The sequence below is a fragment of the Rahnella inusitata genome (assembly GCF_003263515.1).
GTDB classification, from domain to species: Bacteria; Pseudomonadota; Gammaproteobacteria; order Enterobacterales; family Enterobacteriaceae; genus Rahnella; species Rahnella inusitata.
The window spans coordinates 115,344-166,403 of the sequence record NZ_JYDE01000021.1 but is presented as its reverse complement, the minus strand read 5'-3'; the positions used below and the strand labels follow the sequence as shown (position 1 = coordinate 166,403).

Annotated in this window: 40 protein-coding genes and 2 pseudogenes (1 of these 42 cut by a window edge); 17 read left to right on the top strand and 25 right to left on the bottom strand. The window is 49.3% G+C overall.

The features are described from left to right. From TU92_RS22375 to TU92_RS14535, 4 genes and pseudogenes are all read left to right on the top strand, one after another. Nucleotides 1-293: pseudogene (locus TU92_RS22375) on the top strand (T6SS immunity protein Tli3 family protein); the annotation flags it as partial. Nucleotides 294-295: 2 nt separating this feature from the next. Then, nucleotides 296-1,012, top strand: a complete 717-nt coding sequence (locus TU92_RS14545) for a T6SS immunity protein Tli3 family protein (RefSeq protein ID WP_244207810.1) — start codon at nucleotides 296-298, stop codon at nucleotides 1,010-1,012. 2 nt (nucleotides 1,013-1,014) lie between these two features. Next, nucleotides 1,015-1,272, top strand: a complete 258-nt coding sequence (locus tag TU92_RS14540) for a PAAR domain-containing protein (RefSeq protein ID WP_112167932.1) — start codon at nucleotides 1,015-1,017, stop codon at nucleotides 1,270-1,272. Further along, the gene (locus tag TU92_RS14535) at nucleotides 1,272-2,654 is read left to right on the top strand and encodes a hypothetical protein (protein WP_112167931.1); all 1,383 of its coding nucleotides are present in this window, start codon (nucleotides 1,272-1,274) and stop codon (nucleotides 2,652-2,654) included. Before TU92_RS14540 ends, TU92_RS14535 begins: the two co-directional genes overlap by 1 nt. Before the next feature lie 191 nt (nucleotides 2,655-2,845). On the opposite strand, the gene TU92_RS14530 is transcribed toward TU92_RS14535, so the two are convergent. Then, on the bottom strand, nucleotides 2,846-3,220 hold the full coding sequence (locus tag TU92_RS14530) for a helix-turn-helix domain-containing protein (protein WP_112167930.1): 375 nt from the start codon (nucleotides 3,218-3,220) through the stop codon (nucleotides 2,846-2,848). A 90-nt stretch (nucleotides 3,221-3,310) separates the two neighbouring features. Here TU92_RS14530 and TU92_RS22475 point away from each other — a divergent pair, with 90 nt between their 5' ends. From TU92_RS22475 to TU92_RS14510, 5 genes are all read left to right on the top strand, one after another. Next, nucleotides 3,311-3,571, top strand: a complete 261-nt coding sequence (locus tag TU92_RS22475; RefSeq protein ID WP_244207811.1) for a hypothetical protein — start codon at nucleotides 3,311-3,313, stop codon at nucleotides 3,569-3,571. A gap of 1 nt (nucleotide 3,572) precedes the next feature. After that, nucleotides 3,573-3,776: a helix-turn-helix domain-containing protein gene (locus TU92_RS22470; RefSeq protein ID WP_345789227.1), complete on the top strand. Its 204-nt coding sequence runs from the start codon at nucleotides 3,573-3,575 to the stop codon at nucleotides 3,774-3,776. Between the two features lie 214 nt (nucleotides 3,777-3,990). Further along, a complete protein-coding gene (locus TU92_RS14520) occupies nucleotides 3,991-6,018 on the top strand; it encodes a toxin-antitoxin system YwqK family antitoxin (RefSeq protein WP_244207812.1) in 2,028 nt (675 codons plus the stop codon). Between the two features lie 24 nt (nucleotides 6,019-6,042). Beyond that, a complete protein-coding gene (locus TU92_RS14515) occupies nucleotides 6,043-6,750 on the top strand; it encodes a DUF1266 domain-containing protein (RefSeq protein ID WP_244207813.1) in 708 nt (235 codons plus the stop codon). Continuing rightward, complete coding sequence (locus tag TU92_RS14510) at nucleotides 6,747-9,410, top strand: DnaJ domain-containing protein (protein WP_112167928.1); 2,664 nt, start codon at nucleotides 6,747-6,749, stop codon at nucleotides 9,408-9,410. The genes TU92_RS14515 and TU92_RS14510 overlap by 4 nt, the downstream gene beginning before the upstream one ends. A gap of 51 nt (nucleotides 9,411-9,461) precedes the next feature. Here the strand turns inward: TU92_RS14510 and TU92_RS14505 are convergent, their stop codons facing one another. Further along, a complete protein-coding gene (locus TU92_RS14505) occupies nucleotides 9,462-11,144 on the bottom strand; it encodes an Hsp70 family protein (RefSeq protein WP_425272547.1) in 1,683 nt (560 codons plus the stop codon). 201 nt (nucleotides 11,145-11,345) lie between these two features. On the opposite strand from TU92_RS14505, the gene uraH reads away from it, so the two are divergent. The 3 genes from uraH (at nucleotide 11,346) to TU92_RS14490 (ending at nucleotide 14,812) form a co-directional block, all read left to right on the top strand. Then, nucleotides 11,346-11,756: a hydroxyisourate hydrolase gene (uraH, locus tag TU92_RS14500; RefSeq protein ID WP_112167926.1), complete on the top strand. Its 411-nt coding sequence runs from the start codon at nucleotides 11,346-11,348 to the stop codon at nucleotides 11,754-11,756. Nucleotides 11,757-12,049: 293 nt separating this feature from the next. Continuing rightward, nucleotides 12,050-13,276: an MFS transporter gene (locus TU92_RS14495; protein ID WP_112167925.1), complete on the top strand. Its 1,227-nt coding sequence runs from the start codon at nucleotides 12,050-12,052 to the stop codon at nucleotides 13,274-13,276. 135 nt (nucleotides 13,277-13,411) lie between these two features. Continuing rightward, on the top strand, nucleotides 13,412-14,812 hold the full coding sequence (locus tag TU92_RS14490; RefSeq protein WP_112167924.1) for a M24 family metallopeptidase: 1,401 nt from the start codon (nucleotides 13,412-13,414) through the stop codon (nucleotides 14,810-14,812). A gap of 43 nt (nucleotides 14,813-14,855) precedes the next feature. Here the strand turns inward: TU92_RS14490 and TU92_RS14485 are convergent, their stop codons facing one another. Then, nucleotides 14,856-16,292: a glycoside hydrolase family 1 protein gene (locus TU92_RS14485; protein ID WP_112167923.1), complete on the bottom strand. Its 1,437-nt coding sequence runs from the start codon at nucleotides 16,290-16,292 to the stop codon at nucleotides 14,856-14,858. Nucleotides 16,293-16,604: 312 nt separating this feature from the next. Between TU92_RS14485 and TU92_RS14480 the strand changes: the two genes are divergently transcribed. The 3 genes from TU92_RS14480 to TU92_RS14470 all read left to right on the top strand — a co-directional run bounded on the left by TU92_RS14480 (nucleotide 16,605) and on the right by TU92_RS14470 (nucleotide 20,581). After that, nucleotides 16,605-18,812: a DUF4401 domain-containing protein gene (locus tag TU92_RS14480; protein ID WP_112167922.1), complete on the top strand. Its 2,208-nt coding sequence runs from the start codon at nucleotides 16,605-16,607 to the stop codon at nucleotides 18,810-18,812. Beyond that, the gene (locus TU92_RS14475) at nucleotides 18,799-19,335 is read left to right on the top strand and encodes a GDYXXLXY domain-containing protein (RefSeq protein ID WP_112167921.1); all 537 of its coding nucleotides are present in this window, start codon (nucleotides 18,799-18,801) and stop codon (nucleotides 19,333-19,335) included. Before TU92_RS14480 ends, TU92_RS14475 begins: the two co-directional genes overlap by 14 nt. Nucleotides 19,336-19,648: 313 nt before the next feature. Next, complete coding sequence (locus tag TU92_RS14470; RefSeq protein ID WP_112167920.1) at nucleotides 19,649-20,581, top strand: LysR family transcriptional regulator; 933 nt, start codon at nucleotides 19,649-19,651, stop codon at nucleotides 20,579-20,581. A 118-nt stretch (nucleotides 20,582-20,699) separates the two neighbouring features. Here TU92_RS14470 and TU92_RS14465 read toward each other — a convergent pair whose 3' ends face one another. The 21 genes and pseudogenes from TU92_RS14465 to TU92_RS14370 all read right to left on the bottom strand — a co-directional run bounded on the left by TU92_RS14465 (nucleotide 20,700) and on the right by TU92_RS14370 (nucleotide 50,003). Next, nucleotides 20,700-21,605 carry a LysR family transcriptional regulator gene (locus tag TU92_RS14465; RefSeq protein WP_112167919.1) on the bottom strand — a complete coding sequence of 302 codons (906 nt, stop codon included), beginning with the start codon at nucleotides 21,603-21,605 and terminating at the stop codon, nucleotides 20,700-20,702. A 376-nt stretch (nucleotides 21,606-21,981) separates the two neighbouring features. Next, nucleotides 21,982-28,389 (bottom strand): autotransporter outer membrane beta-barrel domain-containing protein, encoded by a 6,408-nt coding sequence (locus tag TU92_RS14460; protein WP_167457520.1) that lies wholly within the window; start codon nucleotides 28,387-28,389, stop codon nucleotides 21,982-21,984. Between the two features lie 1,198 nt (nucleotides 28,390-29,587). Beyond that, nucleotides 29,588-30,625 (bottom strand): fimbrial protein, encoded by a 1,038-nt coding sequence (locus TU92_RS14455; protein ID WP_167457521.1) that lies wholly within the window; start codon nucleotides 30,623-30,625, stop codon nucleotides 29,588-29,590. Nucleotides 30,626-30,798: 173 nt separating this feature from the next. Continuing rightward, a complete protein-coding gene (locus TU92_RS22625; RefSeq protein ID WP_425272545.1) occupies nucleotides 30,799-30,930 on the bottom strand; it encodes a hypothetical protein in 132 nt (43 codons plus the stop codon). Next, nucleotides 30,894-31,610: a fimbrial biogenesis chaperone gene (locus TU92_RS14450; RefSeq protein WP_112167916.1), complete on the bottom strand. Its 717-nt coding sequence runs from the start codon at nucleotides 31,608-31,610 to the stop codon at nucleotides 30,894-30,896. The genes TU92_RS22625 and TU92_RS14450 overlap by 37 nt, the downstream gene beginning before the upstream one ends. Beyond that, nucleotides 31,564-34,014, bottom strand: coding sequence for a fimbria/pilus outer membrane usher protein (locus TU92_RS14445; RefSeq protein WP_167457522.1), 2,451 nt, complete (start codon nucleotides 34,012-34,014; stop codon nucleotides 31,564-31,566). The genes TU92_RS14450 and TU92_RS14445 overlap by 47 nt, the downstream gene beginning before the upstream one ends. A 268-nt stretch (nucleotides 34,015-34,282) precedes the next feature. Next, nucleotides 34,283-35,038 (bottom strand): fimbria/pilus periplasmic chaperone, encoded by a 756-nt coding sequence (locus TU92_RS14440; RefSeq protein WP_112167914.1) that lies wholly within the window; start codon nucleotides 35,036-35,038, stop codon nucleotides 34,283-34,285. 65 nt (nucleotides 35,039-35,103) lie between these two features. After that, entirely contained in the window at nucleotides 35,104-35,661 is a 558-nt protein-coding gene (locus TU92_RS14435) for a fimbrial protein (RefSeq protein ID WP_112167913.1), read from the bottom strand. Between the two features lie 496 nt (nucleotides 35,662-36,157). Next, complete coding sequence (locus TU92_RS14430; protein WP_112167912.1) at nucleotides 36,158-37,423, bottom strand: Y-family DNA polymerase; 1,266 nt, start codon at nucleotides 37,421-37,423, stop codon at nucleotides 36,158-36,160. A 2-nt stretch (nucleotides 37,424-37,425) separates the two neighbouring features. Continuing rightward, nucleotides 37,426-37,845: a translesion error-prone DNA polymerase V autoproteolytic subunit gene (locus TU92_RS14425; RefSeq protein ID WP_112167943.1), complete on the bottom strand. Its 420-nt coding sequence runs from the start codon at nucleotides 37,843-37,845 to the stop codon at nucleotides 37,426-37,428. Between the two features lie 246 nt (nucleotides 37,846-38,091). Continuing rightward, on the bottom strand, nucleotides 38,092-38,826 hold the full coding sequence (locus TU92_RS14420) for an SDR family NAD(P)-dependent oxidoreductase (protein WP_112167942.1): 735 nt from the start codon (nucleotides 38,824-38,826) through the stop codon (nucleotides 38,092-38,094). 3 nt (nucleotides 38,827-38,829) lie between these two features. Further along, nucleotides 38,830-39,072: an acyl carrier protein gene (locus TU92_RS14415; protein ID WP_112167911.1), complete on the bottom strand. Its 243-nt coding sequence runs from the start codon at nucleotides 39,070-39,072 to the stop codon at nucleotides 38,830-38,832. Nucleotides 39,073-39,087: 15 nt separating this feature from the next. Continuing rightward, entirely contained in the window at nucleotides 39,088-39,852 is a 765-nt protein-coding gene (locus TU92_RS14410; RefSeq protein ID WP_112167910.1) for a MaoC/PaaZ C-terminal domain-containing protein, read from the bottom strand. Next, a complete protein-coding gene (locus TU92_RS14405) occupies nucleotides 39,849-41,105 on the bottom strand; it encodes a beta-ketoacyl-[acyl-carrier-protein] synthase family protein (protein WP_112167909.1) in 1,257 nt (418 codons plus the stop codon). The genes TU92_RS14410 and TU92_RS14405 overlap by 4 nt, the downstream gene beginning before the upstream one ends. Before the next feature lie 24 nt (nucleotides 41,106-41,129). Beyond that, entirely contained in the window at nucleotides 41,130-42,500 is a 1,371-nt protein-coding gene (locus TU92_RS14400) for an efflux transporter outer membrane subunit (protein WP_112167908.1), read from the bottom strand. After that, nucleotides 42,497-44,449 carry an ATP-binding cassette domain-containing protein gene (locus TU92_RS14395; protein ID WP_112167907.1) on the bottom strand — a complete coding sequence of 651 codons (1,953 nt, stop codon included), beginning with the start codon at nucleotides 44,447-44,449 and terminating at the stop codon, nucleotides 42,497-42,499. Before TU92_RS14395 ends, TU92_RS14400 begins: the two co-directional genes overlap by 4 nt. Beyond that, nucleotides 44,442-45,599 (bottom strand): efflux RND transporter periplasmic adaptor subunit, encoded by a 1,158-nt coding sequence (locus tag TU92_RS14390; RefSeq protein WP_112167906.1) that lies wholly within the window; start codon nucleotides 45,597-45,599, stop codon nucleotides 44,442-44,444. Before TU92_RS14390 ends, TU92_RS14395 begins: the two co-directional genes overlap by 8 nt. After that, a pseudogene (locus TU92_RS14385) lies at nucleotides 45,596-47,719 on the bottom strand (peptidase domain-containing ABC transporter). Before TU92_RS14385 ends, TU92_RS14390 begins: the two are co-directional and overlap by 4 nt. Before the next feature lie 14 nt (nucleotides 47,720-47,733). Then, nucleotides 47,734-48,675: an LpxL/LpxP family acyltransferase gene (locus tag TU92_RS14380; RefSeq protein WP_112167905.1), complete on the bottom strand. Its 942-nt coding sequence runs from the start codon at nucleotides 48,673-48,675 to the stop codon at nucleotides 47,734-47,736. Nucleotides 48,676-48,817: 142 nt separating this feature from the next. Then, nucleotides 48,818-48,997, bottom strand: a complete 180-nt coding sequence (locus TU92_RS14375) for a DUF4762 family protein (RefSeq protein ID WP_112167904.1) — start codon at nucleotides 48,995-48,997, stop codon at nucleotides 48,818-48,820. Nucleotides 48,998-49,250: 253 nt separating this feature from the next. Then, on the bottom strand, nucleotides 49,251-50,003 hold the full coding sequence (locus TU92_RS14370) for a hypothetical protein (RefSeq protein WP_112167903.1): 753 nt from the start codon (nucleotides 50,001-50,003) through the stop codon (nucleotides 49,251-49,253). A gap of 116 nt (nucleotides 50,004-50,119) precedes the next feature. On the opposite strand from TU92_RS14370, the gene TU92_RS14365 reads away from it, so the two are divergent. Further along, entirely contained in the window at nucleotides 50,120-50,329 is a 210-nt protein-coding gene (locus TU92_RS14365) for a DUF6434 domain-containing protein (RefSeq protein WP_112167902.1), read from the top strand. Between the two features lie 88 nt (nucleotides 50,330-50,417). Next, nucleotides 50,418-50,687, top strand: coding sequence for a hypothetical protein (locus TU92_RS14360; RefSeq protein WP_244207814.1), 270 nt, complete (start codon nucleotides 50,418-50,420; stop codon nucleotides 50,685-50,687). An 88-nt stretch (nucleotides 50,688-50,775) separates the two neighbouring features. Here the strand turns inward: TU92_RS14360 and TU92_RS14355 are convergent, their stop codons facing one another. After that, nucleotides 50,776-51,060 carry the 3' end of an efflux RND transporter permease subunit gene (locus TU92_RS14355; RefSeq protein WP_112167901.1) on the bottom strand. It continues 2,841 nt past the right edge of the window, so 285 of the gene's 3,126 nt are visible here — the last part of the coding sequence; its start codon lies beyond the right edge, outside the window; it ends in the stop codon at nucleotides 50,776-50,778.

The window sequence follows — 51,060 nt, the reverse complement described above, 5'->3', positions numbered from 1 at the left end:
AATTCACTATGCCACTACACTACATGTCTTCAAAGCCCTTCGAAGACCCGAGAGTTCTGCCCGGTGGGCCGGGAATTCCACACATCCTGCAAGATGGCCAAGTTCAAGTAATTAAGCCCGGCTCTGATGGTTGGAAATGGGGCATGGTGTACTCAACAAAACGAGGCCTTGTAGATACTGTTCAGATACTCAAAACCAACTGGCAGGGTCTGCCGGATAAGGTGCCAGAGGTGAATAACTACAAGGGTTGGGACCATATGCGTTGCGATATGAATGCAGGAAAAGGGAAGTAGTGATGGAAAGCGTAAATGGATTTTTTAAAATATCGGCCATGTTGATGACATTGACTGTTATAGGTTGTCAGGCCAAACAGGCACCCACACAGGTTGTTTATCGTTTTGATGACCACCGTTTTCTCGAACTGACTGGATATAACTGCGAGGGGGCACTCTGGTATACAGATAGCCAGAGAGGCATTCACTCGCAGATTAGTTCTCAGTTCTACCAGATCTTCACCAAGACTTATATACATCCGTCCGAAAAGTATGTTGCCGTACCTTGGTGGCATACCGGGCCCGGAGGCTTGAGTGCTTCAAAAGACTATGGGAAAACATGGCAGTCTGTAGCTGCCTCCCCCGGCCCTAATGAGCCTAATGGTGACAATTCGCCACCACAGGATGATGTGATTTCCTTCACGGTTGTTAATGACCAAGGTTTTTTAATCACCAAAAAAAGCCTCTACATGTCTTCAAAGCCCTTCGAAGATCCGAGAGTTCAGCCCGGTGGGCCGGGAATTCCATTTACGACCGAAGACGGTGCGCAACATGTCCTGACAGCTCAGTTTCCGGGGTGGGCATGGGGGTCAGTTTACTTAACTAAACGCGGGTTGGAACATGATACTGCGCAGTACAAAACGAACTATCAGGGTCTTCCTGATAAAGTCCCTGAAGTGAAGAATTATAAGGGCTGGGACCATATGCGTTGCGATATGAATGCCGGAAAAGGGAAATAGTCATGTTAGGTGTGATCCGTTTAAATGACCCACTGGAGAATGGCGGCCAAGTTATCTCTGCATCAGGGTCTACGTTCATGGATATTCCTGTAGCACTGAAAGGGGACACCGTATTCTGTGAATTGCATCAAGGTACCTATCCAATCGTCGGTTGCCACAACTCGTGGACAATGAACGACCGGGGCGTGGCTGTAGATGGATGCAAGGCAGCTTGCGGGTGTGCCATGAGATCAACTCTGACCATAGCAGGAGTAGCCTAATGGTGTGGAAATTATACCCACCTCAAAAGGGAGCGGGCGACTTTAAAGTGCCCTGGTTGGTTTTCCTAATAATTTACATTGTAGTTATTGGAATCAGCCTATTGATAAGAGCCAGCACATGGCCAGATAAAAAACATGTCGATGCGGTATTTATATTTGATTCCGTGGTGTTCCCTATTTTAATCGTAACTTCAGTAATCTCAGTTCTGTGCATGTTTGTAAGTGCCGAATACCATCTTGAAGAATCAAAGAAATTAATTGCTGACTGGCAAAAATTTAGCTTGAAAAGCTATGCAAGTCAGCACTTAAAAATCGCTGCATGGTCTCTTGTATCACCCGTCAATGATCTAGCGCTCAAAATGCTGAAACTCGAGGGGGAATTTCCGCTAGCCCCTAAAACCCCCGTTAAGATAGCCACTGGTATCGACGAATTTGAAGCGACTCGCATACAGCAAATATTGAGCCAGCTTTTGACACCAATGGCAGAAACCTTAAAAAAATACCCAGATTTTGATATCACTTATTGGGTTAGGGCAGGGGATGAGTCTACAGAAGACGATATAAATTCAATAATCGCAAAATTTGATATTAAAGCCTCTGGGAATCGTAAAATGATTGGGTTGAATGAATGCCCGAATTACTCCCTCATTAATACGATGATTTCAGATTCTAACCAAGCTTATCGCTATCGACATCTGTTGATTATATGCGATATAACCAGTGATACAGAATCTGAATTTATGGAAACAGCGAGTGCCTTTTATTTCTGTAGTGACTATACAGAGCAAGATAATAAACGCCCAGTATATCTGTTTCAACCAATGACAGATAGTAGCGATATAAACAAATCAACTTCAGTATACTTAGAGATAGAAGATAGCACTGACTCAATTCCTAAAACACTCTGGCACACAGGTTTATCTCGGCTTGAGAAATACCCTTTGTTGAAAGCATTAGATGATGGCAGAACTGCACAAAACAGATTAGAACTGGAATTATCACTGGGGAAAAGGTCGGAAGGTTATGCATGGCTAGCACTTGCTGCTGCATCTGATGCAGTTATGTATGCTCAAGGGGCACAGCTTTTAGCAGCATCAGACCGAAACCAAGCTGGCTTGATAAAAATATCACCAGAACTGCCTAATGAACCCTCAGAACCCGTGATGAAAGACCACTTCATACCGATGTTTAGTGGTATTTATGCAACTTTCTTCACATTGTCTACGCTATTTGTTGGTTTGGGATTATTCGGTGAATTTCCTTCCTTATTGCTTTCAATACTCATTGCAGTAGCCGTTCTAGTAATTATTATGGGGGGTGGGTACATTTTAACAGTGTTAACTAACGACCGTGCGTGGGATGAAATGCGTAATTTAAAATAAAAATACTCATAAAGCACCTCGATGTGGTTCTTGCCCATCCATCATTAGCAACGGATGACTGCACGGAAGAACTTAGCCGTAAACAACACCCAATTTAACATAATCATGATTATGCGCACCAAAGTTGTAGTCGCTAAATCGAGACGTCTGCTTTAATGTCGCTCTCAGACAGTGCTTTACAGCAAAACGGCTTAATATCTCGAAGGAATGTTATTTATCGCCTTCAATATCCATTTTTCCATGGTGATATAATTACCAGTTTTCAACTGTGCCAGGATTTTCATAATGCTACTACGCGAAAGAAACGTACGGTTCATGACATAGGAAACGGTGCTGATACTATTTCTCAATTCTTCTGTTTCATACATCAGTTCATATAACTGATAACAAATGATTTCATAGGAAGATAACGCTGATATTTTTGCACAGTGATCATAAACGCGCGTTGCAGAGTAAATTAACATCCAGGCCAGATTTTTCCACAAATTTTCCCGCTCAATAATTTTGTTTGCTTCCTCAAGCGGCAGATAACTCACTTCTGAACCATCATTAATACGGATGAACAAATCTTCCTACTGATCCCACCGGGGAAACGTCTGTATATCCGTATCGACGGTCAGCCGCAATGTTATTTTATCCGTAAAGGCTGGTGCAGTTTGTATCATCACGCCGACGAAGTGCTGATAGGCACCTGTTCTCTGCCAGGTATTATCGGCATTGGCGGCGCCATCCCTGAAGACGCAAAAATGTATATAAAAACGCAGGTTGAATCGGAAATTGCCATCGCTGCGTTTGATGATATGCAGGCAATAATCGAAAATCTCGGGTTATGGGAAGATCTTTCCAAGCACATTGCCCGATTGACAAATCTGCTTTACATAAAAAAACGTCCAGCTCACAGCGCCCACCTCCTATGAAATTCTGCGTTTTCAGCTGCTTGAGCTGATAAAAGAACCGGCGGAAATTCGCGAAAATATCGCTGCAGCAAATTACATACAACTAAAAACACAATTGTCGCGCAGCACAATTATGAAAGTGTTGGCGCAATTAAAACAGGGCGGCTACGTGAAGATAGATAACGGTATTCTGAAAGAAATTTCCCACTTGCCGCTGCGATACTAAATTAGGTGCTGCCCCTCACTGTAATTCGCACAGGCGTGTCGCTGTAAATGCAGTAACAAAAGGCTGAGCCCTTGAAATCTGACCGTTGCCGGGACGTTCTCAAAGAATTGATTCAACATAAAATTAACCGTCAGAAACATTTCATGTAACCTAAGCGCACTTTTTCAAATGAGCAGGTCAGGGAATGAGAGCGATTAAGTCACTGTTGGGCATAATGCTGTTAAGTTTGAGCGCGTTGGCAAGCAACACTGTTGCGGCTTCCAACGACACGCCACCTCCGTTTTACGAGGGTAAAACGCTGGCGCATCCGATAATCTCGGGCGCGCGCTACAGCAGCGCCCTTTTGGTCTTTATTGAGGAAAATAAGGCCGTAAAAGGCTATTACTGCTTCTGTAGTGAAGAAGACCAAAGTGTCGATCATCTTCCCCACCTGCTCGGTACCTTCCCCGACTCCACCATCGAATCCGTATTTTATGCCGACGTAGATAAGGCAGGTCAGGTCACGCTGGTGCTGAGTAAAAGTCACGGCAAGTTCGCCCTGCGCAGCTGGCGTTATATTGAAGATGACGGCAGCTATATTCCGGTTCAGAGTTTACAACCGGTCCTCGATAAGTTGGTACGGAACAACAAAGACCTCAATGCCACGCTGATAAAACGCGCCCTCGGCCAGCTTCCACCTTATGACTACAGCGCGGAATACCCTACGTTCGGCAACCCCGATTTCGATAATATCGACTTTACCCAGGGCAAAGTTGTCGGCTGGTATCTTGACGATGGCACGCCTTCCACTGCGGCGAAACAGCCCGCAGACAGCGTCTACGCTTATAAAAAAACGTTTGCCGAAAAAGAGGGCTTATTTCTCACCGCGACTTACCGGCGTGAGGAAGACAGCGACAAACCTGAATTTCGTGTTACCGCCATCAGCTGGCAAGCCGATCCCAGTAAATTTAGCGGCAGCGAGAATGGACCCTATGTCTATTACTCGAAGCAATATGGTTTAGTGAAAGGATTTTTCCAAAAAGGCATTCCCAGCGGGAAATGGGTGACCGTCGGCGAGAACTTTGCCAGTTCCGGCAACTATGTCGCGGGACATCAGCAAGGTCAGTGGACTCTCAGCGATCAGCAAGAAACGTCGACGGGCTTGATGAAAAACGATGAGCGCGAAGGCCGCTGGGAGATAACCGACGGCATGGATGGCGAAACCCCTGAGCTGAGCGGTTTCGATACGTACCAGAATGGTCAACGCCAGGGTCCGAGCGAGCGCCGTCTGGCGGGCGTGTTGCGTTCGAAGGGCGATTATGTCGATGACCAGCCCGAAGGCATGTGGATCACTGAAAACGGCGAAGGCCGGTTCGTGAAAGGCGTGGCTAACGGTATGTGGAAGCTAAAGACGGGTGACGGCGAGATTCAGCAGGTCGAACTGGTCGCGGGCGTAAAACAGGGTGAACTGCGCTGGAGTGACAAAAACGGTAAGCTGATGCAAATCATTCATTACAAAGATAATCTTGCTGACGGCCTGTATCAGAAATTTAACGCAGCCGGCACACGGATTTATCAGGCTGACTATGTGATGGGGAAACTGGATGGCCGTGAAATCGACTATTACGACGATGGCACCACTGTGCGCGCCGACCGCGGGTACCGCAATGGCGAACTCGACGGCCTGAATGTCTACAATTTTCCCGACGGCAAACCGAAGTCCGTATCCACCCTCGATCATGGCTATGAAGTCGGTCTGATGCAGGAATTTACCGCGGCCGGAGTCAAAATCACCGAGCGCAACTACTGCCCTCTGTCGCTAAGCGGTCGCGGCTACTGCGGCAAACAGCAAACCTTCAATCCTGACGGCTCCCCGCTCACCGAGGCCGATTATCTGTTTAACCGACAGCAAACCAATAACAGTTGGTACGCCAATGGTCAGCGCCAGGATGAAACACGCATCGGCCCCGACGACAGCTACACCCAAATCAGCTATTACCCTAACGGTCAGATGCAGTGCATTAGTCGCGCTAAGGGATTCAGCCGTTTAGTGGTCGATGGCAAAGAGTACAAAGATTATCAGGGCGCGCTGCGTCAGGGCGAAAGCGCGTGTTATTACCCGGATGGCAAGGTCAAAAGCAGCGGCATCTGGAAAGACGGCAGACTGACTACAGCCTGTGAAACACGTTTCGATGAGAACGGTAAGCAGACCGCGCCCGGCCCGAAAGGCTGCGTCATCCCGAAATGGGAGTATGAAAGCTGATGTACCACACAGGAGAAATTCTCAGTGATTGATGATTCTGCACGGCGCTGGTTGCTCGCGCTCTCAGCCCCGATGGTGGCGATAAATGCCGGACCGGGTGCCGATTACGACTGCGATAAATTTTATCCCTTTGATACCAGCGTTGACCTGAGTGAGAGCTGGGGCATTGATTCCCGAGAGCAGTTGTTTGAGATGATTCTAAGAATGATCGACAACGGCCATGCGGATGATCTGGCCCATTACTTCAGACTATGGCACCGTCTGAGCCTGACTGAGTGGCACAATTATGCGGCGCATCAAACGCCGGACGTACAGGTCCTGCTGGCACTGGTGGCAGACAGCGCCGTCATGTGCGGTGACGGCGGGATCCGCGCCTGGGATTTAGCAAGGATGGGCTTTCTTTGCCGTATCGGGCTGCTTAACGGCTGGATAACGCCGGAAGAAAACGTCTGGCTGCACAGCCGTCTTGCGGTGCGCGCCCGTTACTACTACACCAGCTGGCAGCGCTATAACGCCGGTTTTATCATCGGAAGACTCTACTGGCAGTCACTCAACGCCTCTGAAGCCGATGCCCGGCGTTATGCTTTTAGCATCGACGCAGGCAGTACCACCAACATTGAATTAATGCGCCAGCTTTATACGCATCCGGAGAGCCCGATGCCTCAACTTCCGTGGCACATCACGATGATTGAGATAGACAAACCCGCATCCTTACCGGAGATGGAGCTATGAACAGCCAGCCATGTTGGGAAATACTGGGCATCGAACCGACGCAGGATCAGCAGCTGATCCGCCAGGCCTACCGCGATCTGCTGCCCACGTATCACCCCGAAAATGATCCGGAAGGGTTTAAGCGTCTGCGCGAGGCCTATGAACAGGCGCGAAAAGGTGTGGATGAACCCGCAATCCTGATGCCGTTTGAGCCACCGGCTCCCCCGCCAGAGGCGCCAGCCGCCGATCCCACCGGGCTTATCGACGCCTTCAGCGCACTTATCCATTCTCCTGCTGAGCGATATTTGCCGGTGTCTTGGCTGCGGTTTATCAGCCAACTCGACGATCACCCCGTCACCACTGTCGATAAACTTCGCTGGCCGTTGCTGGAAGCCGTTTTGCAGGTGAATTTTGTTTCTGCCGACTGCCTGATGCTGCTGGCCAACCGCCTGCAATGGCGGATGCGCTTGCCGGAACTTGAGACTGAAATGGCGCAGCGGGCGGACGACTTGCTGAATTTTGCCGAGGGCGGCGATATTTTCGATCTCTCCACCCTCGCCTCTCTCACTCTGGCGGCGCAAGACGAAACGCTGGGCTATTTCCATCAGGTCCGGCATTTTTACTGGGAACAACCGACCGGCTGGTTGCGATACCTGCTGGAGGAACCGCGCGTGATGTTCTGGCCATCATGCCCGCGCCTGATGAACCAGATGGCACGCTGGTTTAATTTAGCGGCGTTGTCGAACGCGCAGCTGCGTGACTACTGTCTGCAACAGCTTGAACTCAATCCGGATGACACGGAGTGGCTTTATCTGAGCGCCAGCCACAGCAGCATGATGGGCGATGATGAAAGCGCGTTGCCGCTGTGGCTACGTCTGCATGAGAATCATCAACATGCCGAAGCCGAACAGTGGCTGCTGGGGTGGTGTGCCCGTCATTATGCGGATTATCTGCCCCTGCTGATCCAGGCACTTGACCGCCCGGATATTCCGCCGGTGGAAACCGGTGTCGGGGAGGATGAATATGCTTACCGGCCGCAGGCACAATCACCTCAAACTCTGGTGCGCTGGGCAGCCGCGACGCTGGTCGAGGTTTCCCCGCTGGCCGCTGACTTTATCAGCTGGAAATCGGGCCGTTATCGCCCGCAGATTATGTTCCCGCATCTTATGCAGGAAGATGGCACCGATGACCTCCTGCACCTCTACTGGCAGGCGAGTATGCTGACGATGGGCAATGAAGCCTTATTACAGGCGATCCTTGACCAGCCGCTCCCCGCGATGCCGTTGCAGGCGACCCTCTTACGCGGCCTGCAGCGACAGGCTGCACAGCGTCTGGCATGGCTTCAGGGCTCGCCGGTGCTGGCGCAGTTCAGCACGTGGCTATATGCAGCCGATGAGACACCCTTGCCGGAGATTTTTGCCGACAGCGATTCTGCTGCCTGGGAGCAGAGCATTGCCTGGTTGTGGCACTGGCGGCCGCTTCCTCCTCACAGCCTGAGCAAACTGGCGCAACATCCGGCGTATGGCGAAAGCGTGTTACCGGCGCATACCAGCTGGCTGTGCTATCTCATCGAGAACGCGGATATTGATCTGCCGGAAGACGGTCAGACGTCGCCGCATGACGCGCTGCGTCAGGTGATGTTGCTGGAAACAATGCTCGACCTGAAAATCGACAACATCGCCCTGCTCAGCAGTCTGAAAGATTTTCCTCTGGATGAGCAGCATCCCTTCTGGTCGATGTATGAGGTGTTTACCCGAATTGACCCGGCTCAGGGCGATGAAGTCGGCCAGCTAAAAAGCCATCTGATTCTGGATAACTCGCTGCATTTCAACTGCTGGACCCGGCTGCCGGTCAGTATCGAAGAATATATTGCCCGTCGTGATGAAAGCTCCTCCAGCTCGGCCCACTATTTCTACCGCTATCAGCCAGAGTGGCAGGAACGGCTGGGACAATCCCCCTTCCCTTATCAGGCGTTGTATCACGCGGTATTTCTGTCGCATTACAATGCACGTTGCGCCGAGGACAATCTGGCGGAACTTGAGGCGCTCACCGCCACTTCGCCGGAGGAAGTGGCCTTCAAACAGCAATTGCTGGCGCGCCAGTTGCCGGTATTTCCGACGGACGAAAAGCTTGCCAGCGGGGCCATCTGCGCATCGGCGGTCGCTCAGGGGATCCATCAGTCAGACAGTAATCCGGAGTATTTGCTGGATGATAAACTGAGTACCGCTGCCCGAAACTGTGCGGACGATCCGGCGATGGATATCGCGTTAAGATTAGCGGCAGCAACTCTGCTGCAGGTCAATACCACCCGCCAGAATGAGTTCAGCCAGTACCCGCAGCGCCGCAGTTATTTCTGGCAGTTCTGGCGAATTAATTCACGCGTTGGACGCATGGGGCTGGTTTTGCAGATTGTGCTGGGGAGCGAGCTCGCTATCATGCTGGTTAACGCTATTCTTGCGGAGGGGCAACTCGCGAATACCGCGCTGTCGGCGCTGTTGGTCGTGATGAACCTTTACAGCGCCGTTGTGCGCCGTGGGCGGGATCTGGGTCTGGCCAGTGCGGATAAACTGAAAGAGATTAAAATTCCGCCGCTCAAATTGCTGGGAATGTATCTGTTTAAGCGCGGAATGTCTGAACCAAACCGCTATGGCCCGCCGCCCGGCTGGCGGCGAAAAAAATAGTCAAAAAATCGTGTATGCCGCCCTTCTTACCGGGAGGCATACCTTTTCACGTTATAACGTTAATTCCGCAAGCAGACCTTCGAGCCGCTGGCGCAACGGCGAGATCCGACTTTCCTGTTGGCTGGCTAACTCCTTTTCGAACTCTTCCAGCCACACTCCTATCTGCCCGCGGGTATCGCCCAGCGATTGCGCCCAGGCTTTCTCTAAACGCGCCAGCAGATTGCGGTTGGCCAGCGTGTCGCGGGGGTGAATTTTCACCGCGATTAATCGCTCACGGCTACGCTGCTGCTGTTCTGGGCTAAGGCCAATCGGACTGTGGTCGATCACTTTACTCATTGTCTCACCGCTGTCGGGCAAGTTCACATCCACTTCCAGCAATCCGTTAATGTCATAACTAAAACGCACGTCGATATTCTGTAACGTGCCGTTAGGTTTGACCGGCACCTGCAATTCATCAATAAAGATGTTATTTGCCACCAGAGGATTCTCGCCCTGATAGATAGCAATGCGGATAAACGTCTGGTCGACATGACGGGTGGTGAACGTCTCCACCCGCGAAGCAGGCACGACCGTATTGCGCTCAAGGATCGGGGAAAATATCCCGTTCCTTTGCTCGCTGGCGGTGGCAATGCCCAGCGTATAGGGGCAAACATCGGTGAGGATCACCTCTTCAATATCCTCATTGCGCAACCGACAGGCCGCCTGTGCGGCGGCACCCAGCGCCACAATGGTACCGGGATCCAGATGCTGGTGAGGTAATTTTCCGAACAGTTTGACGACGAGCTTTTGAATCACCGGCATACGCGATGCCCCGCCTACCAGCACCAGATGATCAAGCTGCTCCGGACGCAGGCGTGCATCGTGCAGTGCCTGTTCCACGGGGGCGCGCAACCGGGTCATCAGCGGCAACCAGATCTCTTCCAGTTTTGATTCGTCAAAGGAGAGCGTCCATGCCTGATCCTGCCACTGCCAGCACATCTGATGCGTGGCATTATGCTGACCGAGCTGGCATTTTAGCTGTTCCGCACTGTCGTACAGACGCGCCAGCTCGGTCGCGGGAATTGCCACGACATCGAGTTTCCACTCACTGAGACAGGCTTTAATGATCGCCTGCGTAAAGTCTTCGCCGCCCAGATAGTTGTCGCCCGCCGAACCATGCACTTCAATCAGCGGCAGATCATACTCGAGCACCGTGACGTCAAAGGTTCCACCGCCGAGATCAAACACCAGCGTGCGGCCGGTATTCTGGGTGTGCAACCCGTAGGCCATCGAGGCGGCGGTAGGTTCGTTAATCAGCCTGACGGCATTCAGCCCCGCCAGTTCTGCGGCAAAACGGGTCTGTTTGCGCTGTTCGTCGCTGAAATAGGCGGGAACCGAGATAACCACATCGGTGATGTCATGGCCGAGATAGGCCTGAGCATCCGCTTTCAGGGATTTAAGCACCAGCGCCGACAGCTCCGGTGCATCGAAGGTTTGTGTATCAAGTCGAAACTGTTTTTTGCTGCCCATAAAACGCTTAAAGAGCGCCGCTGAACGCTGCGGATGGGTTGTCAGACGCGAAAGTGCCGGGCGGCCAATTAACATACGGCCATCGTCATCCAGACTCACCACTGAAGGCGTCAAAAATTCATTCAATGCATTGGGGATTAGCCGCGCCTCACCGTCTTGCCAGACACTGATCAGACTGTTGGTGGTGCCTAAATCAATGCCAATCGCCGGGACAGCCATCTTCAGTTCCGTCATGATTCTTTCTCGTCGGGGATGTATTTCGGATGAATAATGACATAAATGTCATCGTTTTGACACGTGGTGGTTAACCTCAGGAAGGTAATATTTCTTTATTCAAACAGTACTGAAAAAACAGGCTGATAATAAATCACCGCTTTTCATTCTTTGAATTTAAATATCAACATTTCAAATAAAAAAGGAATTCACATGACCTCCATTAAAACCTTATTCGCTGCCCTTTTTTTGAATGTCGCCTGCCTGACCTCGGCATTTGCAGCGAACCCGCTGAGCGTTCACGTACTGAATTTGCAGGACGGACTTCCTTCTGCCGGTGTCACCGTGTTGCTGGAAAAACAAGAAGGTAATCAGTGGGTCCGCCTGAGTGACGGTGTCACTAACGATCAGGGTCGGATCCCAGCGCTCTATCCAAAAGACGGGACGATGGAAAAAGGGAATTACCGTGTGACATTCAAAACAGGCGAATGGTTTGAAAAACATCACACCCCGACATTCTTCCCGGAGATCCCGGTGATATTCAAAGCTGACGGTTCTGTTCCACACTATCATATTCCCCTGCTGGTCAGCCCTTACGGTTTCTCCAGTTATCGCGGCAATTAATAGGCGTTATATAACAGACAGAAAATTTAATAATGGCCGGGGATCCGGCCATTAACTCTCAGGTCAGGCGTCGGCCTGCCATTGTCAGCCTGCTGTTCAATTCCCCAAAAAATCCCGCTGCTGGTCAGAAAAAACCTAAAATAGGGCCTTTGCGCGTTTTTTTCTCATAGACGACCCTGTATGACTGTCTTTCTTTCACTTTTGCACTGTATACAGAAGGAGATACATTCCGTTGCGTACCCTTTTTGACCATTCAAACGGGTAACGAGCATGAATATTGCCTGAGGCTGTTTATGAAATTACGTTCCCTGCAAGTTCTCTGTTTGCTCAACTTTTTCATCGCCGATGTCCGCGACGGGCTGGGGCCATTTTTAGGCATCTTTCTGGTGTCCCATCACTGGCGGGCGGAAGAGATTGGTCTGGTTATGACGCTCGGCGGTCTGGCCGGATTAGTCGCCACGTTCCCGTCCGGGATGATTGTGGATGCCACGCGTTATAAGCGACTGTTAATTATCACCTCATCCCTGCTGATCACCCTGAGCACGCTGGCCCTGTGGTACTTCCCTGTCTCTGCCGTCGTGATTGCCTCGCAAATCATCACGGGTTTAGCAGCCGCGATCGTCGCACCCGCCATTGCCGGGATCACCCTGGGGATCGCCGGTCAGCAAGGTTTTTTGGGACAGATGGGCCGAAACGAAGCTTTCAATCACGGCGGTAATATGGCGGTCGCCGTGCTGGCGGCGGTGACATGCTGGATCTGGGGAACCGGATCGGTATTTTTACTGATGACAACAATGGCGGTGTTTACCGTCATAACGACATTAGCGATTAATAAAAACGACATCGATCATAATGTGGCGCGCGGTAGTGAAAAACACGATGGCCTGGCCGTTTCTGTTCCTTTTTTTGCGTTGCTGAAGCGGCCTGAGCTGGCCGTAACGGGCTTTACCCTGCTTCTTTTCCACCTGGCCAATGCGGCACAATTGCCGATGCTGAGCATGCAGGTTGCCTCTTCCCCTTCTGGCTCTATATTCACACCGGGCACTTATGCCGCACTCACCGTCGCTATCTCTCAGGCCGTCATGATCCCGGTGGCTCTGCTCACTTCGCGATACGCATCTGAGTATGGTTATGCAAAACTTATCGTCATTGCGCTTATTGTGTTGCCTTTTCGGGCTGCCATTGCGTCCTTTTGGAGTAACGAGTTCGTGTTATTTCCTGTGCAAGCGCTGGACGGCGTGGCCGCGGGTATTTTAGGTGTTGCCATCCCTGGGCTGATTGCCTCGTTGTTTAATGGCACAGGTCATATCAACGCAGCACTTGGCCTTGTGATGCTGCTGCAAGGGCTAGGCGCCTCGCTCAGCCCGGCGCTGGCCGGTGCCATTGTCAGCCATACTTCCTGGAGTTTTGCCTATCTCATTCTTGGAGGAATTGCCCTGTGTGCCCTTGCCATCTGGCTGATCTTTTGCAGGCACGTCTTTCATTCGGCAGGTGGCATGAAGAGAAATCAATCGGCTTAGCGTTCATTATTTATTGGCAGGCCAGCTCGCTGAGGGGATGTTCATCCCCGAAAGCCGCAAACGGCTTCGGAACGGGATAAGATAGCCGTAAGATCTCAGGCACTACCCTATTTTATTCCGTTAAGGAGAATGGCAATGACCTCGTCACAACCCCGTTTTGAACTGACCGCTGTCCCGTCGCCAAAGACGTTTCCCCATGTGAAAATGCCTGTTATCAGCGACAACGTGATGGCGCTGCGGCTGAAGAAGATTCTGACGGCTATGCAGCAGCATAATCTCGATGCCCTGATCATCTATGCCGATAAAGAACATGGCGGGAATTTTGAATACCTTGCTGGCTTTATTCCCCGTTTTGAAGAGGCATTGCTGATATTGACCGCTGACGGACAACTTAGCTACGTGATGGGAAATGAGAACCTCAAGCTGGTGCCTTATGCGCGAAACAGCGGAAAGTGTCTCCATGCGCCAGCCTTTTCGCTGCCGAATCAGCCGATGGATAACGATGCTCCGCTGACTGAGGTATTGGCTCAGGCTGGTTTGAAGCATGAAAACCGGATTGGCGTCGTTGGCTGGAAGTTGTTCACCAGCAAGCTTGGCGATAATCAGTATCAGTTCGATGTGCCTGCTTTCATTCTGGAAGCGGTTATCGACATTGCCGGAAAACGGGAAAACGTGGTCAATGCCACCTCGCTGTTTATCTCTCCCGCGCACGGCGTACGCCGTTTAAATACAGCCAGCGAAATCGCCTTTTATGAGTACGGCGCAAACCTGGCTTCCACCAATATATTGGCTGCGCTGGATGAGATTGCACCGGGGAAAACGGAGAAACAGATAGGTCAGTTGCTGTCTGCCGATGGGCAGCCGGGCAACGTCGTGATGATCGCCGCCACCGGTGATCGTTTCGCTAATGCCTGTTTGTATCCGACGGATAAAGAGATCCGCCTCGGAGATAAATTCTCGCTAACGGTCGGGTTTAAGGGTGGGCTGAGCAGCCGTTCGGCCTATGTCGTGGCAGCACAACATGAACTGGCGCCTGCGGTGGCGGACTATCTTTCAGCGTTGGCTATTCCTTACTATCATGCAGTTACCACCTGGCTCGAAACGCTTCAACCAGGCCTGACGGGCGGTGAACTTTATCAAACCATCGAAAACGTGATGCCGAAAGAGAAGTTTCACTGGCATCTGAATCCCGGTCATCTGGTGGCCGATGAAGAGTGGCTCTGCTCCCCTGTCTATGCGAATTCAACGATCAGGCTTGAGAGTGGGATGATTTTTCAGATAGACATTATCCCTTCGCTGCCCGGCTACGGCGGATGCAGCATTGAAGATACTGTTGCGCTGGCTGATGCCACACTGAGAAACGAGCTGCAAAGCCACTTCCCGGAAGTCTGGCAACGGATGGAAACGCGCAAAGCCTATCTGCGGGATGTGCTCAATATCAGGGTGTCAGAGGACGTGATTATCCTGTCTAACACGGTGGGATATCTGCGCCCTTTCCTGCTTGATAAAAACCGGGCGCTGGTTCGTCAGCGCTGACAGGCTTTTTAAGGGCTGACGACGGCGTCATCAGCCCGCATCCTCAACTCAGGTCTTCACCGTTCGTCGCGATGACTTTCTGATACCAGTGGAATGATTTCTTCCTGTAACGGTTGCCCGTGCCGCTGATGTTATCGTCGAGATCGACATAAATCAGCCCGTAGCGTTTGCTCATCTCACCGGTAGACATACTCACCAGATCGATACAGCCCCACGGGGTGTATCCCATCAGTTCCACTCCGTCTTCAACCGCATCGGCCATGGCTTCAATATGCTGACGCAAATATTTAATGCGGTAGTCATCGGCAATGTAGTGGTTTTCATCTGGCTTATCGATAGCACCCAGCCCGTTCTCAACAATGAACAGCGGTTTCTCATAACGGTCATAAAGCTGATTGAGCGCAATACGAAGTCCCACTGGATCAATTTCCCAGCCCCACTCGCTGGCCTCCAGGAAAGGATTGCGTGCGCCGCCGAGAAGGTTTCCCTCGGCAGATAATGCATCCGGATTGGTTTTATTGATGGTGGAAGACATGTAATAGCTAAACCCAATGTAATCCACTGTATGTTGTTCAATAAGCGCCAAATCCCCCGGCTGAATGTCCAGTTCTACGCCCTTCGACGCCCAGAGTCTTTTTGCGTAGTACGGATACTTACCGCCCGCCTGCACGTCGGCACAATAAAAATTGAATGCCTGAGTCTCTTTCAGGGTCTCAAGCTGATTAACCGGATCACAGTCGTAAGCATAATTCGTCGCATAGAGGATCATGCAACCTATCTGAATCTTGGCATTGGTTTCATGGGCAATTTTCACCGCCAAACTGCTTGCGACGAACTGGTTATGCCACGCCTGATATTTGGCCTGATCGTCGAGTGCGCCAGTTTTTACGGTCAGCCCCTGACTCATAATAGGAAAATGCGCCGCGCTGTTGATCTCGTTAAAGGTCATCCAGTAGTTAACTTTATGGCCATAACGCGTCAGCACCGTGCGGGCAAAACGCTCAAAGTGACCTATAAGTTCACGGTTTTTCCAGCCACCAAACTCTTTCGCCAGATGCAGCGGCATTTCATAATGGGAAAGGGTGATAACGGGTTCAATGCCCTGCGCGATGCAGGCGTCGATAACCTCATCATAATGTTTCAATCCCGCTTCATTGGGTTGCTGCTCGATGCCGTTGGGATAAATTCGGGTCCAGGCAATTGAAAACCGGTAACACTTGAAGCCCATTTCCGCAAACAGCGCAATGTCATCCTGAAAGCGATGGTAGTGATCAATACCCTTGTGATTAGGATAAGTATGGCGCGTTGTATCAAGTGAGAAATCAAACTCAGGCGAGGAGACAATACTTAACCGTTTTTTTCCTCCGGGGATGGCATCGACTATCGACAGCCCTTTGCCGTCCTGATCGTATGCCCCTTCAACCTGGTTGGCGGCCGTCGCCCCACCCCACATAAAGTTTTGCGGAAACTTCTCTTTCATCACTTCCTCCTTAAAATCCCGCTCTGGGATCGACTCAATAACGTCTGTCTGATCATTGCTGCCAGCCACATCAACCGCGGTACATTGTCCGTGGGCTGACCAATGGGCTAAACGATACACTGTAACTTCCCGACGGAGAAATAAAAGCAGCGATTTCAACGGCCCTTTGAAGATCAGCCTGAGTTCGGTAAAACAGAAATTTGAACGCTAATATTATTGCAAGGTGTTATAAAACCTACGCGGGGTAAACAAGGCTGACTCCTGCAAAAGAATGTTCTCTTACATGCAACCGTGACAAAAGGCAGGGATATCATGAATGACATCGCACCAGATGACATAAGCTGGATGCCTTCACGGACGGCAAAGTATCTTTGCCGTCAGACGGAGCGCTTAGTAAAAGGAGGTAGCCTTACCCCTGATGCCTGTCAGCGTATTTACTCTTTTTGCGGTGTGCGGCCTGGAACTGGCCAGTGGCGGACATTCCTCATCCCCGTGCTCTTTAGCCTGGGTTTATTGTCACTGGTTACCGGCGCTCTGTTTTTTGTTGCCTGGAACTGGGCTGATATGCCGAAGATCACCAAATTCGCACTGACCGAATTATTGATCGTCGCGCTGGCTGCCGTTGTCTGGTGGCGCTGGTATCACCGCGCGGCGCGCAGCGCTTTGCTTGCGGTGGGATTGAGCTTCGGCGCCCTGTTTGCTTTGTACGGGCAGGTGTATCAGACCGGTGCTGACAGCTGGGAGTTGTTCAGAGCCTGGCTATGCGTTCTCCTGCCACTGGCGCTGATTGGGCGGCAAAACAGTCTGTGGTTTTGCAGCTGGCTGGTTGCTAATCTGGGATTTCAACTCTATTACACCACGTTGTCGTTGTCCTTCGTGGACATCTTATCGTTTGATATCTTCGTTCAACTTCCCACTACGGTGCTCTGCAGTTATTTGGCTGCGCTGGCGTTGTGCCTGATTTTCCGGGAAGTGCTGGCCTTACGGGCGATAAAACATCATCCCGAAAGCTGGCTGGCGAGCCGCTGGTTCTCCCGGCTTATGGCGGGATTTTTGTTACTGCTGCTGACCTGCATCGTCGCCGGAAACATGTCCGGTTGGGGGCGTGATACCCCCCTTACGCTTATTACCGGCTTCTGGTTAATCACCTTACTGGCGGGCTATTACCTGTATCGTTATCGCTATCCGGATCTTTGCATGCTGACTCTGGGTACTGCCAGCCTGACGGCCTCGGGCTGCGTCCTGATCATGCAATTGTTTGATAACTCATACGATGTGGGTGATCTGTTTCTGATCGGTTGCCTGATGGCATTGTGGGTGGCTGGCAACGGTGCCTTACTCCTGCACTGGCGACGCAAGCTGTATGACCGCGCGCCGGTCGACGTAGCGCCTGCTGAATTAACAGCGCTGACAGAAAAATTGCTTCAGCATGGTTTGCTGAACCAGACGCAGATTCAGGAAATTCAGCAGCATGATCACTCCTCCCATCTTCCCTGGTATCTCAGGCTTGCGCTGAGCATCGGTGGCTGGGTGGCTGCCATGATCATTCTGTTACTGCTGGCGTTGATTCTCTATATGTCCGACTTGCTCAACGACCCTGATGCAACCACCGTCATTATTCCTTCCTTGCTCCTCGCGGCCATCGCGGGCGGCCTCTTACGCACACAGGGAGCGGGAAAACATCATATCGGACTGGCCTGGGCGATTGCGGCGACGTGCGGGCTTTGTGTCGGTGTCTTTATGCTGGTCGAACCCGACGGAGAAACCTTTATTCTGGTGAGTTCTCTGTGCGCGCTGCCGGTGCTGGCCGGGATGGCAATGGTTATGCCCGATCGGACATACCGGTTTATGGCCATCACTGTTATGACGCTTCTGTTGATTCTGTCGGGGCATTCCCTGACCAATCTGTACTTACCGCCCGTTAGCGGTTTGTGTGCCATTTCGGCGCTGGTCGCCTGTGTCATGATTTTTTGGTTGTGGATCGTCAGGAATCAGCTGAATTTGCAGACGGGTCCTTTTGCTGAAGGGGTTCATCCGCTTATACATGGCATTCCTGCGGGTCTGATTTTACTGTGCTTCCTGGGAATAAATGCTGAGTTTATCTCGGATATTTTCTGGTATACGCCGCAGTTTTCTACTCTTCAATTGGGTTTAGGTGGCGGCATTGCGGCAGGCTTAACATTCAGTGCGCTGTACCAGAGAGTGGTTGAGAAGACGCATTTATCACTATTCACTTTACCGGCTGCGATCCTTTGTGGCGCTGCCGCCGTCTATGCCCCCGGTATGGGGCTGGGTCTGTGGCTGTTACTCATGGCCCGTTATCAGGGGAGTCAGGGGAGTCTGCTGGTCAGTGGTGGTTTCCTAATGCTGTATGTTTCGGGTTGGTATTACTTCCTCGGTGTCACTCTGTTGCATAAATCTTTGCTGCTGTTGGTCAGCGGTTTGGTTTTACTGGTGCTGACATGGGTGGTCAAAAAGTTTTTACCTGCACACAGCGGAGGTGCCTATGAAAACCAATAATCTGAGGAAATGGCTGGCCGGAATGGTGATATTGCTGGCGCTGGTGGCCGTCAATGCCGGGATCTGGCAAAAAGAGCGGATACTGAAAATGGGAGATGTGATGATTTTAGAACTTGCCCCGGTTGATCCGCGCTCTCTCATGCAGGGCGATTATATGGCGCTCAGTTATGCCATTACCCGACCTTTGCAGCTGGAGCTAGATCAGCAACATCAGGTCTGCAACTCCGTCCCCTCCACGCCTTGTTTACCCCTTAGCGGGAAAATTATTGTCGATCTTGATACGCAGCGACAGGTCACTCAGGCAAGGTTTGATCAAGGCCACCCCCTTAAAGCAAATCAGTTACGGGTGAAATACCATATGAATTCCGGTTCGCTGACAGTAGGCACCAACGCTTATTTCTTTCAGGAAGGCCACGGTGAACGTTTCGTCCATGCGCGCTATGGGGCATTTCGGGTGAGTAAAGACGGTACAGCATTACTGACGGCGATGCTGGATGAGAGAGGTGAAGTGATTGAGCCGTAACTGAGCGACTTGTTGTAAGTTTTCCCGTGGGTGATTTTGAACTTTTGTTTTTCCACGGGATATCGCTACAGGATGAGGAATATGCAGATCTGATCCTGATTGCGGCCAAAGTTGGATTCATTCAATAAAGCCCTTATCGGATTAAAAGTAATACAAAAATAGTTCGTTGTTAGATGCCTGATTTCATAGAGTAAATTTTCAGCACGATTAAAGTGATCCTCGATTTCTTCTGCTATAATTATCAAAAATACGTTATTACCTTTAGGTTTTATCTGGTTTTAATAAAAAAATATCAATCAAATCAGGCGATTAAATGTCAAACAATTCACTTATCGCGAGTATCGCAAAAATTAAAGGTTTCGATTTAAACCTGTTGCTGATTTTCGAGGCCATCTTCATTCATAAGAGCGTCTCCAGGGCCGCTGCGTTGTTAAGTGTCAGCCCTTCTTCCGTGAGTCAGTCACTGAGCAGGCTTCGTAGCTATTTTGGCGATCCATTGTTTATTCGCGAAGGCAAGGGGCTGGTCGCCACGACGGTTGCTGAGAATCTGCACATTCATTTGAGTGATGGTTTTAGTCAACTGATTAACAGCCTCGACTATTTTTCGGATACCAGTACAAAAAGCAAATTCGTTATACACTCGACACCCTACGCGGCAATGCGTTTATTGCCAGACATTTGTGCCAAAATCCTGGAGGATAAGCTCAGTTGTGAAATTAGTCATATAAACTCGGACGCGCTTATTGACTCTGTCGAGGATGTTTTGATTTACCGCAAAGCGGATATTGTTTTTGATAGCAAGCCGTATTACAACTTCTCAACGATAACTGAAGTCTATTTGACTGAATACCCTGTCCCCGTATGCCGTAAGGAGCACCCGCGACTGGCGAACAGATTGAGGGCAGAGGATATTGATCATGAAAGTTTTACTTTTTTGAACGCGGGTTCTGAAGGCGTAAAGCGCATGCAAAATGGCATTTTAGATTTCTTCGGACATCGTGACTTTTTCTTCAGCAGCAGTTCAATTATTGCTAATACTTCCGTTATCGAAAAGTCTGATGTGGTTGGATTTATTCCACGATGGTTTGCCGAGAAGTTTAGTCACAGTTTCAATATTAAAATTCTTGAATGTGATTTCGTTCCTGAGGCAGTTCCTTTATATATGACCTACAATAAAAGCTCGCTGAAAAACCCAAGTTTTGTGGCGTTGTTGAAAATAATGAATTCGCTAAAAGAGCTCGTGTAGCAGTTCCGCGATGAAAGAAAAAAACAGGCTGATCTCGGTGCTTTTTTTCTGGCCGGGTTCTCATGGGGAACTGCGCACTTAAATGACTTATTATTGTTGAGGTGGTAATATCATTTCCTTAGCGCATCTTTTCCATCTTCTTAAGAAGAATGCTTTTGTTTTTGGATTTTTTCAATTCTTTCAAATAGCTCATATAGAGACTAGGTTTTTTGAACCCAAGGTTAAAGTTATAGTTCAATGATTTAACATTGAATGAAGCGCACAGCTTGAGATAAATATTCTGCGGCACGGTGCAAATCATATCGCTGACTTCGACAACGGCAAGGAGATCCAAATAGTAGTGGCTGCAAAAACCAATTATTTTATCTTCGTTCTGAATGTGTTGGCTGTAATCACTTTTTCTCTCGTGGATTGACGGGGCTTCTAACACCGCGTGAGTTTCCTCGGTATACTCTTTCAGGCTAATGGAATGAGTAAGACGTGGGTGATTGTCATAACAGACAATACAATACTCTTCCATGAACAGTCTTCTGAAAAATATATCAGGGTGTTCAACAGGAGTATAGTCGAAAATAATATCCACTTCATTGTCTATCAGAAGACTGGTGTGATCTTTCCTTGAAATGGGTAAGTCAATATGTTTGATTGAAACGAATGGCAAATCTTGAGTAAGCTGGAATGCTAAAGGGATCACATTCGTTGCAATATGTGGTGAACATGAGATAAGCAGCTGACTCTGATCACCGTCATTGTTCTCCAGCTCATTGGTGATGTTATTTTTTTTAAGATTCTTCTGTATTTCCCGATGTAAATTCCTGGCGAATTTAGTGGGTTCAAGAGCGTTCTTTTCGCGAATAAACAGAGGGTCTGAATATAACGCTCTTAATTTCTTTATTGCCATACTGACTCTTGATGGCGTCATATTGAGTGATAATGCTGCTTCTCTCATGCTTTTGCGATTCATCACCACATCAAAAATGTGCAAACGTTCCAAGAAAGCTCTGTTATTTTTGTCATGCTCCATGAGGAATATCCTTATCCTGATAGTTTTGTGGCCTTTGACATTCTTACAACCTAAATATTTTCCTATATCACCAGTAATTCACTGAACAGGTTAACGTACACCCAATAAGAAGCATAAATTGCGTGCGTAATTTTAACTCATGTGAGTTCATTAGTCTTGAACTATGGATTAATAATCACATACAGATTATTTAACCATAACTAATGTTCTGGATGTTCAGCTGGGTCACGGAGGATGCAGGCCCAACCCGATATTACGGTTGCATGAAATGAGGAGATCACCCGAGTTTTCAGGTGATCTCCGACGTTTAGAACATCATTTTCAAAATGTCAGTGACTGACCTTCGAGAAGGTATTCCTGACTGCGTTTGCTTTCCTTACCAGGAGTACTTACCGCCCACTTGTCCCTGCACGCTGGAGTAATCATCCTTGCCCGCCTGAACGCCGGTATTTATCCATAACTGCCAGTTTTTACTGACGTTAGTCTGGGCACCCACTTTCACCTCATAACGATTGACCGGAATATTCTGGTCTACCGTCGTCGCATCCATTTGAATGCTGTTGCTGCTGCCGCCGTGCCACCAGTTCAACTCAACGTAAGGTTCGGTGTGGCCCGTTGTGTCTATTTTTCCGTAAACACGCCCGCCTAACCGGGTCGTTACTCCGCCCGAGTCCTTGCTATGAATTTGCGTGCCATTGGCTTCACTGTGGTCACCCTGACTGTATTTGGAGTAAATCGTCTGGAACTGCGGTTGCAAATAAAGCGCGTGCGCCTCACTCAACGCAATGTCATAACCCGCTTCCACCGACCCGGTCCAGTTGTGGCTATGGTACTTCTCTTCCGGTAAGTCACTGCCGTTGACCGAGTTATGGAAGGTGCCGTACTGCACCCAACTGTCAACGTACGGCCCGGTTTCCTGCTCCGCGGAGCCGCCATACCAGGTACCGTAAAGACCAAAGTTGTATCCCTTCAGGTTACTGTCCGTCGACCCGCTGACACCCCGTGAATCGCTGTGCGTATCCACGTCGGCATACCCGGTCATGATCCCGGCCTTTATCTGCTGATTACCAAAGTCATGACGATAGATGTCACTACCAATCCGCAGGACTGCCGTGTCTGACCCGGTGGAAATCGCCCCGCCCGCCGCCTGGCTGTTGACCCGTCCTGCATCAAAGTGTGCCCAGGTCGCTGGCGCATCCTCGCCGGTCTGACGATTGCCACCATTGCGATCTTGCATTGTCGTCAGGAATACGCTGTTGGCCAGGCTCTGGTTGGCCAGATAAGCCCCCGCCTCAGGACGCAGTACCGGTGCCCGTGGGGACGGGGCCGGAGTTGGCTCTGGCTCAGGCCCTGGAGTTGGCTCTGGGGACGGGGCTGGGGCTGGCTCTGTGGATTGCGAACGCAGATACCAGTTGCCGTCGTTCTCCGTCGGCGTGCCCTGATAGAGAGAGTACTCATAGGCACCAGCAACGGCACGGCCCTGCAGGGCAAAATTGCCATCAGACTGCCCCTGCACGTTCACCACCTCAATGCCGTTTACCGTCTCTTCGCCCAGACCGTGCATATTGTTCACGGTGACCTGGGTACTGCCGCTGGTGTTGCCTTTGATAATCAGCTCATCGGTGGAAGAACTGTCACCGTTCAACTCACTGTTGAGCCACAGCTGACCGCCGTCACTGTTATAGTTACCGTCCACCGTCAGCGTATTGCCGACGGCGTTGTTAGTCAGGTCAACCACCCCGTTGTTGGTCAGGTCTCCGGCAATGCGCAGCTGGCTTGGCGTATCGCTCAGCATGCCGATGTGACCACTGTTGACGACAGAGCCGCCGACGCTGCCGTTGCCGCGCAACGTACCGGCCGTCTCGACATACACTGTGCCGGTGCTGTCCAGACTGCCTGGCGCATCACCAATCTGCAGGGTACCTTGACTGATATGGGTGTCACCGCTGTAGGTCAGGCCATTGTTCACAATCAGCGTGCCGCTGCCGGTTTTGGTGAGCCCGCCGCTGCCGCTGATAGCGTTGGTCAGCGTCCAGTCGGTGGCGGTATCAAGCACCACCGTGCCGTTGTCGGTCACGCTGGACGTGCCCAATGTCCCGGCACCAAAAGCGGTTAACTGCGACCCGGTGGCCACGTTGATATCCCCACTCAGGGTATTGAGGCTGTTTGTCAGGCTGACCTGTGCACTATCCTGCAAGGACAACGTACCGGCGCCACTGAGCTGATTGCTCAGGATACCGTTCGCACTGCGCAGCTTCAGGGTGCCGTCAAGGGCAATATCACCGGTGCCGAGGCCCTGAGTATTATCCAGCTCAACGTCTGCAGGTGCGGCTATCCGTGTCGTGGCACTCATTCCCGCATTCGCACCACTAATTTGCATCAGCCCCCCTTCCAGATTGAGCTGTCCTGCGCCGATTAATGTGCCCTGACTGACTCCTCCCTGCGCAATGGTCAGGACGCCGTTACCCATATTAAGGCTGCTGCCCGCCACACCATGCAGTGTAGTGATGGTCTGGGTTTTACCATTGACGTCCAGATCTGCGCCATTGGCGATGCTAACGTCAGCCGTATTACCCAGCGCATTATCACTGCCCAGCTGTAAAGTACCGCTGCTGATAACGGTATTGCCGGTGTAGTCGTTGTCGACATTATTAAGTATTACCGTGCCCGCACCCTGCACGTCGAAATTACCGGCACCGGTGAGCTGAGCACTGAGTACATTATCCTTACCCGGCTCATTTTGCAGAGCGAGAGTCTGGCCCGCGTTGGCCTCCAGTTTCAACAGGTCATAACCGATCCAGGCACCGTCGCTGGTCACCACAGCACCGTAATCATAGGTGGCAACACCGATCTGAGTACCGTCGCTGCTAATATCCACCAGGGTTGGAGTACTGACGGGGGTAACACCATCATAATTGGTCAGAGACAGGTGATTACCCACGCCAGTGACTGTGCCGGTGGTATTGATCGCCTGTATTGTCCGGATGACATCCTGGTCAAAATAGGAGGCATCTACCGGAATGACCGGTGGTGCCAGCGTCGCAGGAACATTGACGGCTATCGAGCCTCCGGCGCTGGCATCCAATGTTTGGGTGGTCAGCGTATAGGTATCGGATGGGGTGTTATTAATCCTCAACGTTCCGCCGCCCGTCGTGAGCCCGCCAATACTGCGGTCAGCGTCCAGCGTCGTCATACCGTTTGGCGACAAGGCTAAAGTGGCGTTCGTCAGTGCCTGCGCGCCGTTGGCATCGAGCAACATGTTCCCTTGTTCCATTTGCACGGTGCCGGTGAAGGCTGAACCTGTGGAGCTGGCAAAGGTGAAATCGTCGTTTTTGCTGTTCTGGTTGACCTGCAACTTGCCGTTGCCGCTCAACGCATTATTGAAATCACTGCTGAAATTGTTCAGCGCAAGCTCGCTGCCTGCGCCGTCAAGTTGTACGCCCGCGCTGCCAAGCTGGGACGCCTGTGTGACGATAGCACTGCCGGTAATATCCCACGCTCCCGTAAACGCGGTGTTATCGCCTCCCAGTGCCACATCCGTTCCGCTGATGCGTGCTTTGCCATCGCCGCTCACCGCGTTGGCAAAGGTGGCGTTACTGAAAGCCAGGTCAAGCGTGCCTGCGGCATTTATCAGTGCCGTACCGACCCCAATAGCCTGCGCCTTGGCCAGCGACAAGATGCCGTTATCAATCACCGTGCCCCCGGCGTAGGTGTTCGTGCCGCTCAGGGTCAGCGTGCCCGCGCCGTCCTTCGTGACGTTACCGGTACCGGAAATCACGCCGTTGTAAGCTGACGCATCGCTGCGGTTAAACACCAGCGCGGCGTTGTTCACAATATTGCCCGTCAGCGCACCGGACACACCGCCATTGCTGACCTGCAGTGTTCCCGAGGAAATCGTCGTATCGCCGGTAAACGTGTTATTACCGCCCAGCACGAGAGTATCCATGCCGGTTTTATTCAGTGAACCCGCACCGGAGATAACGCCGTCAAACTCACTATTCGCCGTGGCATTCACTACGCCAAGCGTGGCATTTCCGAGGGCAACACTGCCCGCTCCGCTGAGGGCATTCACATTCTGGTCAAAGCCGTTCAGATCTAAGGTGGCTCCGCTGGCAACGTTGACACCACTGCTGGCATCCAGCGCGTGGGCAACGCCTGTGGTCAGGGTCCCGCCGTTAATTGCGGTAGCGCCGCTGTACGTATTCACGGCGGAAAGGGTTAAATTACCGTCGCCCGCTTTGGTCAGGCTCTTGCCGTCCCAGCCGGTGGCCGCGTTAGCCGCCTGGTCAGACAGCGTCACGTCAACGTTAAAATGGTCGGTCGGATCGCTGAGGGTAAAATTACCGTTTGATCCCGAGGTGCCGGACGTCCAGGCCAGTTCGCTGCCCACGCTGTAGCTCAGATTGTCAGCGGATTTTTTACCGTCAACCAGCAGGTAATCCGGGGAGTCGGTCACACCAAAGTTCACGCTGGCGAAATCGCCGGTGATACCCTGGGTAGTCTGCAATACGGTGGTACGCGACTGCGCCACTGCGCTGGCGCTGGCGGGCATGTCGCTGGACAAGCCGGCAACGGTGAGTGTGGAATCGGTGCCGATTGTGACGCTGTTGGCCGTTATCAGTGGCCCGCCCGTGGAGATATCAACATCCAGCTCGCCGTTGAGGGTAGCAGCACCGCTGGCGGTCAGCCGGGCGGTATCTTCCAGTTTGAGGGTGGACTGGGCGGCAACGTCGAGCGTGCCGGTGTTAAACTGGCCGTTTTGCGCGAAATCGAGAGTGCCCTGATTCACATTGACGGCGCCCTGCGAGGAGCCCGCACCGGTCAGTGTCAGTGTCCCTGCGCCAGCCTGGGTCAGGTTCCCCGTCCCGCTCAGCACAGCATCTTCGGTATAGCTATTAGCATGGTTAACAACCAGGGTGCCGCTGTTGCTGATATTGCCTGCCACGCTGCCGGTGGTGCCACCATTACCCAGTGAAAGGGTACTGCCGCTGTTGATGGTTGTCTTGCCTGTGTAAGTGTTATCCCCTGTCAGAGTCAGGGTGCTGGCTCCGCCATGTGTGAGGCCGCCAGTGCCGGAGATAATGCCGTCAAACTCACTATTCGTCGTGGCACTCACTACGCCAAGCGTGGCATTTCCGAGGGCAACACTGCCCGCTCCGCTGAGGGCATTCACATTCTGATCAAAACCGTTCAGATCTAAGGTGGCTCCGCTGGCGACGTTGACACCACTGCTGGCATCCAGCGCGTGGGCAATACCTGTGGTCAGTGTCCCGCCGTTAATTGCGGTAGCGCCGCTGTACGTATTCACGGCGGAAAGGGTTAAATTACCGTCGCCCGCTTTGGTCAGGCTCTTGCCGTCCCAGCCGGTGGCCGCGTTAGCCGCCTGGTCAGACAGCGTCACGTCAACGTTAAAATGGTCGGTCGGATCGCTGAGGGTAAAATTACCGTGTGAGCCCGACGTGCCGGACGTCCAGGCCAGATCCCTGCCCACGCTGTAGCTCAGGTTGTCAGCGGATTTTTTACCGCCAACCAGCAGGTAATCCGGGGAGTCGGTCGTAGCAGTAGCAGAGCTCACGCTGGCGAAATCGCCGGTGATACCCTGGGTAGTCTGCATTACGGTGGTACGCGACTGCGCGGCCGCGCTGGCGCTGGCGGGCATGTCGCTGGACAAGCCGGCAACGGTGAGTGCGGAATCGGCGCCGATTGCGATGCTGTTGGCCGTTATCAGTGATCCGCCGTTGGAGATATCAACATCCAGCTCACCGTTGAGGGTTGCGGCGCCGCTGGCGGTCAGCCGGGCGGTATCTTCCAGTTTGAGGGTGGAGTGGGCGGCAACGTTGAGCGTGCCGGTGTTAAACTGGCCGTTTTGCGCGAGATCGAGAGTGCCCTGATTCACATTGACGGCGCCCTGCGAGGAGCCCGCACCGGTCAGTGTCAGTGTCCCTGCGCCTGCCTGGGTCAGGCTCCCCGTCCCGCTCAGCACAGCATCTTCGGTATAGCTGTTAGCATGGTTAACGACCAGGGTGCCGCTGTTGCTGATATTGCCTGCCACGCTGCCGGTGGTGCCACCATTACCCAGTGAAAGGGTACTGCCGCTGTTGATGGTTGTCTTGCCTGTGTAAGTGTTATCCCCTGTCAGAGTCAGGGTGCTGGCCCCGTCTTGCGTGATGTCGCCGGTGCCAGAGATAATGCCTGCATAGGCGAGGTCATCGCTGTGATTGAATATCAGCGTACCGTTGTCAACGATAGCCCCGCTGACCATGCCGGTTGTTCCGCCATTCCCGAGCTGCAGGCTACCCGCCGCGACAGTTGTCAAACCCTGGTAGGTATTATCATTGCTGAGTATCAGGAGTCCTTCGCCGGTTTTAGTCATGGCCCCCGTTCCCGAGATGATGCCACTTTGGCTTGCCGCCCCGGCGTTAACTATCATGCCGGTATCCTGATTAAGCACGATAGCATTCTTCAATGAAACACCATCGAGGTAACCGATATCGCCACCGTTACCACTGATAGTACCGCCCCCCTGATTTGAACTACCAAATACTAAGGTTCCCTCTTCATCGCTCCAGTTAATATCCTGCGTAGCGGTACCATCAAGCGTCCAGGTGCTGGTTCCTTGTTTCTTAAATATTTCAAATCTTTGATATTGTGCCTCATTCCCAATCGTGCTGACGTCAAACGTATCGCCACCAGACTCGGGATTAGCCTCACCGCCCAGCACGAATGTATCCTCTGTATTACTGTTAGCAACGACCTTACCAGTAATGCTGGAACCTTCTTCCAAGATCAGGGTGTCCTGCACAAACGCGCCAAAAAGAATGGCAGTTCCCGTTCCTCCAATTATTTGACCTGAGTTAATTATCGTTAAACCACCGTAACCACTAATTGCGGTGCCCTTTGAGCTTATGACCCCGTCGTTAACCAGAGTTTGGCCGCTGTGGTCAAAGCTTATTGCCGGTGATGATCCCTCGTTAGTTATGGTGCCACTATTTTCAATGCTATTATCATAGAACAGCACTTTTATAGTAGGTTGAGCAGCGTTGGTTTGTGATACCAAGGCATCTTTACCGATCTTAATATGCGAGTCGCTGGTAGTTGTTATGGCGGCTGCTTTTTTTGATCCAGATATAACTTGCGCACCGGACTGCAAAATAATATTGGCATTGTCACCCGTAGTAATCCCCGCGTTACTCCCGGTGTTAAGAATAGCGTCGCTATCTATCGTTACCGTCGCACCGGTCACACTGCTAAAGTCCAGCGTGCTACTATAAGGATTGGGGGAAGAAGTATCACACTCCGCTGATGTGATTGTAATAAGACAATCAGCCTGTGACATCCCGCTTATTCCCGCTAATACGGCAGCAGAAAGAAAACGCAGGGCAAAGGACTTACTGTTTGATTTTTTTAGAGAAACCTTTCTCTTTTGATGTGTCATACATAGAGCCTTTAAATTTAGTCAGTAAACTTTAAAAGTTAATATTCATTTTTTATCACGACAGGGTTGCTGGTGCTTTACGATGCCACGAATGGCGACTTATAAAAGTAGTCGTTGAATTTGGAGCGCCAATGGAAGACAACTTTATAACACCCGCTATCATTCATGATAACTAACATTAACTGTGATTATTTCATGACATCATTGAAAACCAACCTGATAAACAACCTGATAAACAACCATCAATGAGGAAGGTCGGATTTAAAAATTTAAAATAATACCGACTTAAGTACTTAGCTGGTTATAGATGGCGCACGGATATTCAGCCGCCTTGCTATTATTCAGGCGCAACTCCACCTCGTAGGTGGCCAGGAAATAACAATCACGACTTTCATAAACTAAGACTTGTATTCTTTAAAGCACCTTAGAATAATCATCGCACTCTCCTATAGCCTTTATATTTTGAGAAAGCATTATGGCATCATTTGCGTACATTATTTTTAAAAGATTATTTTCGTTTTTCTAAATAAGCCATAACCCTTCCTGCTTACTGGTATGAGAGAGTAAAGGTCGCAATAGCCTTGACCGTACCTGCCCGGACATTCCCGGTGCTGATGTATTGGGCTTTGAATGGATACTCAGTGACCCCCGCAACGGATGCTCCCAACAGGAACTGATTGAGATTCCCTGCTGCTGCCGAGTCCGGCCCAAATGCAACGGGTGTATCACTGCTGTTGAGTATCTGGATCCCAACGCCCTGCGCACTAGAATCTGGCGTCAACCCCAGCGTGGTGGTGAGGTTACCCGAATTCGTGGAGTCAGTCAGTGTAACGAAGGTTTTGATACCCTCCGGGCAAGTGAGTGACAGAGTAAATGGCTTGGGAGCAGCGGTGACGCCAATCGGACCGGAAAGTTGGGTGGTCGTCACCGTATCCAGCGTCACGCCAATACTCTTTTGATTGACTGAACAGGTAGATGCAGTCACTGAACCTGATGCCACACCAGAAATGGGTGGGTCCTGAGCCCAGGGGCCGCCTGCTATATCGGAATTCGAAAAGTACAGTTTTATTGCTGATACTGAGGTGAGTGTACTGCTAGCCGGTAATGTGCCCGTAACAATGAAATCCATATTGGCATTAAGAGGATACTTCACATAGGTCGTGCCGGTTGTAAAGGGACAGGAAAACCGGGTTTTCCCCGTTCCAGAAATAATCACCGCATTTGCATCCGTGCAATTTGGAGCATTAAACGTGTAACGCACGCCAATCCCGCTGATGTTGGTCTGATAAACATCCGTATATCCTGACACCAAAGGACCCGTTGGTTGTAAATCTACGTAAGTAATAAAGGAGGCTGATGAACTGGTAGTATCCCTGCACTGCATTATAGATGTTGTCTGAACAGATTTAATCATCGTGCCAGGGGCAGCATTCGCAGGTATCGACATGGCACCCGCTGCAACCGGATCGTTATCAGAATCATTATTACAGGTTGAAGATGCCAATGCTGGCGCGCTGGTCAGCGCCGTAACGGACAATAGAGCCGCCAACATAAAATACCCCGCCACGCTGATATTTTTAAACATACTGAATCCTTTAATCATGATGATGATTTGTAATAGTTCCGCTATAAAACGGCCGCGCTTCGGCGTGAAGCATCACCTTTCGGAACCGAGCAACTTGTTGATAAGTCAAATAAAAGACTGAATTTTAATGATGTCTCTTTTTAAGAATTTCATGTGTGTTCTACCTTCTTTCTTTAATTCAGCGTCGCACTGCCCGGCAATGCCTCACCGAGATTGCCAATCGCTTTGTAGGTCACCTTCGCGCCCGACGACAGGGGTTTCTGCCCTGTCACTGATAATATTGAGGTTGAAAACGGGGCGACCATGCCGCTTTATCGTTCTTCAGGGTTTGCCCCTCGCTCTGCACAGCAAATTCACTGAATGAGAGGTAATACGGTGAGGAGTTGGTCACAGTCATGGCACTCTCCCCCGGTTTTTGTGCAGAAGCCGCTTTCCAGCGCAGTTGCGAAACTGCCTCTTTAATGTTGCCCTTTAAACCGGCAGGCCTTACGAACAGCTTGATACGGGTACGGAAGGCAAATTGCAGCCGGTTTGTAACACTCTTCTCGTTGGGTGGCACATCTAGCACGTTCAGCCAGAAAAGAGACTCATGATCGGTGGGCAGAGATTTCCCGGTGTAAACAATGCGCAGCATTTTGGACGAATTAGCCTCCATGCGGAAAATTGCCGGGGTGATGAAGAACGGTGCTTTGCTCTCGCCTGGCGTACTGTTGGGGTCGCCCTCATCTATCCAGGCCTGAGACAGGGATGGCGAAGAGCTTTGATTATTGAGCTGTACGCTTACGTCAGTTTGAGTCAGCGGGTAAACCACGCGTGTTTTGGTGATCGTGATCCCCGCCATCGCCTGGCTGGTAAGGCAGAGCGCAGCCAGGCCGATGATCAGATGAGTGATATTTTTAAACGTCGGTTTCTTAAACATGTTTATTTTCCCGCTTGGCTTAATTGCAAGGTGCGTCAATCTGACGGTAGCCTGTCGAAGCTGCATCGGTTTTCTGATTAACGGTGTAGCTCAGCGTGCAGCTTTCCCCCGCTTTCTCGCCCCATTTCACCTGCAACGCGCCTTGATCTGGCTGGCCACGTAACAGGATTTGCCCGCCCTGACCTACCATTGAGACCAGGCTGTTTTGTTTATCCAACACATTAGCGCCGAAAGGCACAGGCTTGCCGCCAGAAAGTAAGCCACGGACCAGAACCGGTTTACCCACCACGGTGTCAAATTTCAGCCGGCTGATGGAGCCATAGCGTGGAATGGTATTGGCAGAAGTGCTTTGCAGTTCCACATCCGACGATGCCCCATGCGGGTCAAGTAACACACTGTTGGTTTTGTACGGCGCTAACGACGTGACGGCAGAATTTCCCCACCATCCGATACTGCCACCAGAACCCCCGATCACTTCGGCACCATTGGCGCCTTTGGCTTCAATAACCGCCATCGTTTCCCCTTGCGAGGAGGTCATGGCAACGCCACCGCTGTAGCCGATCACGGTTCCGCGCGCGGAGAGTGAATATTGGTTGTAACCACCACCGCCTGAAACCGAGGTACCGACATTGGATAAAGCACCGTTGTAATTCAGGCTGCCGCCGTACTGCTCGCTGGCAGCGCCATCGCTTTCACTGTGACCGGCAAAACCGTTGTAGCTCAACTGGTTACGTTCACCGGCTGTGCCACTCAGGTTGGTTTGTGTGTTATAACTCTTCGAATCCTGATAGTTCATGGTGTTATTCAATGTGACCGCGTGACTACTCCCTATCGGTATACTGAACATCAGCGACAGTTGATCGTCATAAACGTCATCGGAGTAGGTACGTCCGAGCGATATGTTGATAGTTCCCCAGCTAAAACCGGTTCCGTATCCCGCCTGATAGGTGGTTGAGCGCCCGGAGTCTTCCCATGACGTTTCGGTAATACCGCTGAGGTAAACATTGCCCCAGTCACCGACCGGCTGGCTTATGTTCAACTGCAGGCGTTGGCGTGGCCGATAGAGCGTGTCAGTCACGTTACCTTGTAACTGCGCGACGTTTTCCAGAGTCAAATAATCTGAACTGGAATAACGGTAGGCCGCCAGTGCCAGATCGGTATCGGTCGTCTCCAGACGCTTGCTATAAGTGACGCGGTAACTGTGTCCGTTCATCGTACTGTCGATATCATCCACATCAGCTGGCAGATTTTTGGCGTAGGAATTGGTGATATCAAACGCAAAGGCGCCGAGCGAGGTATTGAGCGCCAGCCCAGCCAGACCGGACAGATAGTCTTCGGCTACTACACCGCCGCCGTAAAGGGTCACTTTATTGCTGACACCGCGCCGGTAGGTAGCCTGAATGAATTTGGGTTCGCTGTAACCTTCACCGTCCGAGTGTGAAGTGGTATCGCGGTAAGTCCCCGCCGTGGCGCTAAACCGTGAAATACCCGGACGCAGTAACTCGTTCACCGATGCATAAGGCACGACAAAGCTTTTAGTACGACCATCAGCTTCCGTGATGGTGACATTCAGGTCACCCGAGTAGCCGGTATTGGAAAGATCGTTAATATCGAAAGGCCCTGGTGCTACAGTCGTTTCATAGACAACCTGCTCACCCTGGCGCACGGTAATTTTGGCGTTGGTTTCCGCCGTACCGCGGATTTCAGGCGCGAAGCCTTTCTCAGAATTGGGCATCATGCGTTCGTCACTGGTGATCTGAACGCCGGTAAAAGGAATACTGTCGAAAAGATCACCCGGCGTATAATACTGCCCCACCGTAGCCATCGCTTCCAGAGCTGAGACATCGTGCTCTGCATAGGTACTGATGCTGTCATAGCTGTGGCTGCTGCTGCTTGGCTCACTGCCTTGCGATTCAGAGACGTTGAGAGCACTGTTATGTCGTATATTCCAGTCCATGATGTTCAGACCGGTATTTAACCCGACATACAGGTTTTTATTGACCTGGCCATCCGGCGATGTCGACTGATAGGCGTTAGCGTTGTAGCTGATAAAACCGGCATTAATACCACTTTCCCAAAATTCCGGCGATACATAACTCCCGGAATTGGAATTTATATAAATTTGCGGAACGCTCAAATGCACCGCTAACGCACTTTGATCAACGTCAATCTGGGTACTTGGCAATAACTGTGTGACATCGATACAATCACTGGCTAATGTTGCGTTTGTCTTATTATTATTAGAAACCTTATTGAGGTTCAGCCCCCATGAAGCGACATCTTTCCCACGAAAACAAACGCTGCTTTTGTCTTTATCTTGGGTAATTCTTACTTTGTTGCGACCAATAAATTTATCATTAATAAAAAGATCGAGTTGATAATCACCTGGCTGTAGGCTGTCTTTTTTCTCGAAACGGGTTATATCGATGGATTTATCCGTGCCTTTGAAAAACCCACTATTAAACGTCACATCCTGTGATTCGATGGTATTATCAACATCGGCCTGAGCCGCTGGGATTATTGTACAACTGAGAAAAGAAGCTAAAATAACGTTAAAATAAAAATAGCGGTTTCTCTTGTTAAATAAAGCGCAATGTAATATTGAATGTTTAAATGATTTATTTTTCACAAGAGTTTCCTGCCACTATTATTTTCAAGTCACAGCCAGTAGTGTTAATAGTTGCCCATCCCTGGCCTAAAAAAGCGATTCAAGAGTCTTCAATACCTTTTTACTGGCATTACCGAACTTCAGTGACGGTAGATTTAGTCGATACAGAATTACCGTAATCATTGACCCAGTTATAAGAGACGACTGACTTAACCGCAGGTGAATTCGTTAATCCTTTCAGGGGAAAGTCTTTACTGCTTTTTGGCGCAACCATGCCACCGAGGTCATCCGTATAGGTTTTACCCGCTGAAGTCACACTCACGCTGCTCATGGATACGTTATAGGCCGCCGGATTAGTCGCACGCAGCGCATAACCCTGATCGGTCTTCACAGCCTGCCAGGTCAAGCCTGTCGCCGCTTCGGCCGGTACACCTTTCAAACCTTCTGGGCGGTAGAACACTTTAATTCTGGTGCGCAGAGCCATCTCAAGGATGTTCTCATCCGTCTTTTCTTTAGACTTCGCCGGGATATCCAGCATGTTGTACCAGTACACGGATTCGCGGTCCGTTGGAACTGCACTTGAAGAGAGCAACGTTAAACGTACAAGCTGCTTTTTGCCTGCGTCTATGCGGGTGATCGGTGGCGTTACCACGAACGGTGCCGTGCTCAGGCTGGGATCCTGGTGCATATCCCCACTGTCAATCCAGGACTGAACCAGCGCCGGTTTTGGGTCGTTGTTGGTCAGCTGGATTGAAACATCATGCTGATTAGCGGGGTAAATCAAACGGGTGCCGGAAACCACGACGCTGGCCTCGGCGGTACTCAATACCCCTGCTAAAGCAATTGATAAGGCACAGAGTGATAAAATACGTGTGGTAAGCTTCATATTATTTGACTCCAAACATACGGAAGGAAATCTCCTTCCGTATAATTTAAATCGATGACCATGTTTTACATGTAATCGAGAGAATAAACCGCTGAGGTTGTTACCTTGCCAGCAATAGCATCAGCAGAAGGTGCGATATATTGAACGTAATACATCATGGTGGCATTACCATCGACATCGATAGGTACCGCGACATTATTATGGTTAGTCATAAGGTTAATAGGTGCTTGTTCACTATTGGTGATTTGTACTTCAACGTTCGTTGCACCTAAACTGGTACCGCCCGGTGCTGTGGTATTGATCAAATTACCGGTATCATGATTAACATTGGTATCTTCAAACACCGCACGTACGCCGGCAGGTAATGAACCGCCAGCAGCAGTACAGCCCGATAAATGAATAGCCAACAGTTTAGCCCCTGCTGTATCTCCTTTTTTCAATGCCGACTGCGCAACGGTAGGTAATACAATTTCATAGGCAGTACCAGATTTCCCATCAATAGTAATAGAACAGGACACATTCGTAACCTGGCCATTAATAAGGATGGAGCCGTCAGAGGCGAAAGCGCCTGCAGAAAGCATACTGCAGCCAATAACAGCCAAAGACAACAATGTCTTTTTCATTTAAATATTTCCTTGATTAAGATTATGAGATTTATTTCATAAAACGGCTTGCCGGGCGTCAATGCCGCAGCACGTCCACGTAATGTGGCCGGTTGTAATGATTACACCCGGTGCGAGGTTAATAACCCTTGCATGAATTCATCAACATCAAAACTATTGATGCAATAATTGATTTCATCCGGCAGTAATCATTGCGATGATATTAATATTATTTAGAATAAATCACTACTTAATGAATAATTAAGAAATCATTAATTTGTTTTATTTCATGTAATTACCTTCACTTTATCTGGAAGCACCGACTTTTGATGAGAAGTGAGATGGGAGGGATTTACACTATCTGTCATTTTGCATCTGCGCTGCACGCAGGATCCTGTAGCAACGCACTTTACTGTCAGACGTCACTATCAGGACTCAATGGGCTTTGTTGAATAAATCGGGGCGGGTTTCCTCTCATTCGGCCTGCTCTACGTTCAAAGCTGGCTGTCCGAGTGGGTTACTTCACTGTGAGCAGATCAGCGTATCGTGTGGTGTATCGAGGTGAGAGCATTTCCCGCTTCATCTGCCATTTCTGCTGAATACCTTGCCCGGCGAAGTAAAGCGTTCCTCGCCCGTCTTCAGTATTGAGGCGATCCAACACATCCATCAACTTTTGACTATTTTTCCGCGGTGCATTTTCGTCAAACAGGTTAAGTTGAGCCACACCCTGACTGTAAAAATCGCCCAACATCACGCCAGCTTTCTGATACCGACAACCGTTTTTCCAAATAGTGTCCAAACAACGCGTCGCGGCAAGGATGATATCTCTGCTGTCCTGAGTCGGAGTGAGTAATTTTACCGATGCACTATTGCCGTAATACGGTTCGTTATGCGCGAAGGGTGAGGTTTTAACAAATGCTGAAATAAATCGGCAATACTGATGTTCATTACGAAGTTTCTCTGCTGCCCGGGTTGCATGACTACAGATGGCCTGACGCATATCCTCATATGCCGTGATACGATCGCCAAATGACCGGGAACAGATGATGTCTTGCTTTACCGGCGCAAATTCTTCCAGTTCAAGGCACTGCTCGCCCCGTAATTCACGAACCGTTCTTTCCAGTACGACATTGAAATGTTTCCTGATAAACCGAATATCGGTGTCTGCCAGCTGCAACACTGTCTTGATACCCAGGCTTTCAAGGTTCTTCGTTATACGTCGACCGACGCCCCAAACCTCCTCGACTGACAGCGCCGCCATCAGTTTTCTCTGACGATCCACATTCGATAAGTCAACCACTCCACCGGTCTGCCGCTGCCATCGCTTTGCCGCATGGTTCGCCAGTTTGGCCAAAGTCTTGGTTTGTGCGATACCTACCCCAACCGTCAGATGCGTGCGCTGTAGTACCGTGGCTCGGATTTCACGTCCAAACTCGGTCAGATCGCGACAGTTACGCACACCGGTAAGGTCACAAAAAAGCTCATCAATTGAGTATATTTCGCAGCGAGGGGACATCTCTTCGAGCGTGGTCATCACGCGGTTGGACATATCCGCGTAGAGTTCATAGTTACTACTGAAGCAAACCACACCATGGCGCCTGAAGAGATCTTTCTGTTTAAAGTACGGCTCACCCATTTTCACAAAAGGTTTTGCTTCAGCAGAACGTGCAATAACACAACCGTCGTTATTTGACAAAACGACCACGGGCCGCCCCTTCAAATCCGGGCGAAATACGGTTTCGCAGGACGCATAAAAAGAGTTCACATCACACAGTGCAAACATGATCAGCTCGCAGATTTCACGATAAAGGTGACCACACCAAAAACTTCCAGGTTGTCTTCGCTGCCTATCATAATCGGCTTGTACGCAGAATTTTCTGGTTTGAGCATGACAGTGGGGTGCAGCTGTAAGCGTTTTACGGTGAATTCGCCGTCGACAGCAGCAATGACGATGTCGCCATGCCCGGCCTTACGGGAGCTATCCACTACCAGTAAATCTCCTTCGCCTATCCCTGCTTCAATCATTGAGTCACCGGTGGACTTTACGAAATAGGTCGCACTCGGATGCTGAATCATCAGTTCATTCAGATCGATACGTCGCTCAACGTAGTCCTGCGCGGGGCTTGGAAAACCACAGGGAACACTGTCACTGAACAAAGGGAATGACACTATCTGGCGTAGCTCGGTAGGTATGAAAAACTGCATGATAATCACCATCAATGAATACTGTACATGCATACAGTATTATATATCGATGGCAGAGATCAAGGGGAGCCTACTTTGTGATCGCTCTGGTACAGAGCACAGAAGGACGAACATCATGTCCAAAACTTTTGGCTACGTTGCATGAAAGGGGACATATGAAAACATGGGCACCGTATACCCCGCTTCGCGTCCCCGCTATGTGACACCATGAAGTTTTATCGCGTTATTACATGACTGGCTCGAACGTCAGGCCGACATTCCTCCATCGAGGACTAAAGACTGGCCGGTCATGTAACTGCTTGCTTCACTTATCAAATAGGCCGTTGCCTGCGCGACCTCATCAGCACGCCCCAGGCGGCGCAGAGGAATAGTGCTTTTCAATGCTTTTTGTTCGAGGGCTGACATTTGCGTGGTCATCTCAGTTTCAATTAACCCAGGTAATACACAGTTTACTCGAATATTAAAACGGGCGACTTCGCGGGCCAGCGATCGAGCCATTCCGAGCATAGCCGCTTTGGAAGCTGAATAAGCAACCTGCCCGATATTTCCTTTCAGTGCAGAGACAGAGGATATCATCACAATACTCCCGCTCCCCTGCTCCATCATCGAGGGCAGTAATTGCTGATTCCAATAAAATACCGCATTGAGATTGGTACCTATTAAAGTCTCCCAATCGTTTATGTCTTGCTTAAAATGTAACGCATCGCGTGTAATACCGGCATTATGAATAATACCGAAGGGCGCACCATATTGCGTGAGAAGCTGTTGCGCAAGAGCCTTCACTTCTGTCGGTTTGCTTCCGTCGCAACGATATCCGCTGACACTGAGACTAAGAGCTCTGCACTCATTGAGGAGAGATTCGGCCCGTGATTGCTGATCTTTCCAGGTAAATACGACATCGTATTCTCGTGCGAGATGTTGAACTAAAGCAGCACCAATTCCCCGGCTTCCACCCGTAACCAAAATCCATTTCTTTTGCATCATTTATGCCTTTTGTTCTTCCAATGCTTTACACATTTCACCCAATGTCAGGTTGGGATTATTAACGAACATATCAGCGCTTAATGTCAGATCAAACTCTCGCTTAACCAGCACCATTAACTCAACATAATCCAGACTATCGAGTTTCAAATGGTGAAGGGGCATTTCAGGTGTAAGCATGTCTTGAGTCAGATCTTTTGCATCACATAGCATTTCGCACACAATTGGGTAAACGTTGTTTGTCATAATAAGTTCCTATTATCAAGAAAGAGCCATTGGTTTTAATTTCAACGTAATGGCCGTTGTTATATATGAATGGGTGAAGTAATAACCTTGCATGGCAATACGTACCACCAATCCCTGTTTATAATCCCCCACGACCAAAAGCGGTAACATTCCATAATGGAAGTCGTTTGAGCCCGGCGAAGATAAGAGGAATTGACGACTAAAAACAATCTCATGATGTGTCTGAACAACAGGTATTTCCCGAAAAATGTCTGTCAGCGTCCCGGCATGAAGATCGGGTAATTTAACTTTTATTGCCTCGAATATTTCAGGCGATTTAACGATCAAACGAAATAGTACCGAATCAAGAAAAGACCATTCGCAAACATTTTTCATAAAAGGATATTCACTCCTTATATTCAAAAGTTCATCCGCAGAGAGGGTCAAATTCTTAGTTGTCACCTGTTCAATAGGAGGCGAAATTCGCTCCAGTCTCGCTGAAAAACAACATGAATCCGTATCATTTTCAATGAGTTGACATTGATTGTTGTTTTTAACAATCTTATATTCCGTATGGCATTTTATTGGATTTCGTAAGCGGGCGTTGAAGCGATAATAATCCGCAGTATCAGAAGGAAAGTCCTGACTCTTTTTCATATCCAGCAAGGCGCGCATGCCGTGCACGGTCAGGCCCTCGATTCCCATTGCTTTCGCTTTGTTAACATCAAAATGAATGGGGTTATAATCGCCGGAAAATTCTGCCCATTCATGAGCATGTTCCAGGGTGTATATCAGTGTCACATTTCGCCCCGGCTAATGATCAAGGCAGCGTTCGCCCCCCCGAAACCAAAACTCAGGTTCATAGTATGGAACACAGGTTTTTCACGGTGACCTTCAGTAATAAAATCCAAATCACATATCGGGTCAGTCACTCGCAGATGGCAAGTAGAAGGGAGCCTTTGGTGCTTTAAGGTCTGTAGACAGATAATCGTTTCAAAGCTACCCGCAGCTGCAATAAGATGCCCGGAATACCCTTTCGTACTCGACACAGGTATCGAATAGGCTTCATCGCCCAATGCCATTTTGATCGACTCTGTTTCATTACGGTCATTAAGCTCTGTGGAGGTGCCATGAGCATTGATGTAATCAATATCCTGAGCTCTTAAACCTGCCTGTGTGAGCGCCGCATGAATAGTGTTTATCCGTGCCAACTTATCTTCAGCCGGTGCGGTGAAATCTACAGCATCAGAAAAGTTACCGTAGCCGCTTATCTCCCCTAAAATCACTGCACCTCGCCTTAACGCAGATTCCCGCTCTTCCAGGCAAACCGTGGCAGCGCCTTCTGACAAGACAAACCCATTGCGCTCAAGACTAAAAGGACAGCTGGCTTTGGTGATGTCATGTTCTTCACGGGTGAGTGCTTTTAATACATCGATATTCCAGATGGCGGAATCACTGCGCAGCGACTCTGCACCACCGGATAGCATCATATCGGTTCGCCCACTACGGATGGCCTCAAAGGCATCGCCGATCGCCATGGTGCCAGTGGCGCAGGCGGCTACGGGCGAATTTTGATAACCCCGCAGTCCCCAAAACTGGCTGCAGGCGGCGGTGGCAATACTTGGCATCGAAAAGAAACAGGCAAAAGGAGAACCCATTCCCGTGGCTTTATATTGCTCATGAAATTTAAAGGTTTCGTCCAGCCCACCCCAACCGGTTCCTATGATGGCTCCGCATTTGAGCGGATCATAAAATTCTGTAGGGGCTTTTTCGCCAAAAGCCATGTTCATCGCTTCACGAGCAGAGACCATTGCCAGATGAGCAAAACGAGGCAGGCGACGACGAAGTACCGCCGGCAAAAATTTCAAATCCAGATTTTCATCAACCAGGCCATAAAAACGTGATTTGATTCCCGCAGGATGCTTATCAATAAAACGGTAACCGATGCGGTAATCCATGATTGCATCCCAGCTCTCCTGCGCGGTTAAGCCGAGTGGGGTAATCGCGCCATAACCCGTTATGACGACTCGCCGTGGCAGTGTTTTATTATTCATGAGTTAAAGTCCTTAGAAAGAGGGTCATTCCGGGATCTCCTCTCCACCAATAGCGAGCCAGAGTTGCATCGTAGAGTTGAGGTAATTGTTCTGAATATCAGATAACTGATTTTCAACGGTCAGGAGGTTGTTCTGTGCATCCAGCCAGGTTTCAATGGGCTGCGCGCCAGCGAGATACTGACTTTTTGCCAGTTTTAGCCGTTGCTGGCTTAATGCCAGAGAGATCAACGTATTCTCCCTCTGCTGTGACCATTTCTGCCGCTGTGTGAGCGATTTTTCGACATCAGAAAGTGCTGAATACACCTTTTGCTGGAAGGTAGAGGCTGCGGTTTTTACATCAAGCTTTGAGCGTGCGATGGTCAGTTGTACCTTGTTCCATTCAACAAATGGCAGGACCACGCTGCTACCAATGACTCTGCCTGGTTCGGAAAACCATTGACTAAATACACTGCTGCCAGCACTTAACACGGCGCTTAAAGACACGGTGGGATAAAAGTTCAATGCGGCGACATCAGAACCTGCAAGCGCGGCGCGTAGTGCCGATTCGGCCGACTGCACATCTGGCCTGCGGCGGATAACCTCAACTGGCAGACTCATCTTCAATTCGATGGTTTGTGTTAAATCCAAACCATCACGCTCTGGCAGTCGCATTGAGGGAGGTCTGTTGAACAAAATCGCAAGAGAATTGCGTATCTCCTCGCGCTGTTGGAATAAATCCTTCAGATTATTTTCTTGTTCCAACACTGACTGGGTGGCTTGCAATACATCCAGCTGACTCACCGCGCCTGCGGTGAATCGTGATGTCGTGACGACTTTGGTTTCTTCGGCGATCGCCAGGCTGCGCTGAGAATTATCAATTTTTTGATTTATTCCGGCTATTTGCCAATAGTACTGGGCAGTCGTCCCAATGAGGGTCAGAGCCGTATTCTGGCGCTCCAACGCCGTTGCCTCAGCCTGCCAGGCAGACTGTTCGCGCATACGTGCCAATTTTCCCCACAGGTCAAGCTCATAACTCAAACTCACGGAAGAGCTATAGCCTTCAACGGAATTAGTATGATGCCGGATATTTTTGGTGTTATCCGCACTGCCAGAGACGCTGACATCCGGGGTGAGATTGGTATCCGAAAGATTGCTGTCCAGCCGGGCTTGTTGCAGTCTAAATCCAGCAATAGCTAAATCGTTATTTCGCGTAAGAACGTCATCAATGGCGTGCGTTAATTGAGGATCGCCAAACACAGTCCACCAGTGACCTGAGCTTGCTAACCACGCGGAGCCTGTCTCCTGTGTACTCCACTGCATCGGAAGAGTTAACTCTGGACGCTTATAGTCGGCTTTAACCAATGAGCCACACGCCGTTAATGCAAGGGCGATAAAGGTTACTTGTAGGATCCTCATTCTCGAGTCAGAGCCTCAGTCGGATTTAAACGAGCGGCATTCCGCGCAGGGAAGAAGCCGAATCCAAGTCCAATCAGGCCGGAGAAACAGCAGGAGAATAAAATCGGAGGCATCGTGAAAACGAGGGGGAATCTATTCGTGCATAATGCGAATGTGCAACCTGCAACGATGGCAAGCACAATTCCGATCAGCGAGCCCATCAGGCAAATCACCACAGATTCCACCAGAAACTGCCGCAAAATATCTTGCTCCCTGGCACCCACGGCTAACCGTATACCAATTTCGTGGGTTCTTTCTTTGACGGAAACCAGCATGATATTCATCACGCCTATGCCACCGACGATGAGCGAGATTCCTGCGATAGTGGCCACCAAGAGGGTTAAAGAATCCGAGGTTTTTTTCACCGCGCTTAACATCATGTCATCGCTCTGAATGAAGAAATCACGGCGGCCATGGACTATGTCCAGCAGATGCTCAACCCGCTGTTGAGAAGATTTCATTGCCAGCCCATCTTTGAGCTGCAATTCAATCAAATTAAGAGCAACCGGCCCTTCCAGGCGATCCTGCATCGTCGTGAAGGGGATCCATCCCTGCAACCCACTCCTGCTGGGGACTACCCCACTAATTTCCATCACGCCGATAATGACAAATGGCACACCACGAAGTTGAATAATTTCGCCGACTGGATGGCCGTTATGAGGAAATAAACTCTTTGCGGTTTGGGTGTCGATCACTAACCCGGCAGCTCTCTCTGCCAGGTCACCTGAGTTAAAATGCCTGCCCATCACTAAGACCATTCGATGAATAGCAAAATAGCCCTGATCAACACCGTGCAACTCGAGAAAAACATTTTGCCCGTTCGCCAATGCATCGACAGAAGTATTAACAACAGGTGAAATATTTTTAGTGAAATCTTGATGTTGCAGCATTTCTGCATCACGTACTGAAAGACTGAAGGCTAAATCAGGACGGATATCGCTCCACCCAATGCCAGGGTGTATAGTCAGCGATTTGACGCCTAGATCGCTTATATCATGAAGAATTTTTTGCTTTGCACCATTGCCCACAGCCATTGACACGATGATGGAAACAACACCAATAATCATGCCAAGCATTGAGAGTAATGCGCGAGCGCGGTGTCCACGTAACGCCTGCCAGGCCATAGAAATAGCGTCTTTCAGGCTTTGAAAGAGTCCGGGACGCTCGGTGCTGGTGGTAATGTGTGACAGTGAGGTGTGTTGATGAAAGTCATTTGTCGAGCTGGCCGCATGGTCAGCGACAATTTGGCCATCATCGATCTCAATGATACGTCCTGCCTGATTGGCAATAAGCGGATCGTGCGTGACCAGAATGATGGTATGACCAGCCTGATGAAGGCTATGTAATATTGCCATCACTTCTTTTCCACTCGCAGCATCCAATGCCCCGGTCGGTTCATCGGCAAGAATAATATCAGCCCCGTTCATTAAAGCCCGGGCAATACTGACGCGCTGTTGCTGCCCACCGGATAATTGCGAGGGTTTATGGAATATTTTTTCATCAAGCCCAAGACGGGTCAGTAAGCTGCTGGAACGTTCAATTTGCTCTGCTTTATCCATCGACGTATAACGCGCAGGCACTGCGACATTATCTTGTGCGTTGAGATAGGGCATAAGGTGATAACGTTGAAAAATAAAACCTATATGCTGGCTGCGCAGCGACGCGAGCTGATTGCTGCTGGCTCCGGTAGTCTCTATACCTGCCACATAAATCTTTCCGCTGCTCGGCTGATCTAAACAGCCAAGCAGGTTCATTAGCGATGATTTCCCCGAGCCTGAAGGGCCCATAATGGCGACCATTTCGCCCTGCTTTATCTCAAGCGAAATGTTCTTAAGCACATGCACCGCAAGATCACCCGAAATGAAGGTACGATTCACATCCACGAGGCGGAACGCAGTCAGATTAGCCATCGATGGCAGTCTCAAGAGCTAAAGGTGGGATCTCAACACTTTGGCCTTCCACAAGCCCCGATTTCACTTCAGCGAAAACGTTATTGTGCGCACCAATTTCAACTTCACGGGAAATCCTCTGCTTTCCGTCAATGAGTGTTACGTAATAGCGCCCTTGTGCATCTCTTTCCTGTAGCGCAGAAAGTGGGATGCGCAGAACGTTTTTCACATCATTCACTACAATCGAAACTTGCGCAGTCATGGAGGTTTTCAGCAAGCGCTCAGTATTGGTTATCTCAAAAACACCACTGTAGTAAATAGCCAAAGACTGCTGTGAGTTATTGGATATTTCATTGGTATTATTAAGCACCCCATCCGGGGCATTTTGAATTTCGCCCATCACGCTGGTATAGAGACGTGATGGTTGGGCGAGAACATAGAATGACAAAGGTTGGCCTGATTTGACCTTAAGAATGTCTGCTTCCGAAATACGGGTCTGAATATGCATAACGCTAAGATCAGCCAGTACCATAATGGTCGGGGCAGTTTGCGAGGAAACGATCGTTTGCCCTTCCTGAGTTACGACGCCCAGGACTTCACCCTCTATTGGGGCAACAAGTCTCGTATAGCCTACATTTGCTCTGGCTGTTTCCACCGCCATTTCGGATTGGACTATCTGTGCCTTATTCATTTCCAGCTGTTCGAGTTGAGAATCAAATAGGGACTGTGCTTCTTCAAGGTCACTTGCTACTCCAGAGCCTTCCCTCAACATCACTTTCTGACGACGCAAAGCAAGTTGATACTGTTTAAGCAGCACTTGTGATGACCGCAATTGCGCACGCGCGCTTGCAAGTTCTGCTTCGGATTTCCGCAATTCGTTTTGTTGCAAAATCGGGTCTATTTCAGCAAGCAGTTGCCCTTTATTTACTCTGTCGCCCTGATGCACGTAGAGCTTTTTTAATTGACCATTCACCTGCGCACCAATACTGACCTGGCGAATAGGTTTTAATGTCCCGGTGGTAATGACCGTCGTTTGAATATCACCACGGGTGATTTTTGCAAGAACCCCTGCCGGTGATGAATGATGTTGTTGGTTAAAAATAAAGTAAGCTGTGGCAGATACGGCACACAGAATAACCAGGCTCCATATAACGACCGATTTCTTTTTCATAACGGATTCATATCTGATAGCCCAGGAGAAAGGCGGACTAACCTACCCTGTTCAATACAGCAGGCATGGTCAAACAGTGGCAAAATAGCCGTATTATGGGTCACCACGATCAGTGTTTTACCTTCGTTGCGGCAATGCGATATCAAAGCATTAGCCACGGTAAATGCGGTGTCGTCATCGAGATTCGCGGTAGGCTCATCCAGAATAATTACGGGCCTGTTACTGTACATAGCGCGAGCAAGCAATAAGCGCTGGCGTTGCCCAAGCGAAAGTCCAGTGTAACTTTCGCGGATCTTCGCCATCATTCCTCCGGGGAGTTTGTCCACTATATCTCCCATATCTAATGCCTTAAGCAATCCAGACATATATTCAAGCTTGCTTCTGTCAAAATCCGGATCAAAAAGACTTATATTTTCTGCAACGGAAGCATTAAAAAGAATATCTTCCTGGGACAACAAATAAAAAAGCGAACTGATCGCAGAAGCGGTCACTGAAACGCCATCAGCCTGGATCTCCCCTGATTCAGGGATCAGTCCACCCGACATCACTTTTATTAAGGTACTTTTACCTGCCCCCGAATTTCCTGTGATTGCCAGCATTTGTCCCTTAGGAATACAAAGCGAAACATTTTGCAGCGTCGTATCCACACTGTCATAACGGAAAGAAAGGTTTCTGTATTCCAGAGAATGATTGAATGTAGTGACTGCTATGGCAGCTTCAGGTTTGCTAACGTGATCGACTGCGGAGGGAAAGATATCTTCTGCTCGGTTATCAATAACCTGAAGCTGATTCTTCTGGATAACGGAAAAAAATATCTTAGTGATATAAGACGAAAATATTTGTCGAACAAAACTATAGGCAAAGAAATCGCCCAAAGAAAGCCTGCCATCTTTAAGCAATGGTAAAGCCAACAGCATAAAAAACACCATTTCCAGACTTCCTACCAGCTGGTAAATACTGTTCTTCACCTATTCATAAACATTCTTATCGCGTACACAGCTAAATAATGAATACGTTAACTTCGCAAATCCTTTTTTGCGTAGTTCCACCAGCCCGGAGGATTTGATTGTGTTAAAGCCCTGGAGTGTTTCCAGAATGAATTCATTCTGCTCTGCGGTTCTGATTTGCAGCGTTTGAGTGTAAAAACGGTCACGATAAATAGCCCAAACACTGACTAACCCCATGGCCGTCACCCCGGCAAAAGAGACTAATGCCAGCGAAAGATTCATATAAACCAGAACGCTAAATGCCAGCAAGCCAACGAGCCAGTCTGTTCTTAAGCTATTATCCAGCTCAATTTTTCGTCCGGCTGCAGCTTCCCATGCTGTAAAACGGCTAAATATGTCCCCTGGTGCACGACGTTCAAAAAAACGAAGCGGATTATTAAGCAGACGGGAAAAACCTGAAGTACTGTTCAAAAATGAAAATTGTTTAATATGTCTTTCAGTTACCCAGCGGACAGATAATGCAAGCGCGGTAGAAATGACAAAGACCAGCAGGAAAAGTCCATATGGGAAATCTTGCTGCCCGGCAGACGTGTAAACATTGTTTATCGCCTGGCTGACCATCACTGGCATAACGAAAAGTGTTAAGGATACTAATAGCGTTAGCGTCATCAGAGTATAAATGCCTCTGACTTTCGCGGTTTGACGTAAACTCATGCAGGAGAAAAATGAATTCCCCCTTGATTTATTTTTTTCGTTTGGGCGATGCGTTGTGATTTCTTCATCGATGACAAGCGCGTAACCACTGATGTCTCGTTTAAGTGCATCAATAGACAAAAATTGCTGGCCAACACCAGGATTCATAACGCAAACATGGCGGCCTTTGCGATAGGCTAATATCACATAGTGACCCGCGCCATAATGCAGAATACAAGGTAAAGGAAGCGCATTGAGCTCATCAAAGTCAAATAATACTGGATACGTTGGAATGTCTAATTCCGTCAGGATATCACTGAGTTTATCAAGCGATGTTCCATGCACTGAAATAGGGTGTTTTTCGCGTAAACTGGCCAATGATATTTCAACACCCTGAGTTTCTGCAAGCATTGCAATGCAAGCAAGCCCACACTCATTGATTTCACTTTGAAATACCATTGTAGGAATAGAATTATTCATATCCAATTTTTAACTTAGTGATTAATAAAATATAACGAATGAAGGTGCCATAACAACCAGTCTTGGGGATGTTCCCTGATGGCACTTTCAATCAGCCCAGGCATACTGGTGAATGCTTCCTTTTTATCCATTGGAGGATGGATGTGAATCTTTATCCCATCTTCGTAATAAAGATAAAAGAAAACAACTTTCGCTGAAATGACTTTCGCAAGTCTGAATACCCCACTGTGCAAACTCGCTTTGCGCCCAAACATAGTGCAATTTATTCTCGAAGAAAAAGTTGCACCAGTCTTATATGTGTACTCAGGGACAATGTCGGGGAAGATAATAATATTCGTGTCATGTTTAGCTGCACTCAGGCAAGCTGACATAATATTTTCTGCAATCCCTTCATTGTTTCCGTGTATTGAGCAGTAAGTCAGATTGACACCGCCCCTGCGGCGGTCTTCGGACTGATACGCCTCTGCATTTGCGGAAACAATAACGGTACCATTACCCGGATATGCCTTTCCGGCAACGATGCCAGAAAGAATATCTGAGACCATATGCATCGGAGCTAACACAACGGGTGAACCCATATCATGCAAAGGTTTCACTATTTTATTCAGCTGGGCCGCACAATCGTCCAGTTGTGCCATTATCTTCTCGTCCCGGCCAAATGTTGCGGCGTAATCTAAGGCTTCGCGCCGCTGTGTCAGCCAAACGAAATTTATCTTTCTGTCCGGGCCTAACAAACACCGAATATTTTCACCAGCAACATCGGCGCATTTGTTTTTATTTTTACCCGTCAGTTTCAAAAAGCGCTGTAAGTGTAGAATAGCAAATAATATTCTTAAATTCATACTGCGGGGAGTTAACTTTTCACGAAAAAACTTACTAATACTGTTTATTTTTTTGAAAGTATTATCGAAAAAACACTTCAGTGCAATATAGAAACTAACAACGAAATATCGCATAAAAACCCCAGGCTTTTGTTATAACAACTACTATTAGCAGGGCTCTTTCAGCGCCATTTCTAAATTAACTTCAATAATAGACTGGTGAATGATGTAATTCCTTCATACACCAGACTATTAAGTCTATCAGAACTCGCTTACATTAGTGACCGCAGTTGCGATTACTTACAATGCCCATGTCAGTACTTTTTGTAACGTTGCCATGTTTATCTAATTCCTGGTAATAGGCACGGCAATTGCCGCGCACTGATTGCCATTGATAATCCAGTCGGGAATCGCCACCAACAACTTTTTTTGCTTCAGTCATATTTAATTTAATCATAATAATATTCCTTTATATTTATTAATCGCCTCAATCAAGGCCGGATAACATTAACTTCCCGAGGATATAACGGTCAATGGAAAGCACCTAAATGATTAGTTTACATAAGCTAAATGCTAAAAAATGTACAATTTCAAAATGTTATTAATATGTGAGAGTTATCTTTCATTTATTGGATTATTTAAATTTTACAATCATCAGGATTGGCCAGGGGAACCGTCGCTGCAGGTACGATCCCCCTGCGATTCAGCGGTTAATCGACAAATGAATAATTCTGCTTATCCTGACTCAGGCCGTAAATGACACTGAAATCGGTTTTGCTGTAGCAATTTAAGGCTATTTGTGAGGAATTATTCAGACGCTCAATGTTTTGGTAAATAGCCGTCATGTAAAATCCAAAATCACATTGATGCAGTTGAGGATCAATGACCTGATCCACTTTCCCTGAAGACTTGTTGAGAGCCATCACTTTATTCACTGACAGGCCATCATCTTTCATTTCATAGATGCCAATAAAACTGTGCGACGCCGTTTGCCCCCAAAATGGAATTTCAATCGTTTTCGCAGGGTTGCCCGAGATGGCGGCTTTATCCATGGAAGCCGTCTGATTCAATACGACATCCAGCGTACGTTTGGCGTTCTGCCATGTACCATGAAGAACATCCCCACCGTTGGTAAGTTTTAACGGGCAGGTACTGAGGTCATTTTTTTTACCTTGAGTCAGATAATCGTCGTATTCCTGATCATTAGCGACCTCACAAAGCACGATGGCATCAGACGTTATTTTCCCGTAGAGCGGAATGGGAGAACGATATTTATCGTAATAGTAGCTCCCTTTAACATTTGTTTCTCCGCCAAAGGAATAACGCTGAAGAGAGACGTGAACCGGAGATTTCCCGATCGTTCCTTCGTAGTTATCGAGCACATACCCGCTGTCCGAAGCGGCTGCGGCTGAACCCGATAAAATCCCAAAGAGACTGACTGACAGAATGATTTTTTTTAACATGTTACCCAAAGCCTGCACGGATGTTGTCTGATTGTCCCGATATTGGGCATGCCATTCCCCAAAATATCAATGCCCTGCGCTATAATTCACCATACCATTTTCCGCCGGAGAAACAGATGGCATTTGACTGGCACAGCGAGACGTTAACCCGCGCCACCCCCGTAGATAAGCACTATAAAAATACCCAAAATGTCCGGCGTTTCATGCTTGAGCAATGCGGCGCACACTTTACATTTGACCGGGATTTTATGGCATGGATACGCAATGGCCAGCCTAAAAACCTGGGTGACGTGGCAGATGAATGGACGCGTCGGCAGGCGCCTTAATTTACCCACTTTTATTACATGGATATAAAGCCAATTACTTGTTATAACTCATAATATTCAATAACAAAAAAGTAAAGGGTAGCAGGGAATGGAAAATACCAGCTGGAGTTGGGAAACACATTTCGATATAGATAGCCTGGTGCTTCTCAAAATATTGGTTGTATTGATTATTTTTATTTGGATTCGGGAAACCCTGAGAAGGAGAAGAAGAAAAAGGCAGGATCCCGGTGGCGCTATTTCGCAGGCAAACGCCAGAGAACGCCATCAATGGCGCTATGTCCGATGGGTCTTCATTCTGATACAAACCGCATTCGGCCTGTATATGTTAGGGTCACTCATTCAGTTTTTACTCAGGTAGAAGCTGACACAATGAAGAAGCGGAGGAAATATCTTCCTCCGCTTCCCCTGATTAACGACGGTGCCTTAACCGGTAACCGCGCTAATTTTTACTCTTCGCCCGTACTCGCGGTTTTACTGAAACGACGACGCACCACCACGAAAAACACCGGCACGAAGAAGATCGCGAGCAACGTGGCGGAAATCATCCCGCCCATCACGCCGGTACCGACGGCATTCTGTGCGCCGGAACCCGCACCGTTGCTGATCGCCAGCGGCAGAACCCCGAGAATAAACGCCAGTGAGGTCATCAGGATCGGGCGTAAACGCATCCGCACCGCCTCCAGCGTTGCTTCAATCAGCGGCTTGCCTTCTTTAAGCATCAGATCGTTGGC

Coding starts and splice junctions, on each gene's coding strand:
- TU92_RS14425 (WP_112167943.1), bottom strand. CDS start 37,845: ATGCAGTTTTTCATACCTACCGAGCTACGCCAGATAGTGTCATTCCCT.
- TU92_RS14545 (WP_244207810.1), top strand. CDS start 296: ATGGAAAGCGTAAATGGATTTTTTAAAATATCGGCCATGTTGATGACA.
- TU92_RS14540 (WP_112167932.1), top strand. CDS start 1,015: ATGTTAGGTGTGATCCGTTTAAATGACCCACTGGAGAATGGCGGCCAA.
- TU92_RS14510 (WP_112167928.1), top strand. CDS start 6,747: ATGAACAGCCAGCCATGTTGGGAAATACTGGGCATCGAACCGACGCAG.
- TU92_RS14535 (WP_112167931.1), top strand. CDS start 1,272: ATGGTGTGGAAATTATACCCACCTCAAAAGGGAGCGGGCGACTTTAAA.
- TU92_RS14490 (WP_112167924.1), top strand. CDS start 13,412: ATGACCTCGTCACAACCCCGTTTTGAACTGACCGCTGTCCCGTCGCCA.
- TU92_RS14485 (WP_112167923.1), bottom strand. CDS start 16,292: ATGAAAGAGAAGTTTCCGCAAAACTTTATGTGGGGTGGGGCGACGGCC.
- TU92_RS14400 (WP_112167908.1), bottom strand. CDS start 42,500: ATGAGGATCCTACAAGTAACCTTTATCGCCCTTGCATTAACGGCGTGT.
- TU92_RS14435 (WP_112167913.1), bottom strand. CDS start 35,661: ATGAAAAAGACATTGTTGTCTTTGGCTGTTATTGGCTGCAGTATGCTT.
- TU92_RS14430 (WP_112167912.1), bottom strand. CDS start 37,423: ATGTTTGCACTGTGTGATGTGAACTCTTTTTATGCGTCCTGCGAAACC.
- TU92_RS22625 (WP_425272545.1), bottom strand. CDS start 30,930: ATGGTCGCCCCGTTTTCAACCTCAATATTATCAGTGACAGGGCAGAAA.
- TU92_RS14495 (WP_112167925.1), top strand. CDS start 12,050: ATGAAATTACGTTCCCTGCAAGTTCTCTGTTTGCTCAACTTTTTCATC.
- TU92_RS14450 (WP_112167916.1), bottom strand. CDS start 31,610: ATGCAGCTTCGACAGGCTACCGTCAGATTGACGCACCTTGCAATTAAG.
- TU92_RS14475 (WP_112167921.1), top strand. CDS start 18,799: ATGAAAACCAATAATCTGAGGAAATGGCTGGCCGGAATGGTGATATTG.
- TU92_RS14365 (WP_112167902.1), top strand. CDS start 50,120: ATGGCATTTGACTGGCACAGCGAGACGTTAACCCGCGCCACCCCCGTA.
- TU92_RS14420 (WP_112167942.1), bottom strand. CDS start 38,826: ATGCAAAAGAAATGGATTTTGGTTACGGGTGGAAGCCGGGGAATTGGT.
- TU92_RS14470 (WP_112167920.1), top strand. CDS start 19,649: ATGTCAAACAATTCACTTATCGCGAGTATCGCAAAAATTAAAGGTTTC.
- uraH (WP_112167926.1), top strand. CDS start 11,346: ATGACCTCCATTAAAACCTTATTCGCTGCCCTTTTTTTGAATGTCGCC.
- TU92_RS14520 (WP_244207812.1), top strand. CDS start 3,991: ATGCTGTTAAGTTTGAGCGCGTTGGCAAGCAACACTGTTGCGGCTTCC.
- TU92_RS14370 (WP_112167903.1), bottom strand. CDS start 50,003: ATGTTAAAAAAAATCATTCTGTCAGTCAGTCTCTTTGGGATTTTATCG.
- TU92_RS14405 (WP_112167909.1), bottom strand. CDS start 41,105: ATGAATAATAAAACACTGCCACGGCGAGTCGTCATAACGGGTTATGGC.
- TU92_RS14440 (WP_112167914.1), bottom strand. CDS start 35,038: ATGAAGCTTACCACACGTATTTTATCACTCTGTGCCTTATCAATTGCT.
- TU92_RS14375 (WP_112167904.1), bottom strand. CDS start 48,997: ATGATTAAATTAAATATGACTGAAGCAAAAAAAGTTGTTGGTGGCGAT.
- TU92_RS14360 (WP_244207814.1), top strand. CDS start 50,418: ATGGAAAATACCAGCTGGAGTTGGGAAACACATTTCGATATAGATAGC.
- TU92_RS14390 (WP_112167906.1), bottom strand. CDS start 45,599: ATGAAAAAGAAATCGGTCGTTATATGGAGCCTGGTTATTCTGTGTGCC.
- TU92_RS14465 (WP_112167919.1), bottom strand. CDS start 21,605: ATGGAGCATGACAAAAATAACAGAGCTTTCTTGGAACGTTTGCACATT.
- TU92_RS14480 (WP_112167922.1), top strand. CDS start 16,605: ATGAATGACATCGCACCAGATGACATAAGCTGGATGCCTTCACGGACG.
- TU92_RS14395 (WP_112167907.1), bottom strand. CDS start 44,449: ATGGCTAATCTGACTGCGTTCCGCCTCGTGGATGTGAATCGTACCTTC.
- TU92_RS14380 (WP_112167905.1), bottom strand. CDS start 48,675: ATGCGATATTTCGTTGTTAGTTTCTATATTGCACTGAAGTGTTTTTTC.
- TU92_RS14415 (WP_112167911.1), bottom strand. CDS start 39,072: ATGACAAACAACGTTTACCCAATTGTGTGCGAAATGCTATGTGATGCA.
- TU92_RS14455 (WP_167457521.1), bottom strand. CDS start 30,625: ATGTTTAAAAATATCAGCGTGGCGGGGTATTTTATGTTGGCGGCTCTA.